Origin of the sequence: Mucilaginibacter sp. SG564, assembly GCF_013149275.1 — a bacterium.
Lineage (GTDB): Bacteria > Bacteroidota > Bacteroidia > Sphingobacteriales > Sphingobacteriaceae > Mucilaginibacter.
The window spans coordinates 115,343-170,042 of record NZ_JABGNA010000013.1 but is presented as its reverse complement, the minus strand read 5'-3'; the positions used below and the strand labels follow the sequence as shown (position 1 = coordinate 170,042).

Below are 54,700 nucleotides of genomic sequence, written 5' to 3'. Positions count from 1 at the left end.
AAGAAACAAAATCATACACCGAATCTTTGCTGTCATTAAAAACCAAATACCTTATCAAAATCATTTGCTTTTATCATAGAAATCGCAATGACGCGTTTTTTATTGTGCTGTCTTGCACTCGTTGCAAACGAGCGCAAGAATCTTTTTACTTTTTCGCTATCGCCGGGCTTTCAAAACCCAGTTTGGTAAGGCCATGCTGTACTTCGGGGCAGCTCATGAATAGTTTCCAGAGCAGGCCGGTACGGTAGTTTTCGATCATCACGATGATCGGTCCCTGGTCAATGGCCAGGTATGATTTGGCGTACCAGTTATGCGATTCGCTAAAGGCATCTACAAAACCGTACTCGCCCCAGATCTTATCGCCCAGGTCATAATAAAAATGGCGCAGGGCTTTCATAGAGTACTCTGGCGTATACGGAAATGCCGACAGCGCCGCCGTTGGTGTGATCACCCCCAGGTCGTTTGTAGGCGAATGGGCATTGTATCCCTCGAAATTATCGCTGGCGGTAAGTCCCCAGCAGTTTTCGCCATAGCCTTTAAATTTTTTGGGATTATCTACACAATAAGCGTGATTAATGAGGGTGTGGTTTTTGTTCTGCTCCCAGTAATCGGCATAGTTATCTTTTAACCCTTTTGGGTTTAAGCCCAGGAAGGAGTATTGTGAAAAGAAAAGCGGACCGCCGTAATCAAAACCTAAAGGCAGTTTAAAGCCATAAAATGTTTTACCATTCTTAAAAAAGTCGCTCTGGGCCCATCCTCTGTGGTATACATCGGCACTTACGGGGTAGCGCTGTGCCGAGGCGGCCAGTACGTAGGTGATCAGGCATTCGTTAAAACCATGTATCGGGAAGTTCATGGCCCATCCGTTATTGGGGCTCCAGTGCCAGTACAGGGCGTCGCGGCCATCTCGGGTGTACCAGTCCCATTCCATTTCACTCCACATCCAGCCAATCACGTCGCGGATGCGTTGCTCCTGCGGGGTATTGGCTGTAAAGTATTGACGAGCGCAAAGCAGGCCCTGGAAAAGATAAGCCGACTCTACAATGTCGCCGCCATCATCCTTACGGCCGAAGGGAATCACCTTACCGGTTTCGCCATTGAGCCAGTGCGGAAAAGCACCATGGAAGGAGTTGGCTTTATATAAAAAGTTTACAATTTTAACCATGCGGTTAACCGCCTGCTCATGCGTTATCCATTTGCGGCTATCGGCTACGATGATAGACATGATGCCAAAACCCGATCCGCCGGTGGTTACCACCTCGTTGCCATAGTCAAAAGAAGTATTGCTGCGCTCGCGGGCCAGGCCGCTCACCGGGTGACCAAAGTCCCAGAAATAACGGAAGGTTTGGCGCTGCACCACATCCAGCAGGGCATTATCGCTCAGGTTTTTAATAATGCCAACGGGTTTAATGGTATCGGTGCTGGCTGCTGCCGGTTTTTGCGCCAGGCAGTATATGGCCAGGCATAATAAAAAAGGGGTTAACAGTATTTTTTTCATGTAGATTGTATATGCGGTTTGCTTACTGACAAAACCCGGAGAGGGTTAAAAATGGCTGCCTGCCCATGAACAGACAGCCGGTAAATAAACCAATCGAACTAATTAATATCCTGGATTTTGTGTTAAGGCGCCACCGCTCAGGTCAATTTCTGTTTGCGGGATGGGCCACACTTCGTTTTTGCCGGCTTTCCATCCGCGTGCGCCAAAAACAGCGGTACCACGGCCCTGGCGTATCACGTCAAAGTAACGCTCAAACTCCATGGCAAATTCAAAACGGCGTTCGTTATAAATGGCTGTACGCAAAGCCGCCTGGTCTGTTGTAACTACATTGGGTAGTACACCCGCGTTTACACCACGTGCACGTGTACGTACCTGGTTAAGCGGGCCAAGCGCCGCGCCTGAATTGCCCAGCTCGTTATTGGCTTCGGCATTCATGAGCAATACATCGGCATAACGCAGAACGATCTTGTTTTGCTGACAACCCTCGTTAAAGCCCGATACATAAAGCGCGAATGGCACGTATGATTTCTGGTTGTACATAGGATTGTCACCGGTTGCCGGGATTTTATCACCTTCGGGCGTGGTTTCGCCCCTGAATATGATGGTTGCATCACGGCGTGGGTCGCCGGTTTCATAAGCCGCAGCCAATTCCGGACTTGGTACGTTAAAACCCCAGCCACCACCGGTTACACCACGCACACCCTGTACCTGTGAGTATTGGGAGTTTGAGGCGGCAGGGTTGTTCGGTATCAGAGCACACTGGATCTCAAAAATAGACTCCTGGTTGTTTTTGTGCGTTGTTCTGAACATTTGCTCATAATCAGGATATAATGAATAGCCCATGCCCATCACCGCGGTAGTGTAAGTAGCCACATCGCTCCATTTTTTGAGGTACATAGCCACTTTAGCGTGCAGGGTTAAAGCAGCGCCTTTAGTTACGTGCCCGATATCGGCAGCAGCGTAGCTTTGCGGTAATACGGTGGTTGCCTCGGTCAGGTCTTTCTCTATCTGTGCCCATACCTGGTCTTTAGGTGTGCGCGGCAGGTTATATTCCGATGCATCTTTGGGCAGGGTTATGCGCAATGGCACATCGCCAAAAGCCCTCACCAGTCTGAAATATTCATAGGCCCGTATAAATTTAGCTTCGGCCAGGTAACGGGCTTTCAGAGCCTCGTCCATGCTGATGCCAGGTACATTGGTGAGTATCTGGTTGGCAAAATTGATGGTTTGATACTGTCCTTTCCAGAAACCGCCTAACTGGGCATCACCCGCAGTAATGGTAAAGTTATGGTAATCATTAAAAAAGGTAGCGTCGCTGGCGGTACTGCCTTTTTCTACATCATCAGATCCCATGCTTTCAACAGCGATAGGGGCAAACGCGATGTTGTTCCACTCGTGCAGGTTGGCGTACATGGCGTTCACGGCCTTGGTAGCATCGTCCTGTGTTTTAAAAAACTGCGTGGCTGCTGTATTTTGAGCCGGGTTAACATCTAAAAAGCTTTTTTTACAGCTTTGAAAGGATATAGTGGATGCAATAAGACCTAAAACCAAGGCTTTACGCACGAATAAATTTTTACTGTTCTTCATCTTTATATTGATTAAAAAGTAACGCTAACGCCAAAATTATAGATCGCATACAATGGGTAAACGCTGGTATCAATGCCGCGACCGGTAACAATGCCGCCATCACCCACCGTTCCGCCAATCTCGGGCGAGAAGCCTTTATAGCCAAAAATGTTGATTGGGTTTTGAGCGTTTGCAAATACCCTTATTTTTGATATTTTCCATTTGCTGAGCAAACTGGCCGGTAAAGTATAACCTAACTGCGCGTTCCGTACCCTGAAATATGCCCCGCTTTCTACATAAAATGAATTTGGTGCCGCGTTGGAGTTTTTGCCAATATTAACAGAAGGGTAAGTGGTTGAAGTGCCTGCGCCATGCCAGCGGTGGTCATAAAAATCCTGCGTGAAGTTCTCGTTACCAAAGCGGTAGGCCAAATTGGCGTTGTACACGCTTACACCTGTTACACCCTGGAAATCAATAGCCAGATCGAAGTTTTTATAGGTGAAGGAGGTATTGATGCCATAGTTGTATTTAGGCAGCGGGCTACCCAGTGCTACACGGTCGCGGCTGTCAATAATACCATCGTTGTTGGTATCCTGGTAAATAAAATCGCCTCCTTTTGCCCCTGGTTGTTTTACACCGGTTGATGGTTGATCTTGTTGAAAAATTCCGGTTACTTTATAGCCATAAAACTGCCCTATAGGCTGACCAACAACCGTACGTGTTGCAAATGCACCGTTGGCAATACCGGCACCGCCATCATAAATCGGGTTGTTTCCGGTTATTACGTTAAGTACTTTGTTGGTGTTGATACCCAGATTGGCGCTGATGCTGTAGGAGAAGTCTTTTGATGCCTGATCTTTCCAGCTTACTAAAAATTCAAAGCCCCGGTTACGGATGCTGGCCTGGTTGCCAATGATAGAGCTGTTGTTGGTACCCAAAGATCCTGCTACCGGTATAGCGAAGATTGCATCCTGCGTTTCGCGGTTATAATAATCGGCCTCAAAGGTTAATTTGTTGGAGAACAGACCTCCTTCTATACCAAAATCAGATGATACCGTTTTTTCCCATACGATGGATGGAGGTACAATACTGTTGATGCTTGCACCCGGATAAGCCACCTGTGGATTACCGAATATGGCTGTCAGGTAAGGATCTGTTGCTATAACCTGAACGGTTGGGTTAATAGGTACTACAGAGTTACCTACCTTACCCCAGCTTCCGCGTAGTTTCAGGTTACTGAACACCTGCTGATCTTTCATGAAATCCTCGTTGGTAACTACCCAGCCTGCACCTACCGAAGGGAAGTAACCATAGGTATGGGCACCATAAAATTGCGATGCACCATCACGACGGATAGAGGCATTTAACAAATATTTGTCTTTGTAGGAGTAATTAACACGTGCAAACTGTGATAACGCGCGTGAACGGATCTGCCTGCCGGGAGTAGCCAGGTAAGTTACTTTTGCCGTATCGGGGAAAGATGTTTGCAGGTTGCCTTTTGAAGTAAAGGGTACATTATCGGCCTGGGCATCGTTTTGCCTGGTTACATTTTCAAGTGAGCTGTAACCTACCAGGGCGGTTAACTTATGGTCGTTGTTGATTTTAACATCATAGGTTAAGGTGTTTTCCCAGATCCAGTTACGTACGTCGGTATGATCAACATTCAGGTTGGTTTTGTTGCTGAATTGTTTAACCGTAGCCTGGTACATAGGTACAAATGACCGCACCTCGGTCTGGCTTACATCGCCGCCAAAGCTCGATTTGAATTTAAGATTTTTCAGGATCTCCACTTCGCCGTATACGTTGTAGGTAACACGTTTATTTTTGGAACGCTGATTGTAAAAATCAATAGTTGCCTGCGGGTTATAATTATTACCATCGCCTGTACCATAATCATTCGGATCGCCATAGCCGCCATTAGCCTTGTGTACGGGCAGGGTTGGCGCCGCACCAAATAACTGACCAAAAATAGAGGTAGGAACATCTCTTGAAGTGCTGGAAAGGCCGCTGGCAGTATAACCCAGTTTTACCGCTTTACCCAATTTAAAATCGTTTGATAAGTGCAGGGTATAGCGTTTGTAGTTGTTGGTTTTTACCAAGCCATCCTGGTCAAGGTAACCGAAGGAGTAGTTGTAGGTATACTTATCGGTACCACCACTTACAGATACTTCATGATTGGTGATAAAAGCCTTACGCAGAATCTGATTATACCAGTTGGTGCCGGTGCCGTAGCTTGCAGGATCGGCAAATACGGGTTTGCCGTTGTTAAGGGCGGAAAGTTCATTTACAGCGGTAGCATATTCGGTACCATTGGCCATTTTTACCTGGTTGGTAACGGCCTGTACACCTACATAGCCATTATAATTGATAACCGGAGCGCCTTTTGCGCCACGTTTGGTGCTGATCAACACAACGCCGTTGGCAGCCCTGATGCCATAAATAGCTGTACTTGAAGCGTCTTTAAGGATGCTGAAGCTTTCGATATCCTGTGGATTCAAAAAGCTGATATCATCGTACCACACGCCATCAACCACAAAAAGAGGTTTGGTATTACCATAAATAGTACCCAAACCACGAATGGTAATATCCGGTGATTTGCCGGGAGTACCATTGTTGGTGATCTGTACGCCCGCAATCTTACCTTGTAAACCGCTCACCGCGTTTGGCGATGCCTGTTTAGCTACATCTGCACCTTTAACACTGGTGATGGAGCCGGTAACATCAAGCTTGCGCTGCGTACCATAACCTATAACTACTATTTGCTGCAGTTCGTTGGTTTGGGGTAACAGTGTAATATTGATACTGGTTTGGCCATTGACAGGGGTTTCCTGTGTGGCATATCCCAAATAGGTAAATCGTAATGTTGCATTGGCTGGTGCGTTAATGGAAAACGCGCCATTAACATCTGTTTGGGTTCCTGTTGTTGTTCCTTTTACCGAAACGGTTACACCTATCAAGGCCTGACCGGTATTGTCGATTATTTTTCCTTTTACTGCAACGTTTTGTGCAAACGCTGCGTCATATGAAAACAAGAACAATAACATTAACCCCGAAATAGTAAAAAATCTCTTCATAGTGGTTAATAATAAAATGATAGAATAGAATAATTGGTTTATTAGTTCTACAAAACTCAGGAGATATTACCCGTTTATCAAAAAAATTAACTCAACATTAATACATCATGCATAAAACACTTTCTCAAGTGAAGCTGTTTTTGTTTATAACAATCTGATTGTTAAATTATTAACAACTGTGAATTGATTGTGTGTGTACTACAACATTAAAGTCTGTCTGTTAAACATTTATAAAGGTTGTGAGAGGTAATGATGTAGTGTTATAGCTCGATCAGAAACTCCGTAAGGTTTTTATCATGCTCCAGATTGAGCTTTTTACGCAGCCGGTAACGCCTTATCTCGACACCGCGCAGAGAGATATTCAGGAGTGATGCCATTTCTTTACTGCTCATGTTCATGCGCAGGTAAGCGCATAATTTAAGGTCATTCGGCACCAGGTCCGGGTGGCCGGACTTGAGTTTTTTGAAAAAGTTTTCATGCGCCTCGTTAAAACTTTTCTCAAATATGTTCCAGTCGCGCTCATCATTCATGCCCTCGTCAATTACTTTTTGGATGCGTCGTAACTGATCGTCGGCCAGTTTTTTGCCAGAATTATCTTTAAGGTGTGCTATTTCTTCGCTGATCTTTTGCAGCAGCTCATTTTTATAAACCAGGTTCATGGCCGAGTTGGCCAGCTCGCGGCTTTTACCGGCAAGGTCGGCCTGCAGCTGTTCATTTTTAATATTGATGATATGCTGTTCGTTGGCAATAGCCTCCTGTTTTAAAAATTCTTCTTTCTCTTTTTGCAGTTTCTCCTGTATATGCAGCTGGTGGCGTTTTAATTTGAGGCGGTAATAATATCTTATGAGGTAATAGGCCAAAATGAGCAGCAGCACATAAAAAACGATAGCCAGTTTGCTGGCATACCAGGGAGCAAGCACCGTAAAGGTTAGCGTAGTAATGGCCGATATATTTTGATCATTGATTTTGGCCCTCACTTTAAAATGATAAGTACCCTGGTTAAGATTGGTAAATTCTTTCTGGCTTTGCGACGTCCAGTCAGACCATTGCCGGGAGTATCCCTCCAGGTAATATTGAAACTTCACCTTGGCCTGTTTGTAATAAGGTAATGAATAGGCGATACGGATATTGTTTTGCGCGTAAGGGATCTCGATAGTGTTATTGGGGCTGTTCATATCGCTGATCACGTAAACCTTATCGGTTACATTTTCAATGCGGCGTATCAGCACCGGTGGAATTTTTACCGAGCTGGGCAACAGCGCGTCGCCATCGTTCAGGATCACAAAACCATCGTCGATACTGATGAGGTAAGTTAAATTATTGATGCGGTTAATGGTTTCATAATGCTGTACCATTTGCCCGTTGAGAACCGTGAATCTGTTGGTATCGATACTGGTTTTGCCGGGTACCGAAAAGTCGGCCAGCGCTACGCGCCCGTGATTGATAAACCAATACCGTTTACCCAGCGCTTTGATGATCTTACCCGATGATGCGAATGTGCCCAATTTTTTATTGAGCTGGGTGTATTTAAAAAAGCGGTCGGTGATATCGTCATAAATATAAAAACCAGAGTCGGACGAGAATACCACGTGGTTGTCCAGGTCAAACACATTAACGTTATAGCTGCCGGGCAGGCCGTATTTGCGGTCATAATATACGCTGGAGGTTACCTTTTTTAGATCGCTGCTCAGCGTGAGTTTATAAATGCCCTTATAGGCGTGGCTCACCCATATTTGCCCTTTGCTGTCCTGTTCAATAAAGCGCGAGGGCTCACCAAAATTTTCTACCTTATGACTAAATACCCAGTTACCGGCCGCGTCTTTTTTATACACCGCCAGGCCGTTGTAAATGCCTTGTATCAGCAGGTTGTTGTTAAGCTTTTTGATGGTCCAGCCCCCGGTCATTGTCGAGATTTTGGTAATGGTATTACCATTTACCTGGTAGGTGCCATTATTATGGCCGCAAAGCAGCCGCCCATCCTGTAAGGAAAGGTCCCAAACCTGCCCCTGTGAGCCCGGTATCAGCTTAAAATCAAATGATTGAAAAAGCTGGTTGTTATCGGCTATCCAGTCGCTGTAAAAAAGGCCCTGGTTGGTGCCCAGATATATTTTGTTGTTAAAAATAATACTGGCATAAACCGTTCCGAACCTGCCGGTTTTATCAAAGTAAAAATATAGCGGCGAGTTTACTTCAATACGGTCTATACCGTTATCAAGCCCCGCCCACAGGTTTTGTTCGCTATCGGTATATAAACTTAAAACGGTATTATTTTGCAGGCCGCTGGCTTTATTGATGTGCTGTACTACATGCCCGGCGGTATCAACAATTACAATACCGTTGAGGATGGTGCCATAAGCAAAATATTTACCCGGGATAATGGCCCCGTTATTGAGCTGATAGGTTTTTAAAAAGTCGTTTGCCTGGTTGGCCCAGGGGGTTATATGGATGCCGTCATAAATAAACAAACCATTTTGCGCGGTACCTATAATATATTTATTGTTCTGGAACGGGAGGATCGACAACACCCCGCTGGTGCCCAAAATATTGCTGCCCTGCACATACTCAAGCCGGTTGCCCTTCAACTCAAACAAACCCGCCGATACCTGCTCTACAAAAAAGCGTTTACCTGCCTGCAACAGGAACAGGTAGGGTTTGGATGCTTTAACAACAGTAATACTGCCTTTGGCATAAATAAATATGGCGCCGAACGATTGAAACAGCACCCTGTCGCCATCGATGTATATTTTCCAGATCTCCTCGTTAATGGGCCGGTATTTTGAGGGCACGAGACTGATCAGTGAGGTATATTTTAAGAAGCCCTTGTTATCATCCTGCCAATAGCCAAATTCGCCAAAGGCGCCGGTATATATTTTGCCTTTGCCATCGGCCAGAACGGAGCGTACAACCAGATCATTAGGCATGTGGTGCTGCTGCCAGTATTTGCCATCGAAACTTAGGAGGCCCTCGGCATTGCCAAAGTACATAATACCCTGCTCGTCGCGCGTGACTGACCAGTTTTGATTGCCCGACTGGTATATGTTTTTGGTATAATTTTGCACATAAGGTACACCTATGCTCTTGATATCAACCGCGCCGGAATAAAAAATTGTAGTAAAAAACAGGTATAAACCAATCCAAACAGCTTTACGCATAGTGCTTTATAACAGATACCCAAATGTGATCAGTTGTACGAAAATACAGTTTGAGCGCCGGATAAAAAACAATAGCCGCTATATAATTGTAATTACAACAAGCATAAAATGGCTATTGCAGATGCTAAGCTATTTGCTTAGCTTGCATTTAAACAAAGATAAACTATCAAACATGAAGAAACTATTTACCATGCTGATGCTCGCTGTAATGAGCTTTGGCGCCGTTAGCAGCTATGCGTTACCACAAACCAAAAAAGACGGTACTGCCGATAAAAGATACAAAGCCAACAAAGTAAAATTAAAGAAAGACGGAACGCCCGATAAGCGCTATAAAGCCGCCAAACCGGCAGCGGCCCCGGCTAAGAAAAAAGCTTAATAAACAAAGAACCCCGGTGAGCATCACCGGGGTTCTTTGTTTAGGGGTGTACTCTGTCCATCTTACACGTCATTGCGAGCGCAGCGTGGCAATCCCCGACTTACAGAGACGCTCTGCCTATCGGGGATTGCCACGTCGTTCCTCCTCGCAATGACGTGTAGATAAAAAGCGAGGCAAAAACCGGGGGAGTCTATTCGCCAGCCAACTGTATCTTTCCTTTTTTCTGCACGTTTACAGGCTGCGGTACTTTTACATAATAGCCTGTACCATCATACTCCCTTTTGCGGGGATGGCTTTGGCAGGCATCGCTGCAGCAGCCTTCTAATTTGGTGCCGCATTCATCGCATTGGGTAAAATGCTCATTGCATTCGGGGTTGGCGCAGTTGATCATTTTGGGCGTAACCTTGCCACAATTGCGGCAGGTAGATATCACTACCGGGTTCACGCTGTTTACATCAACAGAAAGGCGGTTGTCAAAAACATAACATTTGCCTTCAAAATCTTCGCCACCGGCTTCCTTACCGTATTTGATGATACCGCCGTGCAGCTGGTAAACATCTTTAAAACCCTCGTGCAGTAACAGGGCCGATGCTTTTTCGCATTTGATGCCGCCGGTGCAATAGGTTAATATTTTTTTATCCTTGTATTGGGCGAGCTGATTGATCATCTCCGGGAAATCTCTGAAATTTTCGATATCCAGCGTTACCGCGTTTTTGAATTTTCCTAAGGAATGCTCATAGTTCGAGCGTACGTCAAGCACTACCACATCGTCGCGGTCCTTCATCGCCAAAAAATCTTTGGGTTCCAGGTGTTTGCCGGTTTGCTGCTGCGGGTTGATCACATTCGGATCGCGCAGGCCCGAGTGTACGATCTCGGATTTATACCGCACGTGCATTTTTACAAAGGAGGGGGTGTTCACCACATCCACCTTAAAATCGATACCGGCAAAACGCGGGTCGGCATGTACGGTATCCATATAGGTTTTGCAAGCTTCTGTAGTGCCCGAAACGGTGCCGTTAAGTCCCTCGGCTGCTACAATAATGCGACCAGTTAATCCTAAACTTTTACAAAATTTTAAATGATCGGCAGCAAATTGCTCCGCATCAGCTATTGTTGAATAACAATAGTACAGTAGTGTATTATATTGTGCCATAATCCATTGATACCGCTGCAAACGGTGTTAAATGAGGCGCAAAGATAATAATTTGTTGATTAAGTTAAGCGGTTGATTGAGTTGATTAATTAATAAGGTGCTTTTTATATAACCACTCACTTAATCAACCCAATCAACCATTCACCAAACCCCTACCTTATACCATAAAATATCCTGAAGCCCTGTATATATTTCTGGTTACCGGCGTAGGATATACCATAGTCAACCCTGAAAATGAGGCGTTGTACACCTATGTAAAACTCCCGGTAATTGGTGTTGCCTTTGGTGGTGAGGTAATTGGCGCCTATCAGTTCTTCCAGTTTCAGTTTCCGCAGCAGGGGTATCCGGTTAAATATCGAACCGGCAAAATTATGCTGATAGTGTGCCTCCAGAAATGCTCCGTTGGTGCTATAGGTATAGAATGGTAAGAAATGGAAACTGCCCACATAGGTTGGGTCGAAGGTTAAACCCTGGTTACCCAAAAAGTGGTTGTAATCCATATAGTACAGCTTGTTGTTGTTAAAAAAGCCACCCGCAGATACTTTAAATGATGAGAAACCGGTTAGCCCTACGCGGATGTTATTTTGCGAAATATCTGCCGAGGCGAAATCATAATCCACATCCGAGCCGAACGCGTTTTTGATACCCTTACGATAGTTAACGGTTAGCGTTGGGTATTTTGACGGCAGATTGAATTTGCCGGTTGGCCGGGTTTCATACTGCTGATCAAAAGTAATAATAGCCGATGCCGTGAAAACAAGCGCCTGGTTATCCGGAAATAATTCCGAATGATCCTGGGGCGGTGTTCCCGGCGGGGCTAATGGATTATTGGAGGTGAATTCCCGGTCCTTCACGTCTTTCAATTTCCCGAAAGCGGTATTATATAACTGGCTGCGGCTGGCATAGCTCAGATTGCCGTTCAGCAAAACGCCATTCAGTACTTCGCGCTGGTAACCGAACATGCCGTAGTGCGAACGGTAATATTTTACATAGTTGTTTTCGCTGAGCAGGGTACTCAGGGTATTAAAATATAACGACCGTGTACCTACGTTGTTCAGGTCGAGCACATCGCTGCCAAAACCAGCAAAGAACTTGGCATTATGAAAAGGATCGTTCCGGTACTCACCATACATATTGGCGCTGAGTGTTTTGTTGGAGAAGCCATACCGCAGATCGGGCGTTATGCTGTACGCCCTCAAGCTGTCTAAAACGTGTGTATATTTTACCTTGGCATTGATGCCAAAACCCTCTACCGTGTTGTAATAAAATGTTTGGATGAAAGGGTATATGTATAACGAGTCTTTTTCGCTGCGGTTGCTGGCATGATAGCCAAATATCAGGTATCCCGGATAATTGATATGATTTTTGTGGTGCTGCAGGGTGTCCAGATATTGGTTGGTTTTTTTAAAAGCGGCTATGTTATCCTTTTTTTGAATATCAAGTGCCTCTTCTTGAGTTAACGGAACGGGGCGTGCCGATGCCCAGTAGTCTTCTGTTTTTGAATTAGCCGTGGTATCAACCTTTAATATTTCGCCGGTAAAAAATTTATCGGGGAAGGTAGGATTGATTTTATAGTTGTTGTAAATGGTATTATAATAGCCGCCAAACCGAAATCCCAACACCTTGCCTTTAAAGTTAAACTGTACCGATGCGGGCATCCAAACGCTGTCGGTAACGGCAACGTATTGTTGCTTTATCTGCAAGGTATCAATCAGGTTGATATTGCTCCTCTGGTTGGTTACGTATAAATCGGCAGCGTATATGCGCCAGTCGCCCTCCACAATGTACAGATTACCTTCAAAATACTGGCCATGTCCGCGGCGGGGTATCACCTGTATCTTATCAATGGTGCGGCCATTCTCTACCGAAGTGCCCAGCAGTTTATACCGGTAAAAAATACTCGCGAACGAGGCTACCGGCGATACAAAGCCACGGGTGCTCAATCCATTAATAGCAAATACATTCTGATAAAAATTCACCTGCAGATCCGACGCTTTATTATAGCTGAATGCCGTATTTATCCCCGACATTTTTTTTGCGATGGAGATCTCCCGTACTTTATTAGGCTTCTGGAAACTGAGATCGGATAACGACTCCGACTGGTAAAGGATCCCTCTGCCATTGGTATCAAGATCAAGCGTTTGCCGCACCGCCGGTGATAACAAGGATTTTGGCGCGCTCAGCAACCGTTGTACACCCTTAATATAAACAGCGCAAGAGTATGATGTGGCTTCCTCAATATAATACTTGCGTTTTTTGATCACCTGTTTCATGATGGTATCGCCGGCATCGTGGTTTTTTTGATAAACGGAGGCTACACGATTGGTGGCAAATACTTCGTCCTGCATCTGCACGTCCAGGCGTTCGTCATGATCGGTTATGGTTACGCTGACAATTTTTTCATTATAACCCACCACCCGGTAAATTACACGATAGGTACCCGGGCTCAGTTTAAACTGGTAGGCCCCATCCTCATTGGAGGTGGTACCGTAAGTGGAATTCTTGATATATACCGACGAAAACGGGATCAGGTTGTTTTGCTGATCGGTTATCCGGCCCGATAATAAATATTGTTGTGCCGAGGCATTTATAGCACATAACACGATAAAAATCAATAGTATGCAGTTTTTCATATTCTATAACTAATGAATACGTTTTAACCGCAAAATGTTTTAAATGTGCTTAATAAATGTTCGAAATTCAATATTCATTAGTCGATATTATTTCTTGCACCAATAGTGGCAATCGCTCATCGGTAACCCAACACAGCTTTTTCACGTATTAATCAAACCCTAAGTAATAAAGGATCAATAGATCTTTCCTCCCCCTTTGCCGATCTGAACGAGCAAGTAAAACCACTTATAACCAATTATCAACTACATTATGAAAAGAAGAATCAACAACCGTTATTTTAAAATTTATCAACACAAAGCAAACCTATTGCTACACCGCGGCAAACAGCTGGCCGTAGTTTTAAGCATAGCAGTCCTCGGTGTTTTTGCCAGCTGCAAAAAAGCACAGGTAGCTGGTACGGATAATGATAAAGTAAACTCTGCAACCACCCATATTGGCCTGACCGCGGCACCCTTTCCTACTAAAAGCGAGGCCCTGGTAGCCATGCAGGTTTACAATAATCATTTTTATAACCAGTATGGCACGTATGGGCCCTCCTACAAGGCCTATTATTGGAAAGATGACAGCCATGCCGGGCGCATGGATTTCTGGACGCAACAGGAAGCCATTGAAACGCTGATAGATGCCTACAACATTAACCCAAGTACAGATTTTTTGAACAAGATCCAATATCTGTACAATGGTGTTCGTGATGGCTACGGTACCCTATGGTCAAATAATATTTATAACGATGACGTAGTTTGGGGATCGTTAATGTGCATAAGGGCTTATCACCTCACTAATGATGGCGGTCAGCTTGACATGGCCAAAAACAACTTTAACATGATGTGGAACCGTGCCTGGGACACTTCGGCATTAGGTGGCGGATTGTGGTGGAACACCAATAACAACACCAAAAATACCTGCGTGAACGCGCCGGCAGTCATTTGCGCTATGCTGTTATATCAGGCCACCGGCGACAGCTCCTATAAAACAAAGGCCAAGCAAATTATGGATTGGATGATAGCACACCTGTACGATGCTAATACCGGCGAGGTTAAGGGCGCTATTATTCCCAACGGAACCATTACCGAGGGCGCGCTTTCCTATACGCAGGGAACTTTTATTGGCGCTTGTGATCTGCTGCGGTCAGAATATCCATCGGTTGATTACCTGGGGATAGGCAAAAAGGCAATGGATTATGCTATGGCCAGTTTATGCAATTCGGCTGGCGGTATATTGAAAGACGAAGACGGTAACGCCGATACACAGGGCATGAAAAGCATTTTTGCCCGCTGGGCCTGTCAGTTTGTGCAGCATACCGGCACAGCCGGTACCTACGGCGCCTGGCTCGATCTGAATGCCGGGCAGGCCTGGTCTATCCGTAACTCCTCCGGCCTCATGTGGAATATCTGGGGCACCCGTACTTCAGATACCCAGGTGATCAACGCGTTCCAGGCTACCTGTGGTGTATCTATGATGAACAACGCCTATCTGTACCATTAAAAACTAAACTTGCTCGTTTGGTGAAAAGTCCGGGGCTAATAGCCCTGGACTTTTTTAGTTCATTTTTTAGTTCCCTCCCAACGGGAGGGGTGCGGCTGGATGGTGCTCTGGCAGGGAGGGGTTATCTGCACGATGCAAGTTTACAAGGCGTAGAAACCCCTTCCTCCCCTTCCCGAGGGAAGGAATCGCACCAGCTCCGGACTTTTTTTATAGGGTGTCATGCTGAGCTCCGTCGAAGCATGGTGGGCAGGCCTCTGCGCGCGTCCTTCGACAGGCTCAGGATGACAGCTCCAGCTTTTTAAACATCGAATGTTGAATAATGAGACAAAAGATAGCCTTGCGCATAGCCTACTCACCCGGTCTACACTTCGCTGGACCACCCTCTCTTCGCCTTTGGCGGAAAGAGGGTAAAGAAAAAGAATTAAAGAAAATAAAATCCCCCCTATGCGCAAAGCGGAGAGAGGGGTGACGAGCGCAGCGATGTCGGGGTGAGTCAAATCGGCGCCAAATCGCGGTTATTTTAATCTTTCGTAGCCAATAGCTTGTTGAGTTTGGAGCGGGTATCGGCAAACTCTTTAAGTGTTAGCGCTTTTCTATAATAGGCAATGGCTTTGGCTTTGTCCTTCGCGGCGTCATAATAATCGCCCATGCTGTCATAAACGTTATAGCTGTTGGGGTAGTTTTTGAGGTTTAGTTGTAAGAAAGCGAAGGCCATTTTAGGGCTTCGAGTTATCAGGCTAATGCCAAAATTGTTGATCACGTCTTCCGGTAGTGCAACTTTGTACCCCATTTGTTTAGAGATATTATCGTAATGCGATTGGATTTCGGCCAGCACTTCTTGCGGATTTGAATCTTTGCCGAATATCTTCATTATCGTTTCCTGGGGAAGGCCGTAGTTTTTAAAGAAAAAGCGTAAAGCATCATATTCCGTGATCAGGGGTACTGAACCATGCGTGTCGTTATGGTAATATTTATACGCAAACTTTAATTTGTTGGCAGCAGTATCGCTTTGAATCATATCCCTGAGCTTTAATATCGCCCGGATATGAGAGGTTGCAGCCGAAGTGTCTTTTCTGGCTTGAGTGGTATCCGTCATACCCTTAGGCATGGTGTTGGCAATACCTATGAACAAGGATTTGCCCGAATAATTTTTTTGTTTCAGTACTTCGCGGGCCTGGTTTAGCAGAATGCCCCGGTCCCACCACATACTGGGATCGATAGCGATATAACCGTTGAACATATTGGGATGATTGATCAATGTGTTGATCACCATCGATCCGCCGAGCGAATGGCCGATGAGTATCTTGTAGGAGGTGGTAGGATAAATAGAATCGATGTGCGGCATTAGTTCCTTCTCGATAAACGAGGTGAAGTTTTCGCCGCCGCCCGAAGTTTTTAAAGCAGCAATCCTGTTGGTGGTCAGGTCGCGCATCCTGTCAGTGTTGGGTATGGCCACAACAATCATTTCGGGGCACACGGAGCCACTGAGCTGTTGTATCATACCCGTAACCGAAGGAAAATGAGAGTCGCCATCCAGGAGGTAAACTACCGGGTATTTTTGCTGGGCGAACGTTGTATCACGTGCCGGAACGTACACCCAGAGTTTACGGGTTTCATTCAATATTTTCGAGTGAACGCTGTCAACAACGCCCATAACAATAAGGTTATTTTTGATAGTTTGCGCTTTCAGTGCTGTTACCGAGAACAGGCTCAAAAGGCAGAAGACAATGGCTTTTTTTAAGGGAGTTAGATCTGCGTTCATCATATTTAGGGTTCTTCAGATTGAGGGGCCTATCAAATCTACCTATAAAAAGGGTAAAAGCTTTAAAGCCCAAACTAAATAATGGAGTAAAAGCCAGATGTTCGGCAATCAAAATACCTTATTCGATATTATTAAGCACACCCCCTCGCCAAATGCCTGTTAATGTTTAATTTTGCCCTCTCTAAAACAGTATAGATATGTACAATACACTAAAACCGGTTTTACAGCAGGAGCTTGCCGACATTGAAAATGCAGGGTTATATAAAAAAGAACGCATCATTACATCGGCACAGGGTGCCGATATTACCGTTCTGGGTGGTCAGGAAGTGATCAATTTTTGTGCAAACAATTACCTGGGCCTATCAGGCAATCCCCAAGTGATACAGGCTGCAAAAAATGTGATGGACAATCATGGTTATGGTTTATCATCCGTACGTTTTATTTGCGGTACACAGGATATCCACAAACAGCTGGAAGCTAAAATATCCGAGTTTTTAGGTACCGAAGATACCATACTATACGCTGCGGCATTTGATGCCAACGGCGGTGTTTTTGAACCCCTGTTCAATGAGCAGGACGCTATTATATCCGATGAACTGAACCATGCCTCTATCATCGACGGTGTGCGTTTGTGCAAGGCCCAGCGCCATCGTTACAAACATGATGACATGGCCGATCTGGAAGAAAAACTAAAAGCCACCAAAGATCTGCGTCACCGCATCATCGTAACCGACGGCGCTTTCAGCATGGACGGAACCATCGCTCAACTGGATAAAATTTGCGCCCTGGCCGAGCAATACAATGCTTTGGTGATGATTGACGAAAGTCACTGCTCGGGCTTTATGGGCAAAACCGGCAGAGGTACGCACGAGCACCATAATGTAATGGGGCAGATTGATATTATCACCGGCACTTTGGGTAAAGCCCTGGGCGGTGCATCAGGAGGTTTTACATCGGGCCGAAAAGAAATTATTGACATGCTGCGTCAGCGTTCGCGCCCGTACCTGTTCTCCAACACCCTGGCGCCTGCTATTACCGGCGCTTCTATAGCGGTGCTGGATATGCTGAGCGAAACCACCGCCCTGCGCGATAAACTGGAAACTAATACCCAATACTTCCGCAAAAAAATGACCGATGCCGGTTTTGATATTAAACCAGGTGTGCACCCCATTGTACCGGTGATGCTGTACGATGCCAAGCTGGCCCAGGAATTTGCCGCCAAAATGCTGGATGAAGGTATCTACGTGATCGGTTTTTATTACCCGGTAGTACCACAAGGCAAGGCCCGCATCAGGGTACAGATCTCGGCCGCCCATGATACCCATCACCTGGATAAGGCCATAGCGGCATTTACCAAGGTAGGTAAAGAGCTGGGGGTGATTTAAGCCCATTCAATTTAATGTAGAACATGGAATGTCCAATATCGAATATTGAAGTTAAAGCTTCGGTGTTGGACATTCAAAATGCACTATTCGATATTACTCGCCGCCAATGTTGGTGACAACACCAACAACGGCGGTGGCAAAAAAATAGATTGTCATGCTGAGGAACGAAGCATCTATTATGCGATATGCCCAGTGAAGAAGATCCTTCGTTCCTCTGGATGACAACGTAATATTGAACCTTTCAACCCCCCTCTATGCGCGAAGCGGAGAGAGGGGTGACGAGCGCAGCGAGGTCGGGGGTGAGTCTAATCAGCGCTTTGCGATTCGCAATTTTTTAAAACTTTTTAAAGTTTTAAAAACTACTCAAAATCGTATTGGAATTTGTTAAAAGCATTAAAGTCGATGGTTTTGAGCCGATTTCTGGGCGTTTTTGGTTTATTTTCGGGTAGAAATTTGTTAAAATTTAAGGTTTAAAAAGTTTTTCTAAAGCACGTATCAAAACTTCGGATCATTATTTTGTTCAACAAATTTTCAATTAATAATTTTTTAAGAATTAATTAAGGGTTGGTCACAAATTTGGGTTTATAACCATTTATAATAAACCCATGTTTAATTCTTCCAGATTTCAATTCATATTGTCAGTGTGGCTGCTGCTTAGCGGTCACCTGGTATACAGTCAGAGCAAACACAGCCAAACTTCGGCATTTACCAGTTATAAGGGCCTGGTGATGGCGGGCTACCAGGGTTGGTTCAACGCCCCGGATGATGGTGGCGGCCGCGGCTGGAATCATTACACTTCTCATGGAAAATTTGAACCCGGCTACACCAATATTGATGTATGGCCCGATGTAAGCGAGTACAAAAAAACCTACAAAACCCCCTTTAAACATGCTGATAGTAGCTATGCCTATCTATACAGCTCGCACGATGCATCCTCTACCGAAACCCACTTCAAATGGATGCAGCAATATGGTATCGACGGGGTGTTTGTACAGCGTTTTATTGGCGATGTGCAAAGGGGCCGTGGCAAGGCCCATAATGATGTGGTACTGGGTAATGTGCTTAAGTATGCGCAAAAATATAACCGGGCTGTATCGGTAATGTATGATCTTTCGGGCATGCAGGCCGGCGGCGATTCGCTGGTGATCAAAGACTGGAAGCATCTGGTGGACAGTTTGAAACTAACCAACAGGGGCAATAAACAAACCTACTTGTACCACAACGGCAAACCACTGGTAGCCGTATGGGGAATCGGTTTTAATGATCATCGCCGCTACGGCTTAACCGAGGCCGAAAAGATCATTGATTTCCTGAAAAACGACCCGGTTTATGGCGGATGCTCCGTGCTGCTGGGTGTGCCCACCTATTGGCGCGATTTTGGAAATGATACCGAAAAAGACCCGCATCTGCATGATGTATTGCGCAAAGCCGATATTATCCATCCCTGGTTTGTTGGCCGGTACAACGAGCAATCGTACCCCGCATTTAAACACCGTATTGCCGAAGATATAGCCTGGTGCAAAACCAAAAAGCTGGATTATGTACCCGTGGTTTTCCCCGGCTTTAGCTGGCATAATATGAACCCCAGAAGCCCCCAAAACCAAATTCCACGTAACCGCGGACAGTTTTACTGGAAACAAATCACCGGGGCTATCTCCAGCGGTGCCGAAATGCTCTACGTAGCCATGTTTGATGAGGTTGACGAAGGTACGGCCATACTCAAAGCATCCAAAAATCCGCCGGTAGGTTTAAGCAATTTTGTAAAATATGAGGATGATATCCCTAATGATTATTACCTGTATTTAACCGGGTATGCGGGTAAAATGCTCCGGAAGCAGATTCCGTTGCAGGATAGTATACCGCCGCCGGTATTGATGAAAAATAAGCTTAGAAAATGATATGGCGTTACTCCTCCATACTTCAGAAAAATAAGGTTCCCAATATTTTGGTAAATCGATTTTAGCAAATTCTATAACATTTTCATAGGCTAACCGGGGTTGTTAATGTTTTATTAATACGTTATTATTTGCGGCGCATAGTTTAGCTCCCTGTTGGTAATTCGATCGGATTACTGGTATACAAATTATTTAAACCTGATAACCGTACATTTTATGAAGAAAAAGTATGCCGGTGCGCTGGCTATTTTAATGATGGCTTTTTGCTCTTTTGAGTCGCCTGAACCTGTTAAATATCCTTATCAAAATGCCGCTCTGCCGGTTGAAAAACGGGTAGCCGATCTGTTAAGCCGGATGACGGTTGCCGAAAAAATAAAACAGCTGGATATGTACAGCGGTCACGAGGTAGCGAACATGAAAGGTCATGAGTCAGCATCGTATTCAGACAGTGCCCGCATCGCCATAGGTACCGAGGGTATTGGCTCGGTACATGATTTGTATCCCTTAACTTCTGATATCAGCAACCAGATACAGCGCTACGCGGTTGAACATACGCGTTTGGGTATCCCCGTACTGTTTATTGAGGAGGGCCTGCATGGTTACTCGGGCTTGGGGAGTACTACCTTTCCTGTTCCTTTGGCGCTGGCCGGAGCCTGGGATACTACTTTAGTACATCAAACAGGGCGCATCATCGCTACCGAAATGCGCGCGCATGGGGTTGCTATGGTGCTGGGGCCGGTGCTTTGCCTGCCGCGCGACCCACGCTGGGGCCGTGTAGAAGAAACTTATGGCGAAGATCCTTACCTGGCCGCCGCCAACGGTGTGGCTATGGTAAAGGGTCTGCAAGGTAATAAAGTAAGCGATGCTGATGCTGTACTGGCCGAGCCCAAACATTTTGCCGTACATGGCATACCTGAGGCTGGCAGCAATACCGCACCGGTAAATATGGGTGAACGCGAAGCCCGCTCCTCATTTTTATATGTGTTCGAAAAAGCTATTAAAGAGGGTGGTGCTTTGGGTATGATGGCTGCCTATAGCGAGTTGGATGGTATCCCCTGTGTAGATAACAGGTGGCTGTTGAAAGATGTATTGCGTAAGGAATGGGGCTTCAAGGGCTTCGTACTGTCAGATCTGGGGGCTATCAAAATGTCGATGGTTAATCACAAAGTAGCCGCCAATACTGCCGATGCCATGGCGCAAACGCTTACTGCCGGGCTGGATATGCAGTTTTATGATTTTTCTCATACGGAGCTGATGAGCGCCATTAAAAAAGCCCTGGCCACCAAACAACTGAGCATGGCCGAGCTTGACCGGGCCGTGGGCGATATACTGCGCGTTAAATTTATGCTGGGGCTGTTTGAGCATCCTTATGTTGATGAAAGCCTCATTAAAAAAGTGTTTCATACCGAAGCGAGCCACGCAGTGGCCCTCAAAGCGGCCCAGGAAGGTATCAGCCTGCTGAAAAACGATAATGCACTATTGCCGCTTAATGCTAATGTGCATTCGGTGGCTGTTATTGGTCCGCTGGCTACCAGTACTTACCTGGGTGGTTATGCTAACACCGACGGTAAAGGTGTAGCCATGTTAGATGCGTTGAAACAAAAAGCCGGCAGCGATATGAAAATTGAGTACGAGGCAGGCTATTCTACCCAGAATAAATCTCTCGACACGCAAAGCGAAGATCTGCAAAAGGCAATCGACCTGGTAAATCATTCGGATGTGGCAGTAGTGGTGCTGGGCGAAGATATCAATGAGGTGGGCGAAGGAAAAGACCGGTCGAACCTTGACCTTAACGCCCGGCAAACCCGCTTGATAGAGGCCCTTCAAAAAACGGGTAAACCTATTGCGGTGGTACTGTTTAATGGCAGGCCATTATGCATCAACTTTGTAGCTAAAAATATACCCGCCATTGTAGAGTCGTGGTTCCTGGGCGAAGCCGGAGGATTGGCCATTGCCGATGTACTGCTGGGCAAGGTCAATCCCTCGGGTAAATTACCGATGACTTTCCCGCGGTCGACCGGGCAGATACCTTATTATTATGACCATAAACCAACCTCAAGACACGTATATGTTGATCAGGATACATCGGCATTGTTCCCATTTGGATACGGCCTGAGTTATACCACTTTCGCCTATGCGGATTTAACAGTTAGCCCGGGAACTATACCGGTTAATGGCGTTGTGAATGTTGGTGTAACGGTGAAAAATACCGGGAAGGTGGAGGGTACGGAAGTGGTGCAATTGTACATCCGTGATGTGATATCCAGTGTAACCACGCCTGTAAAATCATTAAAGGGCTTTAGGCGCATCACGCTGAAACCCGGCGAAAGCGGCAAAGTGCAATTTAAATTAAGCACGGAGGAATTAAAAATCTGGAACCGCCAGATGAAACATGTAGTAGAGCCCGGCGAATTTAAGGTGATGATAGGTTCATCATCCGAAGATATCAGGCTGCGGGGGAGCTTTTGGGTAAAATAAGCGATTAGATGTGCAAATATCAGATGTAGAGATGATTTTTGAACGAAACAGGTAAAAGTCGCGGCTATTATAATTGGTGCTTTTTGTTTAAAAAATCTGGCAAAAAGTGGGTTTACACTTTTTGGTGATAAATAATTATAAGTGTTTGATTTTCAATTAAATAAGTCCATGTTAACCCCAAAAAATGTAAACCCATGTAAACCCACTTTTGCAACGTGTTTATCGGGAGACGCATGTGATGCGTCTCTTAAATATATCACATATATCCCCGGTAAACATAAAAGCCCTGCTGTTAGCAACAGCAGAGCTTTGTTATGAGATGATTGTAGAGTTATGGTTTAGGTACCGTTGGTCTTACGGTGGTCAGGGCGATCTGGCCTTTGAACATTTTAGCGCCATCGCCGGTTAGCCTCAGGTAATAGTCAGATGAGCAGGGTGTACCATCTTCGTCGAGCGATTTAAAGCCCGATCCTGCTGGTACAAAGGCCTGGCTTTCGGCGGTTTTGGCAATCTGGTTGCTTTCGTTATATTCATCAAACATCGAGATGTAAATACCCTGGGCACCGGCTCGTTTCATATTGTAAAACTGGCGCCACATGAAATCGCCATGAGCCCGTTGCTGCGCACTTAAATCGCCGGGCAAAACACAGGGTTGATAATCAATGCCGTTAGCCTTGCAATAAGCTTCGTCCGGAACATTAATGGTATTATAAAAATTGTCTGATTCGATCACGTTGCTGATACGCCCCACCATCCATGGCGACAGCATATTAAAGGCTTTATAGGTGGCCAGAAAGCCCGGGCGCGAGTCGCTTTCCTCCTTACGCCAGTGGGTAGGTATACCGCCTATCACGTAGCAGCCCTTGCTTTTAAACCAGTTGATCACCGCCAGGCAGGTTGCTGCCGAAAAATTATGGTTATCATCGTTGAAGCCAAAACCCCAGATACACACTACGGGCTTACCGTTTTGTTTGGCATAGGCCGGCGAGGAGGTATAGGCCGACATTTTATTGGTCCAGTCGGTTTCCATTTCTGTGGCCATGTTGGTCCAGCCGCTTACATCATACATAATGTAAAATTTTACACCATTTTTTTCGGCCGCGATCTTTACTTTGGCGGCCATGGCATCACGTACCGGGCCTTCCAAACCGCTGGGGTTAAAACGCTGCAGGGCCGCCCCGTCAATACCATAATCTTTCATCCACTTAAACTGTACATCAACCGTTTGATCGGTATAGGACGAAAACACACGGGCCTCGCTGCCATTATTCAAATTAGCGAAATCGGTTTTAAAAGTGGTAGTATAATCGCGCACATCAGGCCATGCGTATATAGCCTTGTTGGTTGGTGATGGCGGTTTGGCCCAATCGTTTGACCAGTGCCAGAACATATTGATGGGCGAGCCGTCGCCGGTAGCGGCAAACCAGCCCTGGTAACCCACTACAACCTTACCCACCACATCGCCTATTGGCGAAGGGGTAACGTCAACCGGGGTAGTTGGGGGTGGCACCACTACCGGGGGTGGAGGTGTTGTGTTATTATCCGTTGTTTTTTTAGAGCAGCCGCTCATCGAAAAACTGCTGATTATGGAAAACAAAGCTATCATGGATAGCCTGCTGATGGTATTATTTCTCATGATTCGGTACTTAATAGGGTTTAAATAAGGTGATTGGTTATTTACATCTTCAGATTGGGCATTTTGTCGATTTTTTTGATCATGATGTTACGGTAATAGGCTTCTGCCCCTTCTGATTGTATCTCGATCTTGCCCTTTTGGAAACTGGTTTCAGGTCCCTGGCTGGGCGATATGCGCGAATTTTCCAGTACCAGTACCACATGCCCGTTAACCACATGTACGCTTTTGGTACCGAAACAGTATAACTCCAGGGTGTTCCATTCGCCATGTGGCTTTTCGTAATCGGCGCTGTGCGAGCAGGTGCTTGACGGTGTTCTGTTGGAGGTTAAATGTTGTATGGGTGCTGCAGGGTCATAAATAAATCCCGATTTGGCCGAAGTATCCTTTTTCCGGGCATGAGCATCCATCCCTACACCCACCAGGGCAAAATAATCGCCTATGTCGCCTTCCTGCACCTGGAACTCATGGCCGCGCATCCAAACGTTCCAGAACTGGCCATGCGGTTCGGTAGCGTGATAGATGATGCCGTTATCTCTTTTATCCTTCAAACGGGGGGCATACTTTTTTTCGCCCCATTTAAATTCAACTTTAAGGTGATAGTTCTCATATTCTTTTTTGGTGCTCAGGCCGCCATAAATTTGACCGGAGATATGCAAAACAGGCTGACCGTCCACCTCATCGATGGTAAATACATGCAGCGGATCGTTGTTGAGGCCTACGGGTGTACCGTTCATGCCATCGCCTTTGGCATAGCCCGGTAAATCAACACTGGTATGCGGAACGCCTATAAATACGTCCCAGTTTTTAAGATCCTTGCTAAGCAGGGGTGTCCAGGAGCTGTTGAGCTCCTGTGCAGATAGTGCGGTATTGGCCAGTAAAAAGGCACCTATAAAGAATACGGTTGCTATTTTCATGGTTTAGAAGTTTGAATAACCTTTTTAATAGTACCATCGGCGTTGTAAAAAAGTTTGTCGACACAAACTGATCTTTCCCAATCCTGGTGCGAGATAGCGCTGGTATGATAAAAAGAATACCACTGCCCTTTGTATTGCACTATAGAACCGTGATTGGTAAAGCTATCGGTTGGGTCCATATAAACACCCTGCGATTTCCATGGACCCAGCGGGCTGTTACTGGTGGCGTAGCGCATCTGGTTGTGCTTACCGGCAACATCATGATTATCTGAGTACGACAGGTAATAAATGCCGTTGCGTTTGTGTACCCAACTGGCCTCGTGGAAATCTTCCAGGCCTTCCATGGGTTTCATTTCGCCGTCAATTTCCATCATGTTGCTTTTTAGTTTGCCGCCTTCGCATTTGGCACCACCGCCATAGTAAAAGTAGGCCTGGCCATCATCGTCAACAAAAACACATGGATCGATCATGGATTTTAGGCCCTTGATGTAGCCCTGTACCTTAAAGCCGCTTGCCGGACTTTTGCTGGTGGCTACGCCAATTTTCCAGCTATCGTTCCATTTGGAGTCACTGGGATGTGGGAAGTAGAAATAATAGGTTCCGTTTTTGTAGGCGCAGTCCGGGGCCCACATAAAGCCACCTTCGGGGCGCCCCCAGGATACCTGGCTGGCACGCAGTATTTCGCCATGATCTTTCCAGTGTACCATATCATCGGTCGAAAAAACGTGGTACTGATCCATCAGGTCGCAACCCCGTGATGGCGATATATCATGCGAGGCGTATACATACAAACGGCCATCCTTCCAGACATGGGCTGATGGATCGGCAGTGTACATTGATCTGATAAAGGGGTTACCCAAAGCGGTATCGGCTTTGTTTTGGGCTAAAACCGGCGTTATAGATAGCACACCTAAACCAATGGCCCACACCAATGATCGGAGTCTGCTTTTTCGCGTTGAGGTATTTATTGTATTTTTTATAATCATGGTTATACAGTTTCTTTTTTTAGAAGACAGGAAGATTGTTTCTTCCTGTCTTACTTAGTTTAAAAATTAAGGTATAGGTTGTTTTGAGTTTATTTTTTTGCCTGGAACCGCAGGTAATCTATACCAGTAACCAGTTCCGGGTGATCTTTGCTGATGGTGGAAAAGAAGATCCGGAAGTGATTGATACCACTATAGTCTGCGCTGCCATTTGATGGGATGCTTACAGAGAAATCAAGTACTACATCATTCCAGCCACTTTTCCAGTTTTTGGCTAATGGCGCTACATCCCAGGCCGACTCATGATCGTCAGACTTGCCCGAACTGGTAATTTCTATAGAGCCATCTTTGATAATGGTAGGATCTGATATATAAAACCAAAACCGGAACTGGCCGTTAGCCGCGGTTAGTTTGGTATCCAGAGGTGTTGGTGTATCCTTGATAAACTGCATAAAATCCGAACCGTTCGTTATCGTGTTTTTGATATAGCCGGTACCTTCTTTTTGCCCGGATGTGGCAATGTTTACGCTGCCCACGGTTTGCCAGCCATCAGTTTTATCGGTATTGTCAAACACCACCAATGACGGATCGGGCGGAGCGGTTGTATCAGGCGGTGGTGGTTTTAAGCCCGAGGTATCGCGCGAAATGTATTTTTCTTTTTTGCACGCGGCCATGCCTAATCCTATCATGGCGATAGTGCAGATCATCAGTATTTTAGTGAATTTCATTTTCTTTCTTGTTTAGGTTAGCTTTTAGGAACATCTATCTGCACTATTTCCGAAAAATTGGAGCTATTGAAGCTGTCGCTTAAACGTACCCCTACGCGTACATAAAATGTACGGCCTGGCAGCAGGTTGGGCACAGTTAAGGTTACCGACTTGTCTGCATCACTCATATCCGTGAAGTTTTTGTTGATGGTAACCGAGTTTACATCCGAAAAATCCCTGATAGAGGCGCCTGCACCTACCAGTTTTGTGGTGTTAACATAAGGCTGTGTGTCCTTAATAGTTGGTAAACCAGCAGCAATAGGCGCGGTGATATTATACTTGATGGTTAAGGTTGTACCGCTTAAACTTGTAGTCAGGTTTTTGATAATGATATATGGGGTAACCGTAAAATCATGCTTGGTACCTTGAGCAATATTTACTACAATGGTATCGGTTACCGGCCAGAAAGCGCCGTTGGTTGGTACCACTTTATATGCGCTTTTAAACAGCTTGGTATCTTCAAATGTGCCATCAAATTTACTGGGGATGGTTTGCGGCGTTGTCCAGCCTATCTGTTGTAACTTGATCTGTGTGCTACCACTGGATGTTTGTAAATTACCACCCGCAGATGAAAGGATATTGCCCTGGAATGAGGCATTAGGCCCATCATAGTTATCTGTTTTTGTACAAGCAGAGATGGTAAGAATAGCTGCGACCACTAAAAAATTGCTAATTAGCTTTTTCATATTTAAAATTTTTAATGCTTAATAGTTAGGGTTGTTAGGAAGCAGGTTAGGGTTTTTGCCGATTTCGCCACCCGGGATACCTTCGTAATAAAATTGTTTCTGGAAGGTATATTCCCGGTTAAACAGCTCTGGCTCGGCCAGAAAAATGTATTTATTTTCGTTGAATACGTAATAAGGCATCAGACCTTTAAAATGCGCGCGATCAAGCACCACATCGGCAGTGCGCCATCTTTTCAGGTCCCAATAGTATTGATTTTCGAAAGCAAGCTCCATACGGCGCTCGTTACGCACCTTGGTCAGATCTATTGATGAATAAAGTGTAGCGCCTGCCCTTGTCCGGAGTTGGTTGATAGAGGTTAGGGCGTCTGTAGTGTTGCCTAATTCTATCGCGGCTTCAGCGCGATTCAGCAATATTTCGCCATAACGCAGATCGATCCAGGGTTGTTCGCTTCTGTTCAGGTCAACCGCTGCTTGTGGTTTGTTGTAATCCACATACTTGCGTACATAAAAACCTGTGCGGGTTAACTCGTCGCCACCGGTCCATGGGCCGGTAAAGCCGATGATCTGCCTGCCCTGATACAAGGTTTTGGTATCGCCAGCAAGTACGTATGAGCGTGAGTTGGGCTGTTTGGCTACTTCGGCAGCAGCGGTGCCGCTAAAAGATGGGTAGATGCCGCGCTGCATATCAAAAGTAAGTCCTCTTAAAGTAGCGCCGGGGAAATAAACGGTAGCCAATAAGCGGGGTTCAAGACCCTGCATTAAGTCGGCACGGTTATCAAATCGTTTTGGAGTTCCGTCATCATTGGTTACCGACAAGTTTCCCCAAAGCTGTACCAGATCCAATGTTGGATAGGAGCGAGAAAGCGCGTTGGCCGTCATATACCGTGGCGACATGGTAGCATCCCAGCTATGCGCGGTATGATTAGCGATGGAGTACTGTTTGATGAAAATGTTTTCGGGGCTTCCACTTTTCAGGAACAGATCAACATAGTTCTGCACCTTGTCTGAGTTGGCATTGTAAAGCGAGTAATGGCCTTCCAATGTTTTGGCGGCATCATAAGCGGCCTGGAAGTATTTAGTTGCCTGATCGGCCGGAATACCTACCAATCCTGCGGCGCGTGCCGGGCCGTCAACAAAATTTACAGAACCATATTTGGCTATACAAGCAGCATATAACATTACCCTTGATTTTAAGGCGATTGCTGCATACTTGTTGGCCCTGCCGGCGTCACTGGCTTCGGGCATCATCTGGTAGCCTAAATCCAACTCAGATCCAATAAAATCCCAGGTTTCCTGTTCTTTATTACGATGTACCTGAAGGGTTGACAGTGGAGCAGCCGGATCCTGTGGCTCTTTAATCAGCGGCACCCCGCCATAACGCTTGGCCAGGCCAAAATAATAGTAGGCCCGTAAAAAGTGAGCTTCGCCCAAAAGCGCGTTTACAGTAGGCTGGGTTAGTGTAGCTACGTGTTTAGGCAGTTCAGATATCAGGATGTTCACATTCCGGATATCGCCATAAGGCCAGTACCCGAAACCACCGGCAATATCCACACCACCCCATGGGCCTACTTCTTCGCCTGTCACCCCGGCCGAATTATAAAAGTTCTCCCAATCGTTACTCCCGGTTTTAAAGCCCTGATCCGGCCTGTATTTGAAGTCCTCGATAGGTAAGTTCTGGTATATGGTTGCTAAAAACGACTTAACACCCGCCTCGCTGCTATATATAACATCAGGAGTAAATATGTTGGTTGGCGGGATGTTCAACTTCTGGCAGGAAGTTACGGTAGCTCCAACGGTGATAGAGATGGCTATGATTAATTTGTTTATACTTTTCATGTGTCAATAGTTTAAAAGGAAACATTAGCACCCAGATTAAAGGTCCTGTTCATTGGGTAGGTGTATCCTCCCAGGGCTATGCCGAAATTGTTATTATCTCTTGGATTAGGTCCCTGATGCTCCGGATCGTAATTCTTTAGTCCGGTGAAGGTTAACAGGTTGTAACTGTTCACATATACTCTTAATTTTTTTATACCGAGGGCTTTCAGCGCGTTTGGCGATAACGAATACCCAAATTCCAATGATTTTACACGCAGGTAGCTGGCATTTTGGATTGCTTTTGTGCCTTGTGCATCGGGCGAACCCATTGCCGGGTAAAATCCTGGTACCCAAACTGTATTAGGATCGAAAACATTGGCATATGGATCTGCTGTGTGCCAGCTATCAAGGAAGCGTGTAAGGGCGCTTCGGCCGTACATCAGCGGCGATGCAAATTGCTCACCATACTGAACGTAAACACCCGCGGCTCCTTGTAAAAGCATATTCATATCAAAGCCTTTATAACTTAAGCCTATGGTAAGGCCGTAGTTATACAAAGGGATATCAGTAGTGGCAATAGGGTGACTGTCTTTATCGTCTATCACGCCATCATTGTTCCAGTCCTTATAGTAATAATCGCCCGGTACAACGTTATTGTTACCCCCGCCAGTGTTAACACCGTAGTTGTATATCTGGTTGTAGCTGGTAAATTGCCCTGCATATTCAGGTCCCCACCAAACATTCTGATACCTGTTGGTTTGGTTTTCCTTCCAGTTTAAGTACTCGTTACCCGATTTGCCCCGAAGAACGTTCAGCGCTTTTAAGCGGGTGGTACCAATGTTGCCCGCGAGGTTTAAGCCAACCTTTCCAAATGTGGTACGGTAGGCCAGGTTAAAGTCAAGACCCTGTACCCTGTCGCTGTTATAATTGATCTGTGGTACATCTGCACCTACAGTTCCGGGTAGGGCTACAGAAGGTTGAGCTGGCAATCCGGTCCTGTCGTTTCTGAAAACCTCAATGGTTCCATCTATTTTTCCGCCGAACAGGCTGAAATCCATCGCGATGTTTTTGATGGTGTTTACAGACCAGGTTAAACCAGGGTTACCCAATTTAGGAGCAGAACCGTTAACAGCACCAGCACCGAAAATATAGGTATTTATAGGGTAGGTATACCCGTTAACGTAATTGAATGCGGGAGCGTTGGCCTCATCGCCGGTTTGGCCGTAGGATGCTCTGATCTTTAAATTAGTTAAGATATTTTCAGGAATAAGCTTCCTGAAGAAATTTTCCTTTGTTAATACCCAGCCTACTGATCCGCCAGGGAAAAATCCCCATTGATCTGATCCGGGCTGATACAGGTTATTACCATCGCGACGGAAACTGAACTCGGCCAGGTACTTGCCTTTGTAATCATAATTGAACCTGCCGATAATACTTTTGTGCGCACGATCCTGCAGAGCCCCTGCATCCATACCGCCAGACATATTAGAGTTTTGTAAACCTCCGAATAAATAATCAACAGGGATCTCGATATCTCTGTAGGCATTAAAGTTATCGGCGGTTTCATGGCTTTGCTCATAGGTAGCCATGGCTGTTATGTGATGGTCTTCCAGAAACGTGTGCGAATAGTTTAACGTTACCTGGGCCAGGGTGTTAAAGTGGGTATAATAAGAACGGGTTATACCTGCCGGCGAATTAACCAAACTTGGTATATAGGTATCGCTGGCCGCGTTGTAAGTATATAAGGAAAATGACCTTTTGATCTGGTTATTATCAGCAGTGCCATAATCAATATTGAACAAAGCTTTAGCGCTTAAACCCTCTATACCAGGTATATCGTATGTTAAATTCAACTGACTTGTAAGATTTTTATTTCTGAATCTTTTTGAACCTACTTTGTCGGCATCAGTGATGATGGATGGGTTCATATTATCATCCATTACAGCAGGGTATAAGGGATTATCGTTGGCATATATCTGGTGCGTTGGTATTTGGTTCCAGGTATATTTGTAAACGGTCCATTCATCGGTATAAGGTTGGTTCTTTTCATCCATCCAGGCCGATGTTAGTATCTGCGCTTTAAGCCCTTTTGTTATGCTGGCGGTAACGTTTGAGCGAAAATTATATTTGTTGTAATTCAGATCGCCTGTTTTAAAAACACCGTCTTGTTTTTGATACCCAAAATTGAAGAAGTAGCTTATTTTATCGCTCCCTCCATCAATATTTAAATTGTGCTGTATCTGATTGGCTGTTTTCCTGAAAACCATATCCACCCAATCGGCCGTTTTGCGAGTTCCATTTAGGTAAGGCTGGATATCGGCATAGGAAAATTGAGGAGTAACATTGGATATGAAATTATTAGCAAAATCGCGTTTAACCTTTTCATTGGTCAGCATCATATAATCCACCGCGTTTACACCCTCTGGCATGCCCAAAAATGTTTGTATCGCGTCGTTAACAGAATAATTAATATTGATCTTCCCATTTTTTGATCCTTTTTTGGTAGTGATCAGTATAGCGCCACCGGCGGCCCGCATACCATATATAGACGCGGCAGCATCCTTCAATACCGAGATGCTTTCAATTTCATTAGGGTCCATTCTGCCAATGGTCGATTGGTCGCCGCCAATGATCCCATCAATTACAATTAATGGAGCGCTTTGATAACCCCTGATATTTAGGTTATTGGCATACGAGCCCGGCTCGGCGGTTGTTTGAACAATACGTACACCCGGTATTTTACCGGTTAGCATATTGATCACACTCTCATTTTTGGTGGTAACAATCTCTTTGCTTTGCAGTGTAGCTATAGAGCCGGTTATGGTGGCCCTTTTTTGCACACCGTAACCTACAACAACAACTTCATCCAGACTTTTGCTGGTACTTTTTAAGGCTATAGTACCACCTTTAATGTCTTTAACCGCTACTTCTTGTGTTACATAACCAAGAAATGATACCTGTAGAATAGCGTCGGTATTGGGAACGTTGAGTTGAAATTTCCCGCCTACATCGGTAATGGCTCCCGTGGTTGTTTCTTTAATTTTTACACTTACCCCCGGAAGTGTCGACCCATCGGTTAAGTCAATTACTTTTCCGCTGATGGAAATTTGCTGGGCTAACAAACTAAGCGGGAAAAGAAGAAGTATTATAAGTGAGTATTTAAGTTTTTTCATACTGTTTCTCGTTAATGATTAAGTTTAAATTGATTGGTTACCTGGTTAAGGTAATAGGTGTAATGCGGCAGCACACCTACGGCGGGTACGGTTGATAGTGATTCATGGTTATATCGGTTAATCGGGTACACTAACTCATTACCGGTGGGTTGGTAAAAGTGGAGTACAACTGGTTTATAATTGCATACAAAACAATAGCGGATGATTAATAAAAGATAAATAATTGATTAATATGGGCCTTGTTTTAAATTTTATTGCAATCGATTGTAATAAAATCATCAATCGATACATTATTTATATTATGTACTGATTCAATGAAAGTTATCGATATGTCCCGGTAGTGTTAAGTTTAAATGGCCGAACGATTAATATGGGGGTAATTGGTAAATGGCGTGTTGGATAAAGAATAGGTTTCTGAAAATGTTATTGAACAGGAAACGGCAAATTAAATATCAAGTTGATAATTGAGGATTTACACTTTGGGTAAATATCTGTTTATTACTTTGATTAGTCTTTTTGTAAATATTCAGAGAGGGATTTTATCTTAACACAATGATTATTTTAAACTAATGTTCAATTGATGCTAAGGTTGTTTTTTGCGGCGGGAAAAATTTAACAAACATAAAACCCGTCATCTCCATCATGAAAAGCAACTCACGCTATTTAAAAATAGGTGCACTATTAATTCCGACCATTGGTATTGTGGCAATTAGCGCAGCCTTTATCAGCTGCAAAAACAAAAGTAACCCTACTCCGGATATCAACAAGGTAGGTCACGTGGTAGTTATTTACCTGGAGAACCACAGTTTTGATAACCTATACGGACAGTTTGCAGGCGCCAATGGTTTATCAAACGCTACGGCTTCTAATATCATCCAATTAGATGCCAATGGAAAGGCGTACACCACATTGCCCGCCATCCCGGGTAGCAGTGCTTTCCCTACCAATTTGCCCAATAATTATTTCAATATCGATCAGTATGTGCCATCGGGTACCGAAACACCGGATGTTTTACACCGCTACTACCAGGAACAAATGCAAATAGATGGTGGTAAGATGGATAAGTTTGCCCTGTATAACAATACCGCAGGTTTGACTATGGGTTATTATAAAACCAGCTTATTGCCATTGCTGGGCATGGCCCAAAAATATACCCTGTGTGATAATTTTTTTCATAGTGCATTTGGCGGATCATTTTTAAATCATCAATGGCTTATTGCTGCGGCAAGTCCGGTATTTCCTAATGCTCCGGTCAGTATGGTAGCTAAGTTGGATGGTGCAGGCAATGTAATTACCGATGGTGCCGTTACGCCTGACGGCTTTGTAGTAAACACAAGCTATACAGTTAACGCGCCACACCCGGCAAGTGCTAAGCCCGAAACCCTGGTGCCTAACCAAACCTCGGCCACTATCGGCGATAGATTAAATGACAAAAATGTTTCATGGGTTTGGTATTCAGGCGGCTGGGATAATGCCCTGGCTGGTAAGCCCGACGCAAATTTTCAGTTCCACCACCAGCCATTCGCTTTCTTTAAAAATTATGCAGATGGAACCCAGTTGAAAAAAGACCATCTGAAAGATGAAACTGAATTTATTGCTGCGGCCAAAGCGGGTACTTTACCAAGCGTATCATTCGTAAAACCACTGGGCGATTTTAACGAACACCCGGGCTACTCTACGGTATTGGCCGGGGAAAATCATACTGTTGAGCTGATAAACAATGTATTAAACGGGCCTAACGGTAAAGACGCGGTGATCATTATTACTTATGATGAAAACGGTGGTTTCTGGGATCATGTGGCTCCACCGGTAATTGATAAAAAATGGGGACCTGGCACACGTGTGCCTACGCTGATCATTTCGCCATTTGCTAAAAAAGGATATGTTGATCATACGCAATATGAAACTATCAGTATCCTGTCGTTTATTGAAAAAAGATGGAGCTTACAGCCACTTAATGATCGCGACAAAAATGCCAACCCTATGCTTAACGCGTTTGAGTTTTAACTATAGAATAGGTACAACGATCCATAAAATAATATTTAATCAGGGGACAGTTCGATAGGACTGCCCCTGTACTTTTTTATCAAGTCCTGGTTTTGAAGGTGATTTACAGGCATAGCTACTATTGCGCATGAGGAAAGTTGTTTTTATAGGAGGGATACTTATCGTCGTAATAGGTTATGCGTTTTTTTCAAACGGAAAAGAAAAGCGAACTCCAGCTAAGGCCATAGCGCAGGATTTGCTGATACAGGTAAATGATCTTTCTGTTTTTTTGAAAAATAAATTACAGGCAGCGGCCGAAAGCAAGTCGCCCAATGAAAAACAACTGCAACAATTGTTTTTGCAAGCCAGGCTCCGGTATAAAAAAGTAGAATGGGCCACCGAATATTTTGATGTGGCCACCGCAAGAGCTATGAATGGGGCGCCGGTACCTGAAGTAGAGGTGGGGAGCGGGCAGGTATTTGAGCCGGCAGGATTACAGGTAATTGAGGCGTATCTGTTCCCAAAATATGATACCTCTAAACAAAAGGAGCTGATAAAGCAACTTAAAACCCTGCAAAATGGCTGTAATAGATACAAAACCTATTTTGGCAATATTGATATTCTTGATGGGCAGGTATTTGATGCTTCCCGGCTCGAAGTATTTCGGATATTGACGCTCGGTATAGCCGGGTTTGATGATCCGCTAACACAGAAAAGCATGGCCGAAAGCGCCGTTGGTTTAGAAGGTATTCAAAGCGCGTTAAAGTATTATGCGGGCAATGATGAACAGTCAAAAAAGTTATCATCGCAAATTTCAGCAGCAGTAGCCTACCTGCAAACGCACACGGGTTTTGATAATTTTAACCGGGCCGAATTTATAACGCATTATGGCAACCCCATCAGTCGCAGTATTGCCGATCTGGAACAGCACTTAAATATCCACGTGATCAGGTACAATCGTTTACTGAGCCAGGATGCCAGGACACTGTTTGAGGTTAATGCCTTTGATGTAAATGCCTACGCGCCCAATAATGATGCGGTATCAACCCCACAAAAGGTGTTATTGGGCAAAATGTTGTTTTCCGACCCGGTATTATCAGGCACTGGAACCAGAAGTTGCCGCTCCTGCCATCAACCTGAAAAAGCTTTTACAGACGGACTTGTCAAAAATACGGCGCTTAGTAGTAAACAACCGTTGAAACGAAATACGCCTACTTTATTAAACGCCGGTTTGCAGCCATCACAGTTTTATGATCTGCGCGCTAATACGCTGGAAGATCAGGTAAGTAATGTAGTACAAAACCCCGATGAAATGCATGGCTCGATGGGTGTAGCCGCCAAACGCTTATGGCAGAATAAAACGTACAGGCAACTTTTTGCCAAAGCCTATCCCACAAACAAACGGACTACTATAGATACGCTTGAGGTAATGAACGCCATCGGCTCTTATGTGCGCAGTCTTACCCTTTTAAACAGCCGGTTTGATAACTACATGCGTGGCGATAATAGCGTCATGACCAAAGATGAACTGCATGGTTTTAACCTGTTTATGGGTAAAGCCAAATGTGGTACCTGCCACTATATGCCTTTGTTTAATGGTACGCTCCCGCCGCGATTCATGAAAATGGAAAGCGAAGTTATCGGTGTGCCCAAATCGGCAACGGCGCATGTGATAGATAATGATCTGGGGCGGTTTAATATAGTACAAACACCCTCGTTTAAGCATGCTTTTAAAGTAACCACAGTACGTAATGCTTCGCGTACTGCTCCATATATGCATAATGGTGCGTTCAAAACGCTTGACGAGGTGATGGATTTTTACAACAAGGGTGGTGGTACCGGTCTGGGTATAAAAATTGATAATCAGACCCTGCCTTTTAATAAACTGAACCTTAACGCAAAAGAAAGCAAGGATATTATCGCATTTATCAAAAGTTTGGATAGCAGGTATTAAACCGGTTCAGTGGATTGCCCGGTATCCGGGGTTATTATTTCCTGTTTTATTTTTATTCGTCTTTTTCTTGGTGGTTTAGGTGCCTCTATAAAGAAATATAGGATATAACCCATGATCAATCCTGATACTAATCCGCCGATGTGTGCTGCATTATCTGTATTGCCAACCAGGCCGAACAGCAAATTAACTCCTATGAAAAATAGAAAACTGAGCAAAACGCCTTTTTTATTTCCTTTACCGGTTTTATTGGTTGTTAGCAGGGCTATGGCAACTCCATATAATCCAAATATAGCGCCCGATGCACCAATACCTATAATAGACGGCTGCCACCAAATACTCGTAAGACTTGCCAACAGTCCACATATAAAATAAGCTATCCCCATTTTTAAATTACCTAGCAGCGATTTTAAAAAAGCAGCAACCAATATTAAACCAAACATGTTCATTAGCAGGTGCATTAGCCCTGCATGTAAAAACATGCATGTAATAAGCCGCCACCATTCCCCACTTTTTATAGCAGGACCATAATTGGCTCCCCATTTGTACAAGTCGGCTGTATCAAAAGATATGACACCCAGGCCAGCGAAAACCATGATGATAAAGATGAGGACATTTATACCGATCAATATAGAGATGACCCCCAAATTGCGCCACCTTATACCAGTAAATGGTTTGAAAAACGCAGTTACGTCGGTTTGCCAGCTACGAGGGGTGTACTTTTTTAACGTCGCCATGTTGAGTTTTGGAATGGCTATCATGATGAGCCAGATACTCGCGCCTATTCCAAATGAGTAAAATATCCATTGTAATTTATCTCCGTTCCGGTCTTCAAAAGGTATTGTTTGGGCCTCCATAATAATCAGATGGTCTCCATTGCCTTTATATATTTTAGAAGTTTTAATTGCAGCTATGAATCCGCGCTGTTTACTGGTATAGCCAATTCTGTCAAGATAAGTGAAGTAGTTAAGGTCTTGATTTTTAAATTCATCTTCTGTTGCTTTAGTAAATTCTTTGTAGGCGCTCTCCTTTTCATCACGACTAATATTATTGCTCACCCCCTTCCGATATTCTGTTCCAAGCCAGGCTACAGGCTGGTCGGTTTTGTTGATCGAATCATTGCGGATAGGGCAAACAACGTCAATAAAGAATTCAAGATGCTCGCTATTTCTTCCGGTTACCTCACTTCGAACATAAGCTGCAGCATGCTGCTTATCAATAAAGTGTTTGGTTAAATTATAATACTTAGTTAAATGGTGGAGATCGATCTGTTCAATGGTTTGTAAGCTTGTTAATTTACCCGTAGCGGTAATAAGATATTCCTGAGCAATTATAGTAGGCGCTATAATGGCTATTGCAGCGGCAAAATTGTATAAAAAAGGCAGGTTATCCCGCTTGTCTTTTAATAATAATAACTTTATACGGGGTCTTAACCATATTGCTACGGCTAAAGTTCCTATGCCTATAGGTATCCAAAGGTTAACTACCTCCTGGTTCAATAATATCAAGTCCAGACGTATAATCAACAACCAGTTTAAGAACGAATAGGTGCTGATCACCAGCAAGGAGACAATGAGATAAGGCAGGTAGATGAGCTTTAGCTTCGTTAAAAAATTAGTCATAGTAAATTGCGAAAGTATTGGTTAAGGTTATTTATCGTTCTGAGGTTTCTCCATCATCCTCATGCGCAAATTCGGGATTGGGAACTTTATAATGATCTAACGTTTTTTGCAATTGCTGCCTGATCTGTTTAACCAGTAACCGCGGACTTAATACTTTCATTTTTGCGCCAAAACCCAGCAGTTCACGCTCCAGCTCAAAGTTCATGATCACTTTAATGCTGAATATTTTGCCGGTTTCATCTTCCTTTAATAGCTTCTGGGTGTGATGAAGGGGTTTAGTTATTACGTAAGGAGCGTTGGCTACATCTATCCAAAATACTATCAAATTATCACGTTGTCCCAGACTTTTGGTAACACCCAGTACATCATTATAATAGGTAGCCAGGTCGATGTCCTTATTTTCACGATAGGTATCTTCATGGTCTTCGATAGCCTGTATACGGTCGAGCGCCAGCGTTAAAAGCGGTGAATAACGGTTATGTGATCTGCCCAGTACAAACCAGCGGTTGCGGTACTCTTTTAATAAATACCCGCTAAAGCAAAAGGTACTGGCTGCCCTGGCCTTGAATGATTGATAAGTTACAGCCATCGTTTTGCGGGCCACAATGGCTCTACGTATAGTCTCTATCCAGTCTAACCCTTTCAGGTTGTCATTTTTTTCGAAATCAATTACCGGCGCGCTCTGTGTTTTCTGGGTATAGATCTTGTCTTCCAGCTTGCTCACCATTTCGTTCAGATCGGTAAAATGATTAAAGCCTTTGAACTGCTTCAGCAGGTCAGATACTTCGCCCAATACCTGCATATCCTGCTGGTTAAGTGGGATATTGGTGATGCTATAGCCCTTATCGGCATAAGTATAATATTTTTTATCCGTAACGATGATCGGTGCTTCGTAGCCCAGTTTATTGCTGCGCATCATCTCGATATCGGCCTGTACGGTACGGCGGCTCACACCACTGTCTATCCCCTGGTATTCATAAAGCGCATCGGCACAGGCATCTATCAGATCGTCGAGCGTCCATTTTTTTTGACGATTTTGCAGGCAACCATCAATAGTACGGTAACGGATAAGGGCATTGCGATTTACAGGCATAGCTTTGTTATTTCGGATATCAGATGTTCGAATTCGGAATTATTTTAGAAAATTATGATTTTATTTTTTACTGCGCAAATACGTTGCGCAGTAGGTGTTTTACTTTGTATCATGAGAAAAGAAAATGAGGCTCATAACCTCCCCCTTCAGGGGGCCGTGGGGCAAAAAGAAAAAGTAAGCAACAACGAGTTAAAAGCCCTGGGTATTAACGACGTTAAAATATTAGAGAACTTTAGCCGGGTAGCCAACGGACTGTTGAAATATGGTGTTATGGATAAAGCCACCATATTGGCCAATCTGGAGGCATTGATCGATGATCCGATCCCATACGCCATGAAAAAAGGCGGTAAATTTAAAAATCTGGCCGAAAGTGTTGTCGACTTGCGTAAAGAAGGCAAGTTCATGAAGCAACAGCGTACCGTACATACCTTAAAAACAGAAATAGCCGATTTTCCGGTTTATGGTTTAGAACATATTGAAGTAGGCGCCCTGGCGCAGATGAAAACGGCGGTTAAATTACCCATAGCGGTTGCCGGTGCCTTGATGCCCGATGCCCACCAGGGTTATGGCTTACCTATTGGTGGGGTGCTGGCTACAACGGCCAATACCATTATCCCTTTTGCCGTTGGCGTAGATATTGCCTGCCGTATGTGCCTGAGCATTTTTGATCTGCCGGCTACCGCAGTGGATACAGAGACGGATAAATTAAAAGGTTTACTGAGCGAACATACCCATTTTGGTATGGGTTGTACTACTAAGGTACATTATGATAGCTCCCTGTTTGATAGCCGTACCTGGGGCGAAACCAAAGTGATCCGTATGCTGAAAGACAAGGCATACGCCCAGTTGGGCACATCTGGCACTGGTAACCACTTTGTGGAGTGGGGTGAACTTACCCTGGCTGATGGTGCTTTGGAAGGTATACCCGCAGGTAATTATCTGGCTCTGCTTTCGCACTCCGGATCACGTGGTTTTGGTGGTAGCATTGCCGATCATTACTCCAAAATTGCTATGAGCAAAACCAAGTTACCGCCCGAGGCCAAACACCTGGCCTGGCTCGACCTGGATAAGGATGAAGGACAGGAATATTGGATTGCGATGAACCTGGCCGGCGAATATGCCAGCGCTAACCATCACGAGATCCATAACAAAATAGCCAAAGCGCTCAACTTAACACCACTTACCCGCATCGAGAACCACCATAACTTTGCCTGGAAAGAGCAGCTGGCCGATGGTACCGAAGTGATGGTACACCGAAAAGGTGCAACTCCTGCGGGAGAAGGCGTGCTGGGAATTATTCCCGGTAGTATGAGTACACCCGGGTTTGTGGTGCGCGGTAAGGGCGATGTGCGCTCTATCAATTCTGCCTCACATGGAGCAGGGCGATTGATGAGCCGTAGCGCGGCTTTTAAAACTATCGACCGTGCCGCGGTAGCCGCCAACCTGGTAGATAAACGTATCACGCTCATGGGCTCAGATGTGGATGAAGCACCGATGGCCTATAAGGACATCCATACCGTGATGGCCGCCCAAACCGACCTGGTGGAAGTGCTGGCCAAATTTGAGCCCCGCATTGTGAGGATGGCCGATCCGAGGGAAAAGCCGGAGGATTAGAGGCAAAGGATATTATGCTAAATAATCCAACATCCGGATATTTAAACCAGACCAGCAATGGTTTAGTTTAAATACTTCCGGATATTTTTCATTTGGTGTATATGTCTTTGGGTATGAAAACAAATAAAATACAGCCACTCCAAACGGGTCAGAGTGCCGTATTGGGGTAGTTCAAAGTCCGGATAAGTCAGGGTCAGATCTGTAGTTTTTGACAGACTGATCATGGGATCGAAACCATTTTCAAGCGATCGTAAAATAGCTCCTTTGTCTTTAGGGGTGCTTGACGGCTGTATAAAATCAGGCGCGGTCATTTTAATATCGAAATTCAGGAAAAGATCACGCAAAGGTTCAACCTTTTCTTCCGGATTGCGCTGCGTATCGGTACCAGGAGCCTCCAAAATTTCTGCCCCGCCCGATGAGAATTTGACAATATGCTCTGCTACCTGGCCCGCGGTCCAGCTATTTTTAAAAGGTATACTGTTAAATTGCTCCTGGGTGAAACCTGAAATGGTGTGCAACAGATCCTGCCTTGTATTTTCCAATGCTGTGGTGATGGTGGTTATCATAATTATAAGGATGATGTGAATTATTGTCGCTACGGTAAATCAATATATAAAATTACAATCCTTTATTTAATTGGCAGGGATGTAAGCACGACAAAGAATAGGCAATATGCGACAAACTTTATCGGGCCTGTTTGCCATACAGACTGTAGTTTGTAAAACCTCCTGAGGGTTCGAGTCTCTCTTTAGGATTAGGATCTAAACACGATCCTAATCCATAATAAGCCTTATTTTTCCACTATTTATAATTCTAATAGTTTATATTTTTCATCGGTTTATAAGTCTTTGCTTTTTATGTATTTTGTTGATATTTAGATTGTTATGCATGAAGTAAATTGATTATTGATTTATATTCTCTCTCCGCAGCCTGGCTTTTGCTGCATATTACGCCATAAACTTCCCTCCTTTGTATTAAATGCCGGGCCATCCGAAAGTCCGGATGCTGTAACCAATTAAAAACCAATTACCTTATGAGAAAGCTCACTGTTTGTATGCTTATGGCTATGCTATGCTTTGGCTGTAAGAAAAACTCGCCGGAAAACAATTCCGATCAAGCTAATGCTGTCAAGAACAAAACGCTTGCCGCTGTTCCGATAGGCAAATCAACCTCCAAAAAGATCTTTATGCACTGGATGCCCTGGTTTGAAACACCGGAGTCAAAAGGCGCCTGGGGTTATCACTGGAAAATGAACACCCAAAATCCCGACATCATTACCAACGGTCGCCGGCAAATTGCCGCTTATTACTACCCGCAGACCGGGCCCTATGCCTCCAGTGATCCCGATATTATTGAGTATCAGTTATTACTCATGAAATACTCAGGTGTTGATGGCGTTACCATCGACTGGCCCGGTACCCGTGTTCAATATGACTATCCAGACAATCTCAATAATTCCAATGCGCTGATAGCCAAGCTGAATGCGGTAGGTTTGCAGTTCTCCATTGTGGAGGAAGATCGTAACTGGGATGCCGGCCAAACCAGCGGTGCCCATGGCGATTTTACCTATATGCAAAGCAACTACTTTGGTCAGAGTAATTACCTTAGGGTAAACAATGTACCGGTAGTGCTCAACTTTGGGCCAATAACATTTCACTCCTCATCAGAGTGGGATCAGATACTGGCCGGACTGAATCCGAAACCCAAAGTTATTCCGTTGTACGGCTTTACCAGCCAGGTTGGTGCCAACAATGCTGGTGGCGAATTCCCGTGGATATACCAGGATCATCCAACTGTGGTGAATAACTATTACGCACAGGCATCTAGCTTTCCGATCTCTGTAGGCGTGGTATACCCGGGCTTCAACTCCTTTTACCAAGCTGGTGGTGCCAGTGGGCCAACCTGGCAAATCGCCTACAACGGTACTTCAACTTTTAGTACCATGTTGGATAAAGCCCTGGCATCAAGTGTAGGCATCATCCAGTTTGCCACCTGGAATGACTATGGCGAAGGTACCATGATCGAGCCCACTGTTGAATTTGGGTATGGCTTTTTAACCACCATGCAGCAAAAATTGGGTGTACCTTACCATCAGCATGAGTTGGAGCAGATCTACCGTTTATACCAGTACCGCAAACAATACAAAGGTAATTCCAGCGTGCAAAACCAGCTTAATCAGGTGTTTACCTATTTTGCCAATGTGCAGCCCGTTGATGCCGAAAACCTGATGAACACCATTGGTGGCGGTGGTACTACGCCTCCTGTTACTACGGGTGTAAGTATCAAAAACCGGTGGCTGAATACTTACCTGTACGAGGATAACGGGCAGGCTAAATACAGCTCATCAAGCACTGTAGCCAATGGTAAATGGACGTTGGAGCAGGTTAACGGACATACCCGTATCAAAAATGTAGGTACCGGTCATTACCTCAACATTGAACATCTGTACAGTTATGCCGAAAGTACCGCTGTTCCGGATAGTTTTTATAGCAGCTATTGGGTGTTGGAAGATTACAATGGCTACAAGCGCCTCCGTAATGAGTGGCAGAATACCTATCTGAATCTTGAAAACCAGAGCGGGTTTGCCCAATGTACCGCTATTGGAGCTACTGCCGAAAGCAGCCAGTGGACGATTAACTAATTCCCCGAGCCAAGGGCAACAATTTTAAAGAGATGTGAAACTTACGAAGTTTTTAAAACTTCGTAAGTTTTTAAGTTTATACCATAAGCAGGGTGTGCAGCATGCTGATTAACCTATTCAATGGAAAATAAATGAGGCCGGTACAAGATTCGAACTTGCGGACATTCCTTTTGCAGAGGACTCCCTTGAACCACTCGGGCAACCGGCCATTTTATATAATAAATTACAGAAATTTCTGTAATTTATTGCGCACTTCACCCTACCCGGCCGTGCACCGGTTAAGCAAAACAAATCAGGGTAAAACAACCGCTGTTGCTTTTAAATATTCCTGTTTTCCTACGTGGATTTTTCGCTCACTCAGCCCAGGCACTACCTGCTCAAGAGCCAGTTCGAACCACGACTTTCAGATCCAGAATCTGATGTGCTGCCGTTGCACCATAGGAAAATAAATCCTTGTGGAAATAAAAGGACTTGAACCTTTAACCAACACCGTATAAGGGTGACGCTCTAACCATTGAGCTATATTTCCTTTGTAATCACTAGGGTAACCCGGATTCGAACCGGGACCTCCTGCTCCCAAAGCAGGTAATCTAGCCAATTGATATACTACCCTGAAATTTCTCCCTAAAGCAAAAAATCCCCTTAGATTTATCTAAGAGGATTCGCGTGTTTGATTATATTTTTTTCAATACATAGCTATCCCATCCGATAAATCGGTTGCGGTATGCAGCATTGTATTGTTGTTGTTTTCATGATACAATGATACGCAATTAATTTATAAAATCAAGAAATTTCTGAAATTATTTTATTTGTAATCTATTTCGCCCTCGAATAACTCCAGGAGTTTATCTTTTGCTTTGATGCTTTCGTACTTAAATGCACCTATCATCATACCATAGCCAAATAGAAACATCGATAAGGCGATGAGTGGTGGCGGGGAAAACTTATTTGGAGTAGCCCCTGTTAAATATATTATGGCGCCAAAACCTGTCATACCAAACCAGATACACATAAACAAAGTAACCAGTATGTGCATATACATGATGATATGTACCCGGCTGCCGGTCAAATAACTTTCGGTAGAACCTTTAATAAACGGCAGGAACGAATTACGATGAAAAATTATTCGTATGATTTTGAAACGGTTATCTTCCACGTACCCTTTAAAGAAATAAGCAGATTTACGAACGAATAATTTTCTAAAGGTAAATGGTGTGACAGGTTCAATTTCGGTTGCTAAGCGTTCCTGTACCTCTGCGGGCTTTAGTTGGGTTACGATATAGAAATTTTCGTAGGGTAATAATCTCATGATAAGAATGTACTGGCCATAAAGTTAATTATTTGAAAGTAATGATCAGCTTTTACCTGGCAAACGCAAAGGTGCAGGGGATATTTTTTATAAATAAATAATATTTTCTTCATAAAACACTTGCAATGAGCAGGTTTTATACTTAAATTTATACAACCAATTGTTCTAAAACCTTAATTTCAGGAGGATTCGTCATGAAGAAAAAAGCTACGATAGTTCCTCAGCCTGATAAGACTGAAGCTATTCATTCAGAATTGCACACCAACCAAGCCACTACACCCAAAATGTACCGCGATCATAAAGTATGTGATCATTACACCCATGGCAGAGCTAACAAGTATCCATTTGGCAGCAGCCACGGGCCGGCCTGTTTCTAAAGGCCACCCCTTTTTAATTTATGCTTATACAGGCACGGTCAGGTACCTGATTTGTTTCTTCAGCCTCCTGGTATAAGAGATTTTATGCATTTGACTGTCGGGTGGCGCTAATGCCAATCGTGGCCGCACCATCTGCATTGCTTAGCCAGCGGCGTGCGGGCCAATTTTTTACATACAGGGCATAAATTAAAAAACACTTCGGCGGGGTTATCTTTCAGAATACGCTCCGCGCAGTTCAGCGTAAACTTTACATATCCCTCGCCCAGATAGTTTAATATCAGCGGGTCATCACTTAGCCAGCCTGTTTTTAAATACATGCGGGTTGGCCTTACATCTGTTGCTCCTTCCAATTTAATGGTTGATACATGATGCCTTAAAGCTTTACGCTCTTCCCAATTCATCAACTCCATATAATGGGCTATAATATAGTCGGCTTTTTCTATGGTGATATCATCCATTTTTTAAATATCTCAAAAAAAATTTAATTTATTAAGCCGTACCAACAAAGCCTTGATTTATTCATTCACCTTCTTCCGCGTTTTTATCTTTTGTTTTTAAGTAACGATACTGTTACTACTTCCATCAAAAACAATTACCTTGAATAACTAAATTTGAATACAGCCTTCAAATTCAAAACCTATGAGCCAGATTAATAAAGAAGATATCAAGCAGGAAGTATTTGACCTTTATGACGACTATGCGCACAATCGCCTTAATCGCCGTGCATTTGTTGAAAAACTTTCTCTGTATGCAGTGGGCGGTTTAACCGTACCTGCGCTGATGAGTTTCCTGATGCCAAATTATCAGACTACTGCGGAGGTTAAGGCCGATGATCTGCGTTTGGAATCGGGATATATCAACTATACATCGCCAAAAGGTGGCGGAACAATTAAAGCCCTTTTATCAAAACCGGCAGATGCCAAAAGTAAACTTGGAGGTATAGTAGTGGTTCATGAAAATCGCGGACTGAACCCCTACATTGAAGATGTGGCCCGAAGAGCGGCCCTTGCCGGGTTTATTACCCTGGCTCCCGATGCCCTGACTCCCCTTGGAGGCTATCCAGGTAACGATGATGATGGTCGTGCGATGCAAAGCAAGCGAGACAAAGCCGAAATGGAAGAGGATTTTATAGACGCGTTCCATTACCTGAAAGATCACAAAGATTGCAATGGCAAAGTGGGTGTTGTAGGCTTTTGCTTTGGCGGCGGAATTGCCAATATGATGGCCGTGCGCGTTCCGGAACTGACAGCTGCCGTTCCTTTTTACGGGGCCCAGCCCACCATTGCCGATGTTCCTAAGATAAAAGCACCATTGCTATTACATTACGCGGCACTGGATACACGCATTACCGAAGGCTGGCCACCATACGAAGCCGCCTTAAAAGAAAATGGCAAAAAATACCAAGCCTATATTTATGAAAATGCCAACCATGGTTTTCATAACAATACCACGCCCCGCTACGATAAAGCCGCTGCAGACCTGGCCTGGAAAAGAACCATTGATTTTTTTAGTGAGTATTTGAAAAACGGGTAATGCCCTCTCCAATGTCATTTCGATAGAGCCAGGGTGGGTGAGAGCGTTGCGCGAAAGAGAAATCTTCTGCTTGGTGCAAAGCTTCAGCTTTAAGTCGCAGAAGATTTCTCCTCGTACCTCGTTCGAAATGACATCTTTTGGTTATATTGTCGAACCAGCTTACCCTCCCCCTCAATGCGCATCCGGTACAGTCACCTTCACCGCTTTTGCTTCTTTCCGTCTTTTAATAGTTATGATAACCAAGGGGATACAGCAGGCATTTAAAATAGCCAGTAGTAAAAACGCATCCATATAACTCAATAAAAAAGTTTGCCTAACCACAATGTTCTCCAGCGCGTTGATGGATTGCTGCAGAGCACGCAGGTAGTTAGAACCGTGCGCCATGAAGTTTTGGATAAGCGATTGCTGCCGCATCATAGTTTGCGGATCTGAGGCGGTAACATGCGTGATCAGGGCAGTGCGGTTGGCTGCCTCCCGGTGTGCTATGTAGGTGTTAATTAAAGCAATGCCGAATGAACCACCCATTTGCCGCATCATATTATTTAGCGCCGCGCCTTGTGGTATCTCTGCCGGTTTCAATTCCGAAACAGCCAGGGCTGTTAATGGAACGATCAGCAAGGCCGCGCTAAGTCCCCGGAAGATTAAAGGGATAAAAAAGTATGCTCCCCCGGTGGCCAGGTTTGATCCCGACATGATATACCCAAATGCCGCCGAAAGGCCAAACCCTAAAATGATGAGGTATTGTGGCCGTAGTCCGCTTTGCAGCATCTTACCTAAAAAGGGAGAGATCATAGCCGCCATCAAAGTACCCGGCAGCAGCATGGTACCGGTTTGGAATGCCGAGTAACCGATAATGCGCTGTGAAAACAAAGGGAAAACAAACACGTTGCTAAATAAGCCAAAGCCCAAAACAAAGGTCATAATAGCCGAAATGGATAAGGTGGTACTTTTTAGCACCCGCAGGTTAATAACCGGGAATGGCGTTTTTAACTCCCACCAGATCAGGGTGGCTATTGATAGTGCCGAAATAATGCAGAGCACCAGGATGTAAGTTGCTGCGAACCAGTCGTCGGTTTGGCCGCGCTCTAAAACCACCTGCAACGAGCCCACGCCGACGGTGAGCAGAAAAATACCGAGCCAGTCGATGCTCCGGCCATCATTTGATCTTTGGGTAGGTTTAAGGTAGATGTAGGATAAAAGCGCTGCCGCGATCCCGATAGGAATATTGACATAGAAGATCCATTGCCACGTTAAATTATCCACGATATAACCGCCCATTACCGGACCGATGGAGGGGCCGATAATAATACCCAGACTGAATATGCCGCTGGCGGTTGCCCGTTCTTTTGGAGGAAATGTTTCAAAAAGGATGGACTGTGAGGTGGATAATAATGCGCCACCACCGATACCCTGCAGAAAACGAAAGGCCACCAGTTCCCATAAATTAGTAGAGAACCCGCACATGGCCGATGCCAGCGTAAATAATAAAATAGAGCCGATGTAATATTGTTTCCGGCCAATCTTTTCGGCTAAAAAGCTGGTCATGGGAATGATGATCACGTTGGCAATAGCGTAGGAAGTGATCACCCAGGCAGTATCTTCAAGAGAAGCGCCCAGGTTACCACTCATGGTATTGATGGATACGTTAACAATGGTAGTATCAATCAGCTCAATAATGGTTGAAGTGATAATGGTGATAACGATGATCCATTTTCTGAATCCGGTTTCCATAAAGGATATGTGTATATGATTTTAATAAATAGGGGTTCTTAAGATAATTCGAATGGTATTGCCCTAATTGGACAGATCACGACCAAAATCCTTTTGCCTGGATGTTGGAATGGCCCAGGTTTCTTAACAAGCTGCGTAGTTCAACCACCAGTCCACGATTTCCGGTGAGGTAAAATGAGGTGTGCGGTGTGCAGTAGCCCTGCTCCATTAGCCAGGTAGCCAGTGCATATTGGTTGGTTAGCGTGTTTAGCGGTGAATGAAAATAATCCTTAACTAATTGCCCGGTGTGTGGACTGTCCAGTAATACGGCGCCGTCAAAACGGATTCCAGGCAAAGTGAGCTGTTGTAAGGCTAATAGGTGCCCCAGACTACTGGCATCGCCCAGGCCTACTACCAGGTTGGTAGGATGCGGTGCCTGGTGTGTAGTGCCTATCTTGATGTATTGAATCGTGTCGCCGGCACAAAGCTGCCTTGCCCAGCGGCTTCCGCAGCCATCATGCGCGATATCGACGAGCAATGAGCAAGTGGCGGTATCCGCATCCCAGCCAAATGGGGTATAATCGCGGTAGCATGACTCGCCCACTTTGAATTTAATATAGGGTACTTCGACCCATTGGCGCATATCAACAAGGGGTAAATGCAGGTCGATCTCTATGATGGTAGCGGAGTCCCAAACACGCACTTCCAGCACCCGCCCGGCCAGGAGCAGTTGCGGTCCGATGAATTTTACCGCTTTGTTTTTTATTTGTTGTAAAATAGATGTTTCCATGTAATATATTTTTGATGGTACAAAGAAACTGGCTTTTTATGTGTAAGTAAATGGCGGCTTTGGCGTAATGATAGGACTATTTTCGGTATTGCTCCCGAAATGCGATTGCCGAGGTGCCCGTTACTTTACGGAATAAACGAGAGAAATAGGAATGATCGGTATAGCCCAAAGTATGGGCGATTTCTTTAACTGTGAGTTGGCTATAGTATAACAGGCGTTTGGCTTCCATGGTTACTTCCTGCTGTATCCAGTAACTTACAGGGAACCCGGTGATCTTCTTCAACGCTTCGCTCAGGTAAGCTTCAGACACGTTAAGCATGGAGGCATAATCCGCCGGACTTTTATTTGATCGTAACTCGGTTACCAGCAGGTTTTTGAACTGGCTGGTGAGCTGGGCCGGACGGGAGACTTTTAAATTTGTACCGGTATATCCGTTATAACAGCCTGCCGCGATGGTTAAAAAAGATTTTAGCAAGGCATGGATGGTTGTTGCATAAAAGGGATCGGTATCATCCTCATTATATTTTTCGTAGAGCAATGTCAGCAGGCTTTTGCATTGCCGGAGCTGTGTATCATTGAACGTGTAAGGTTGCTGAAGGAATAGCTGCCCCTCAAATACATTACGGCACTGAGGAGGAATTAAGGAGGTATCAACCCCAATAAACCAGCCATCTGTATGTTCGTTACGGATGCGTTGATGCACCTGGGTTGGCAGGATGTAATACAACATACCGCCGGATAAATGAACCTCGTTAAAATCGATCATCAAAGATCCGGAACCTTGTTCTATCACAAAAAAAATATAATGATCATCCCGGTGCGCCTCAAGCACCCGCGGATCCACCTCTACAGGGTCGCCCTTTTTAAAATATTTTAGGTGCAGGCCAAAGTCGGTACGGTCCTTTAATAAATGAATGGGGATGTTGCTCATTGTTCAAAAGTAATCATTTTGAATATTGATGCATGGATAGCATCAGTTTTTGTAAATTTAGGTGACGTAATTTTACAAGTAAATAACATGCTTATGCTGAACGATGTACTGGCCGGTTTTTATGAGCGAGATCTTCGTAAATTAATAGAGGAAGTGAACTTATTTAAAAGTGAAGATGATCTTTGGCGCATCCAGGGCACGGTTAAAAACCCCGCCGGAAACCTGGTATTGCACCTCATTGGCGGCCTCAACCACCTTATTGGCGCAACGCTTGCAAAAAGTGGTTATATCCGAAACCGTGATGAAGAGTTTACCCGCAAAGGTGTAAAAAGAGAAGAGCTTACCAGCGGGCTGGAGGAGTTGATTTTGCTGATCAATCGAACCATAAATAACCTCACTCCAGAACAGATGGAGGCGGAGTTTCCCATATTTTTCGACAAGCCGCATACGTCTGTGAGTTATGTACTGGTGCAGTTGTTCGCTCATTTGAATTATCATTTGGGACAAGTGAATTATATTAGGCGGGTGTTGGAGTAAGCGAGGTACATTTATTCATTATCAGGAAAGCCCTTTAGTAATTGCCTCTGTAACATTCCGCATTTTCCTTAGTCACAATCTTTGGATGTAACCTAACATAATTGTTATGTTGTTTAGGCTGCACCGATTAAAAAAGGATATATCTTAGACTAATATTTAAAATATCAATTCACGAACAAAACAAACTTGGCGCCTGCAATATTATAGGGATGCTGAAGTTTTTAATAAAATACTTTTAACATGGCTATTAACTTACAAAAGGGACAAAAAATAGATCTCGGTTTATCAAAAATGACAATTGGTTTGGGCTGGAACCCAAACGAAGGCACAGGGTACGATTTTGATCTGGACGTATCGGCAATTATGATAGACGAGAACCGCTTTGTTCCGCAGGATGAATTTTTTGTTTTTTATAATAATGTCGACTCGCCCGACACGGCCGTTCACCACACCGGCGATGATCCGTCTGGCGGCAACAGCGATGGCGGCGATGACGAATCCATCAATGTGGACCTGACCAAAGTAGATCCCAAAATACAGGAGATATTATTTGTAGTAACCATACACGAGGCGCAACCCCGCCGTCAAAACTTTGGCCAGGTGCGCGACTCCTACATCCGTATCATTGATGAACTAACCGGCAGCGAGGTTTGTAAATATGAACTGGGCGAAGATTTTTCGATCGAAACGGCTGTTGAGTTCGGCAGGTTATACCGTCGTGCCGGCGCCTGGAAATTTGAGGCATCGGGCGTGGGCTATAAGGAAGACCTGGCCTTCTTTTTAAGTAAATATTTTAAAGGGCAGATCATTAAGTAAAAGGAGCCTCACCTAAATCCTCTCCCAAGGAGAGGACTTTAATAAAAGGTTTTTTTAAAACCCTCTCCTTTGGAGAGGGCAGGGTGAGGCTATTAAATTATACAACTATGGCAATTAATTTAGTAAAAGGTCAAACAATTGACCTGCGTAAAAATGATAAAGGCGAGAGTTTTGATCTGTCGTCGGTTACTATTGGCTTGGGCTGGGATGTAAAACAAAGTGGTGGTGGCGGCTTTTTGGGCAAACTTTTTGGCGGCGGCGAAGAGGCTGAATATGATCTGGATGCTATCGCTTTTCTGCTGGATAAAAACGGCAGAGTAGTCGATAGAGGCCGTTCGTTTCAAAAGCCAAATGGTAATACTGTGAGCCTGTACGAAGGTGATGTGATCTATTTCAATTCTATGCGTCACCCGTCGGGTAATATCTGGCTTACCGGCGATAACCGCACCGGTGCGGGCGATGGCGACGATGAGCAGATCATCGTTAAATTGGATTCCCTCGACCCAAAATTCGATCGTATCCTTTTCATCGTAGCCATATACCAGGGACGCAAAAATAACCAGCACTTTGGTATGGTGGATAATGCTTTTATCCGCGCGGTAGATAATCATGGCAAGGAGATAGCCAAGTTCAGCCTCTCCGGTGATTCCACGTACAACGGCATGTGCTCCATGACCTTTGCCGAAGTTTACCGCAAAGACGGCACCTGGAAATTCCGCGCCATCGGCGAGCCGCATACCACCGACAACTTTTTAGAAATACTTAAACAATATTAAAAAAGAGGCAAGATGTTAGAATCAAGAGCCAAGAATTAGGACCTCCCTTGTCATGCTGAATGTAATGAAGGATCTACTCGTCAGGCATCGCCGACCAATAGATCCTTCGCTGCCGCTCAGGATGACAAAGGTTTTTTGTCTTGATTCCTGACTCCAATCTCTTGATTCTCTCCTCTTGACTCTCTTTCCCAGAACCATGCCTTATTACCAGCACTATTCTTTTGATCTTTGGCTAACACTGATCCGTTCCAATCCTGATTATAAAACTGAGCGTACTAAGATATTTCACCGTGATTTTAACCCATCGGGTAAAAGTATTGATGAAGTGGCCAAGGCATTTCGCACTGTCGACTTGATGTGTAATGCCATTAACGAGCGTACTGGCAAAAATATCGATGCCGAAGAAATGTTCCTGATGGCGATCAGCCTGATCAATGATAACCAGTTGAATTTGAATGATATCGATGCCCAAAAGCTTTATGCCGATATGGAAGCTCTGGTATTTAACTACCTGCCTACGGTTTACGAGCCTGTAACAATTGAGATATTAGATAATCTAAAACAAAAAAGTGGTGCTACGTTTAGCTTGCTAAGCAACACCGGTTTTATAAAAGGAGCAACATTAAAAAAGGTACTGGCCAAATTAAAGATAGATAAATACTTTGATTTTCAGCTGTACTCAGACGAGGTGAGCATGTCGAAACCAAACCTGGAGTTTTTTAATTTGATGCTTGAAAATATTAAACAGATCAATACAAAAAAAAATATAACTTTAGCTGGCATCATTCACATCGGCGATAACCCTAAGGCCGATATTGAAGGTGCCGCGGCGGCAGGCATAAAAAGTTTGCTTGTCAATTCAAACAACACATCCATTTCTTCATTATTAACTTATTATAGATAAAAGGATTTTTGGAACAAAGAACAAAGATTTTTGGAGTAAGGATTTTTTGACTTACAGAATAAAGAAATCACTAATTCACTAAATCATTAATTCAATAATTGGCGAATGAACACTACCTATTCATTACATCATATCAGCAATGCGCAGGCATTTGGGTTTAATCCGGATGACTACAGTCGTTTTAAGTTTGGGGATGATGCGGTGGCCAAGTATTTTGGCACACACCTGGCCGATGGCTTTATCAGGGATTACCTTACCGAAAACCCCATCAAACAGCAAATTGTGGTGATATCAAGCCCGTATTCGTTTATCCCGACGGCTACCTTCGCCATGAAAAACTGGTTTGTGGCCCGACTTAACCGTTGGCTGGCCCGGCATGGTTACCCGGTAGTGCAGGAAACCAAGGTGCACCGCACCATAACTTACAAGGAAGATTATGGTGAGCTGGATGCAGAGCAAAGGATGAACCTGATTGGTAATGATTCGTTCCATATTGATAAGGATTTTTTACAGGACAAAACGCTGATATTTCTGGATGATATCAAGATAACCGGAAGTCATGAGCGCATGATCATGAAAATGGCGGGCGAGTATGGCCTACGCAACAATATATTCATGCTGTACTTTGCCGAACTGATCAATAAAAACATCCACCCCAATATCGAGAATTATTTAAACTATCACCAGGTAAAAAATATCTTTGATCTGGATAGCATCATCAAGAGCAATAACTTTTGCATCAATACCCGTATCGTAAAGTATATTTTAAACTACGATTTTGAGAGTTTTTGTATTTTTATTCAGGATCAAACATTTGATTTTATAAACTTGCTTTATGATATGGCGTTGGGCAACGGCTACCATACCATCGAAGCATATGAACTTAACCTGAACTTTATAAAAGAAAACCTATTTTTAAACAATCATAACTTAATTCAACATGGCAATTAACTTGCAAAAAGGTCAGCGGGAAAGCATTAATGCCCCCAAATTTACCATTGGCCTGGGATGGGATACCAACAGTTCTTCAACCGGGAGCGCGTTTGATTTGGACGCTTCTGTTTTTATATTGGGCGATAACAAAAAAATTATAGCCGACGAATATTTTGTTTTTTATAACAACTTGAAATCACCTGATGGTTCGGTTGAGCATACCGGTGATAACCTGACTGGAGCCGGTGATGGCGACGATGAACAGATCAAAGTAGATCTGTCAAAGATTGATGCTAAAGTATCCGAAATATGCATCGTGGTAACTATTCACGAGGCTGAAGCCCGTAAACAGAATTTTGGCCAGGTGCGCAATTCTTTCATCCGGATATTTGACCCGGGTACAGGCGCCGATATTTTAAAATATGAGCTGGAAGAAGATTTTTCGATAGAAACAGCTGTTGAATTTGGCCGGATCTACAAAAAAGATAACAACTGGAAATTTGAAGCTGTAGGCGTTGGCATGAAAGGCGGTTTAAAGGATTATTTAACAAAATACCAATAATATCATATGGCTATCAATCTTCAAAAAGGACAACGGATAAGTCTGGAAAAAAGTAACGGCAGCAAATTGCAAACGATTTGTGTAGGCATTAACTGGGGCGCTATTGAAAAGAAAGGCCTTTTTGGTTTTGGCACTACCAAAGAAGCGGTTGACCTTGACGCCAGCTGCGCTTTATATGATGAT

General features: G+C 44.4%; 40 protein-coding genes and 3 tRNA genes (1 of these 43 only partly in view). 18 read left to right on the top strand and 25 right to left on the bottom strand.

The window, feature by feature from the left end; genetic code table 11:
- Nucleotides 1–145: 145 nt before the first annotated feature.
- The 4 genes from FHW89_RS24650 to FHW89_RS24635 form a co-directional block, all read right to left on the bottom strand.
- Nucleotides 146–1,498, bottom strand: coding sequence for a glucoamylase family protein (locus FHW89_RS24650; RefSeq protein ID WP_172337717.1), 1,353 nt, complete (start codon nucleotides 1,496–1,498; stop codon nucleotides 146–148).
- Between the two features lie 102 nt (nucleotides 1,499–1,600).
- Nucleotides 1,601–3,085 carry a RagB/SusD family nutrient uptake outer membrane protein gene (locus FHW89_RS24645; protein ID WP_172337716.1) on the bottom strand — a complete coding sequence of 495 codons (1,485 nt, stop codon included), beginning with the start codon at nucleotides 3,083–3,085 and terminating at the stop codon, nucleotides 1,601–1,603.
- Between the two features lie 11 nt (nucleotides 3,086–3,096).
- Nucleotides 3,097–6,138 (bottom strand): TonB-dependent receptor, encoded by a 3,042-nt coding sequence (locus FHW89_RS24640; protein WP_172337715.1) that lies wholly within the window; start codon nucleotides 6,136–6,138, stop codon nucleotides 3,097–3,099.
- A 260-nt stretch (nucleotides 6,139–6,398) separates the two neighbouring features.
- Nucleotides 6,399–9,290: a triple tyrosine motif-containing protein gene (locus FHW89_RS24635; protein WP_172337714.1), complete on the bottom strand. Its 2,892-nt coding sequence runs from the start codon at nucleotides 9,288–9,290 to the stop codon at nucleotides 6,399–6,401.
- A gap of 172 nt (nucleotides 9,291–9,462) precedes the next feature.
- On the opposite strand from FHW89_RS24635, the gene FHW89_RS24630 reads away from it, so the two are divergent.
- Nucleotides 9,463–9,666, top strand: coding sequence for a hypothetical protein (locus FHW89_RS24630; RefSeq protein WP_172337713.1), 204 nt, complete (start codon nucleotides 9,463–9,465; stop codon nucleotides 9,664–9,666).
- 190 nt (nucleotides 9,667–9,856) lie between these two features.
- Here FHW89_RS24630 and FHW89_RS24625 read toward each other — a convergent pair whose 3' ends face one another.
- Together FHW89_RS24625 and FHW89_RS24620 are read right to left on the bottom strand one after the other, a co-directional pair.
- Nucleotides 9,857–10,819: a rhodanese-related sulfurtransferase gene (locus tag FHW89_RS24625; protein WP_172337712.1), complete on the bottom strand. Its 963-nt coding sequence runs from the start codon at nucleotides 10,817–10,819 to the stop codon at nucleotides 9,857–9,859.
- A 152-nt stretch (nucleotides 10,820–10,971) separates the two neighbouring features.
- Complete coding sequence (locus FHW89_RS24620) at nucleotides 10,972–13,452, bottom strand: DUF5686 family protein (RefSeq protein ID WP_172337711.1); 2,481 nt, start codon at nucleotides 13,450–13,452, stop codon at nucleotides 10,972–10,974.
- Nucleotides 13,453–13,702: 250 nt separating this feature from the next.
- Here FHW89_RS24620 and FHW89_RS24615 point away from each other — a divergent pair, with 250 nt between their 5' ends.
- Nucleotides 13,703–14,938, top strand: a complete 1,236-nt coding sequence (locus tag FHW89_RS24615) for a glycoside hydrolase family 76 protein (RefSeq protein ID WP_172337710.1) — start codon at nucleotides 13,703–13,705, stop codon at nucleotides 14,936–14,938.
- A gap of 520 nt (nucleotides 14,939–15,458) precedes the next feature.
- On the opposite strand, the gene FHW89_RS24610 is transcribed toward FHW89_RS24615, so the two are convergent.
- Entirely contained in the window at nucleotides 15,459–16,703 is a 1,245-nt protein-coding gene (locus FHW89_RS24610; RefSeq protein WP_172337709.1) for an alpha/beta hydrolase, read from the bottom strand.
- 194 nt (nucleotides 16,704–16,897) lie between these two features.
- Between FHW89_RS24610 and kbl the strand changes: the two genes are divergently transcribed.
- From kbl to FHW89_RS24595, 3 genes are all read left to right on the top strand, one after another.
- On the top strand, nucleotides 16,898–18,085 hold the full coding sequence (kbl, locus tag FHW89_RS24605) for a glycine C-acetyltransferase (protein ID WP_172337708.1): 1,188 nt from the start codon (nucleotides 16,898–16,900) through the stop codon (nucleotides 18,083–18,085).
- 605 nt (nucleotides 18,086–18,690) lie between these two features.
- Nucleotides 18,691–19,983: a glycoside hydrolase family 71/99-like protein gene (locus tag FHW89_RS24600; protein WP_172337707.1), complete on the top strand. Its 1,293-nt coding sequence runs from the start codon at nucleotides 18,691–18,693 to the stop codon at nucleotides 19,981–19,983.
- A gap of 213 nt (nucleotides 19,984–20,196) precedes the next feature.
- The gene (locus FHW89_RS24595; RefSeq protein ID WP_172337706.1) at nucleotides 20,197–22,458 is read left to right on the top strand and encodes a glycoside hydrolase family 3 N-terminal domain-containing protein; all 2,262 of its coding nucleotides are present in this window, start codon (nucleotides 20,197–20,199) and stop codon (nucleotides 22,456–22,458) included.
- Nucleotides 22,459–22,789: 331 nt separating this feature from the next.
- Here FHW89_RS24595 and FHW89_RS24590 read toward each other — a convergent pair whose 3' ends face one another.
- From FHW89_RS24590 to FHW89_RS24560, 7 genes are all read right to left on the bottom strand, one after another.
- The gene (locus FHW89_RS24590; protein WP_216650686.1) at nucleotides 22,790–24,094 is read right to left on the bottom strand and encodes a glycoside hydrolase family 71/99-like protein; all 1,305 of its coding nucleotides are present in this window, start codon (nucleotides 24,092–24,094) and stop codon (nucleotides 22,790–22,792) included.
- A gap of 41 nt (nucleotides 24,095–24,135) precedes the next feature.
- Nucleotides 24,136–25,008: a DUF1080 domain-containing protein gene (locus tag FHW89_RS24585; RefSeq protein WP_172337705.1), complete on the bottom strand. Its 873-nt coding sequence runs from the start codon at nucleotides 25,006–25,008 to the stop codon at nucleotides 24,136–24,138.
- Complete coding sequence (locus FHW89_RS24580; protein ID WP_172337704.1) at nucleotides 25,005–25,994, bottom strand: family 43 glycosylhydrolase; 990 nt, start codon at nucleotides 25,992–25,994, stop codon at nucleotides 25,005–25,007. The genes FHW89_RS24585 and FHW89_RS24580 overlap by 4 nt, the downstream gene beginning before the upstream one ends.
- 89 nt (nucleotides 25,995–26,083) lie before the next feature.
- Nucleotides 26,084–26,719 (bottom strand): hypothetical protein, encoded by a 636-nt coding sequence (locus FHW89_RS24575; protein WP_172337703.1) that lies wholly within the window; start codon nucleotides 26,717–26,719, stop codon nucleotides 26,084–26,086.
- Nucleotides 26,720–26,736: 17 nt separating this feature from the next.
- A complete protein-coding gene (locus tag FHW89_RS24570) occupies nucleotides 26,737–27,444 on the bottom strand; it encodes a DUF3823 domain-containing protein (RefSeq protein WP_172337702.1) in 708 nt (235 codons plus the stop codon).
- Nucleotides 27,445–27,462: 18 nt separating this feature from the next.
- Nucleotides 27,463–29,280 (bottom strand): RagB/SusD family nutrient uptake outer membrane protein, encoded by a 1,818-nt coding sequence (locus tag FHW89_RS24565; protein ID WP_172337701.1) that lies wholly within the window; start codon nucleotides 29,278–29,280, stop codon nucleotides 27,463–27,465.
- An 11-nt stretch (nucleotides 29,281–29,291) separates the two neighbouring features.
- Nucleotides 29,292–32,432, bottom strand: a complete 3,141-nt coding sequence (locus FHW89_RS24560) for a TonB-dependent receptor (protein ID WP_172337700.1) — start codon at nucleotides 32,430–32,432, stop codon at nucleotides 29,292–29,294.
- 642 nt (nucleotides 32,433–33,074) lie between these two features.
- Between FHW89_RS24560 and acpA the strand changes: the two genes are divergently transcribed.
- A complete protein-coding gene (acpA, locus tag FHW89_RS24555) occupies nucleotides 33,075–34,439 on the top strand; it encodes an acid phosphatase (RefSeq protein WP_172337699.1) in 1,365 nt (454 codons plus the stop codon).
- 127 nt (nucleotides 34,440–34,566) lie between these two features.
- Entirely contained in the window at nucleotides 34,567–36,372 is a 1,806-nt protein-coding gene (locus tag FHW89_RS24550; protein WP_172337698.1) for a cytochrome-c peroxidase, read from the top strand.
- Here the strand turns inward: FHW89_RS24550 and FHW89_RS24545 are convergent.
- Nucleotides 36,369–37,991, bottom strand: a complete 1,623-nt coding sequence (locus FHW89_RS24545) for a rhomboid family intramembrane serine protease (RefSeq protein ID WP_172337697.1) — start codon at nucleotides 37,989–37,991, stop codon at nucleotides 36,369–36,371. The two genes, FHW89_RS24550 and FHW89_RS24545, sit on opposite strands and share 4 nt — an antisense overlap.
- A gap of 31 nt (nucleotides 37,992–38,022) precedes the next feature.
- Entirely contained in the window at nucleotides 38,023–39,084 is a 1,062-nt protein-coding gene (locus FHW89_RS24540; protein ID WP_172337696.1) for a YafY family protein, read from the bottom strand.
- A gap of 111 nt (nucleotides 39,085–39,195) precedes the next feature.
- Between FHW89_RS24540 and FHW89_RS24535 the strand changes: the two genes are divergently transcribed.
- Nucleotides 39,196–40,698, top strand: coding sequence for an RtcB family protein (locus FHW89_RS24535; protein WP_172337695.1), 1,503 nt, complete (start codon nucleotides 39,196–39,198; stop codon nucleotides 40,696–40,698).
- Nucleotides 40,699–40,760: 62 nt separating this feature from the next.
- Here the strand turns inward: FHW89_RS24535 and FHW89_RS24530 are convergent, their stop codons facing one another.
- Nucleotides 40,761–41,264, bottom strand: a complete 504-nt coding sequence (locus FHW89_RS24530) for a DinB family protein (RefSeq protein ID WP_172337694.1) — start codon at nucleotides 41,262–41,264, stop codon at nucleotides 40,761–40,763.
- Nucleotides 41,265–41,731: 467 nt separating this feature from the next.
- On the opposite strand from FHW89_RS24530, the gene FHW89_RS24525 reads away from it, so the two are divergent.
- Complete coding sequence (locus FHW89_RS24525; protein WP_172337693.1) at nucleotides 41,732–43,339, top strand: glycoside hydrolase family 71/99-like protein; 1,608 nt, start codon at nucleotides 41,732–41,734, stop codon at nucleotides 43,337–43,339.
- 134 nt (nucleotides 43,340–43,473) lie between these two features.
- On the opposite strand, the gene FHW89_RS24520 is transcribed toward FHW89_RS24525, so the two are convergent.
- The 4 genes from FHW89_RS24520 to FHW89_RS24505 all read right to left on the bottom strand — a co-directional run bounded on the left by FHW89_RS24520 (nucleotide 43,474) and on the right by FHW89_RS24505 (nucleotide 44,648).
- Nucleotides 43,474–43,547, bottom strand: a tRNA-Cys gene (locus tag FHW89_RS24520).
- A 248-nt stretch (nucleotides 43,548–43,795) separates the two neighbouring features.
- Nucleotides 43,796–43,868: transfer RNA gene (locus tag FHW89_RS24515), tRNA-Ile, on the bottom strand.
- An 11-nt stretch (nucleotides 43,869–43,879) separates the two neighbouring features.
- A tRNA-Pro gene (locus FHW89_RS24510) sits at nucleotides 43,880–43,952 on the bottom strand.
- Between the two features lie 192 nt (nucleotides 43,953–44,144).
- A complete protein-coding gene (locus FHW89_RS24505) occupies nucleotides 44,145–44,648 on the bottom strand; it encodes a hypothetical protein (RefSeq protein ID WP_172337692.1) in 504 nt (167 codons plus the stop codon).
- Nucleotides 44,649–44,842: 194 nt separating this feature from the next.
- Here FHW89_RS24505 and FHW89_RS24500 point away from each other — a divergent pair, with 194 nt between their 5' ends.
- Nucleotides 44,843–45,025 carry a hypothetical protein gene (locus FHW89_RS24500; protein WP_172337691.1) on the top strand — a complete coding sequence of 61 codons (183 nt, stop codon included), beginning with the start codon at nucleotides 44,843–44,845 and terminating at the stop codon, nucleotides 45,023–45,025.
- A gap of 107 nt (nucleotides 45,026–45,132) precedes the next feature.
- Here FHW89_RS24500 and FHW89_RS24495 read toward each other — a convergent pair whose 3' ends face one another.
- On the bottom strand, nucleotides 45,133–45,483 hold the full coding sequence (locus FHW89_RS24495; RefSeq protein ID WP_172337690.1) for a hypothetical protein: 351 nt from the start codon (nucleotides 45,481–45,483) through the stop codon (nucleotides 45,133–45,135).
- 181 nt (nucleotides 45,484–45,664) lie between these two features.
- On the opposite strand from FHW89_RS24495, the gene FHW89_RS24490 reads away from it, so the two are divergent.
- Nucleotides 45,665–46,558 (top strand): dienelactone hydrolase family protein, encoded by an 894-nt coding sequence (locus FHW89_RS24490; protein ID WP_172337689.1) that lies wholly within the window; start codon nucleotides 45,665–45,667, stop codon nucleotides 46,556–46,558.
- Between the two features lie 171 nt (nucleotides 46,559–46,729).
- Here the strand turns inward: FHW89_RS24490 and FHW89_RS24485 are convergent, their stop codons facing one another.
- The 3 genes from FHW89_RS24485 to FHW89_RS24475 all read right to left on the bottom strand — a co-directional run bounded on the left by FHW89_RS24485 (nucleotide 46,730) and on the right by FHW89_RS24475 (nucleotide 49,989).
- The gene (locus tag FHW89_RS24485) at nucleotides 46,730–48,289 is read right to left on the bottom strand and encodes a DHA2 family efflux MFS transporter permease subunit (protein ID WP_172337688.1); all 1,560 of its coding nucleotides are present in this window, start codon (nucleotides 48,287–48,289) and stop codon (nucleotides 46,730–46,732) included.
- A 76-nt stretch (nucleotides 48,290–48,365) separates the two neighbouring features.
- Complete coding sequence (locus FHW89_RS24480) at nucleotides 48,366–49,058, bottom strand: hypothetical protein (protein ID WP_172337687.1); 693 nt, start codon at nucleotides 49,056–49,058, stop codon at nucleotides 48,366–48,368.
- A 76-nt stretch (nucleotides 49,059–49,134) separates the two neighbouring features.
- On the bottom strand, nucleotides 49,135–49,989 hold the full coding sequence (locus tag FHW89_RS24475; RefSeq protein ID WP_172337686.1) for a helix-turn-helix domain-containing protein: 855 nt from the start codon (nucleotides 49,987–49,989) through the stop codon (nucleotides 49,135–49,137).
- Between the two features lie 18 nt (nucleotides 49,990–50,007).
- On the opposite strand from FHW89_RS24475, the gene FHW89_RS24470 reads away from it, so the two are divergent.
- From FHW89_RS24470 to FHW89_RS24440, 7 genes are all read left to right on the top strand, one after another.
- Nucleotides 50,008–50,526, top strand: a complete 519-nt coding sequence (locus FHW89_RS24470; protein ID WP_172337685.1) for a DinB family protein — start codon at nucleotides 50,008–50,010, stop codon at nucleotides 50,524–50,526.
- A gap of 240 nt (nucleotides 50,527–50,766) precedes the next feature.
- Nucleotides 50,767–51,342, top strand: a complete 576-nt coding sequence (locus tag FHW89_RS24465) for a TerD family protein (protein ID WP_172337684.1) — start codon at nucleotides 50,767–50,769, stop codon at nucleotides 51,340–51,342.
- 107 nt (nucleotides 51,343–51,449) lie between these two features.
- Nucleotides 51,450–52,118: a TerD family protein gene (locus FHW89_RS24460; RefSeq protein WP_172337683.1), complete on the top strand. Its 669-nt coding sequence runs from the start codon at nucleotides 51,450–51,452 to the stop codon at nucleotides 52,116–52,118.
- A 196-nt stretch (nucleotides 52,119–52,314) separates the two neighbouring features.
- Nucleotides 52,315–53,022 (top strand): HAD family hydrolase, encoded by a 708-nt coding sequence (locus tag FHW89_RS24455; protein WP_172337682.1) that lies wholly within the window; start codon nucleotides 52,315–52,317, stop codon nucleotides 53,020–53,022.
- Between the two features lie 105 nt (nucleotides 53,023–53,127).
- Complete coding sequence (locus FHW89_RS24450) at nucleotides 53,128–53,973, top strand: phosphoribosyltransferase family protein (protein WP_172337681.1); 846 nt, start codon at nucleotides 53,128–53,130, stop codon at nucleotides 53,971–53,973.
- Nucleotides 53,963–54,517, top strand: coding sequence for a TerD family protein (locus tag FHW89_RS24445; protein WP_172337680.1), 555 nt, complete (start codon nucleotides 53,963–53,965; stop codon nucleotides 54,515–54,517). Before FHW89_RS24450 ends, FHW89_RS24445 begins: the two co-directional genes overlap by 11 nt.
- A gap of 6 nt (nucleotides 54,518–54,523) precedes the next feature.
- A protein-coding gene (locus tag FHW89_RS24440; RefSeq protein WP_172337679.1) for a TerD family protein crosses the window boundary here: on the top strand, nucleotides 54,524–54,700 show its 5' end (the start). It continues 438 nt past the right edge of the window; 177 of the gene's 615 nt are visible here — the first part of the coding sequence; the start codon lies at nucleotides 54,524–54,526; its stop codon lies beyond the right edge, outside the window.

Excerpts from the sequence above, each read along its gene's own strand:
- FHW89_RS24545 (WP_172337697.1), bottom strand. The coding sequence starts at position 37,991 with ATGACTAATTTTTTAACGAAGCTAAAGCTCATCTACCTGCCTTATCTC.
- FHW89_RS24490 (WP_172337689.1), top strand. The coding sequence starts at position 45,665 with ATGAGCCAGATTAATAAAGAAGATATCAAGCAGGAAGTATTTGACCTT.
- FHW89_RS24560 (WP_172337700.1), bottom strand. The coding sequence starts at position 32,432 with ATGAAAAAACTTAAATACTCACTTATAATACTTCTTCTTTTCCCGCTT.
- FHW89_RS24590 (WP_216650686.1), bottom strand. The coding sequence starts at position 24,094 with ATGAGAAATAATACCATCAGCAGGCTATCCATGATAGCTTTGTTTTCC.
- FHW89_RS24475 (WP_172337686.1), bottom strand. The coding sequence starts at position 49,989 with ATGAGCAACATCCCCATTCATTTATTAAAGGACCGTACCGACTTTGGC.
- FHW89_RS24615 (WP_172337710.1), top strand. The coding sequence starts at position 13,703 with ATGAAAAGAAGAATCAACAACCGTTATTTTAAAATTTATCAACACAAA.
- FHW89_RS24530 (WP_172337694.1), bottom strand. The coding sequence starts at position 41,264 with ATGATAACCACCATCACCACAGCATTGGAAAATACAAGGCAGGATCTG.
- FHW89_RS24635 (WP_172337714.1), bottom strand. The coding sequence starts at position 9,290 with ATGCGTAAAGCTGTTTGGATTGGTTTATACCTGTTTTTTACTACAATT.
- FHW89_RS24575 (WP_172337703.1), bottom strand. The coding sequence starts at position 26,719 with ATGAAATTCACTAAAATACTGATGATCTGCACTATCGCCATGATAGGA.
- FHW89_RS24570 (WP_172337702.1), bottom strand. The coding sequence starts at position 27,444 with ATGAAAAAGCTAATTAGCAATTTTTTAGTGGTCGCAGCTATTCTTACC.
- FHW89_RS24500 (WP_172337691.1), top strand. The coding sequence starts at position 44,843 with ATGAAGAAAAAAGCTACGATAGTTCCTCAGCCTGATAAGACTGAAGCT.
- FHW89_RS24465 (WP_172337684.1), top strand. The coding sequence starts at position 50,767 with ATGGCTATTAACTTACAAAAGGGACAAAAAATAGATCTCGGTTTATCA.
- FHW89_RS24450 (WP_172337681.1), top strand. The coding sequence starts at position 53,128 with ATGAACACTACCTATTCATTACATCATATCAGCAATGCGCAGGCATTT.
- FHW89_RS24525 (WP_172337693.1), top strand. The coding sequence starts at position 41,732 with ATGAGAAAGCTCACTGTTTGTATGCTTATGGCTATGCTATGCTTTGGC.
- kbl (WP_172337708.1), top strand. The coding sequence starts at position 16,898 with ATGTACAATACACTAAAACCGGTTTTACAGCAGGAGCTTGCCGACATT.
- FHW89_RS24645 (WP_172337716.1), bottom strand. The coding sequence starts at position 3,085 with ATGAAGAACAGTAAAAATTTATTCGTGCGTAAAGCCTTGGTTTTAGGT.
- FHW89_RS24540 (WP_172337696.1), bottom strand. The coding sequence starts at position 39,084 with ATGCCTGTAAATCGCAATGCCCTTATCCGTTACCGTACTATTGATGGT.
- FHW89_RS24595 (WP_172337706.1), top strand. The coding sequence starts at position 20,197 with ATGAAGAAAAAGTATGCCGGTGCGCTGGCTATTTTAATGATGGCTTTT.
- FHW89_RS24585 (WP_172337705.1), bottom strand. The coding sequence starts at position 25,008 with ATGAAAATAGCAACCGTATTCTTTATAGGTGCCTTTTTACTGGCCAAT.
- FHW89_RS24480 (WP_172337687.1), bottom strand. The coding sequence starts at position 49,058 with ATGGAAACATCTATTTTACAACAAATAAAAAACAAAGCGGTAAAATTC.
- FHW89_RS24455 (WP_172337682.1), top strand. The coding sequence starts at position 52,315 with ATGCCTTATTACCAGCACTATTCTTTTGATCTTTGGCTAACACTGATC.
- FHW89_RS24625 (WP_172337712.1), bottom strand. The coding sequence starts at position 10,819 with ATGGCACAATATAATACACTACTGTACTATTGTTATTCAACAATAGCT.
- FHW89_RS24550 (WP_172337698.1), top strand. The coding sequence starts at position 34,567 with ATGAGGAAAGTTGTTTTTATAGGAGGGATACTTATCGTCGTAATAGGT.
- FHW89_RS24630 (WP_172337713.1), top strand. The coding sequence starts at position 9,463 with ATGAAGAAACTATTTACCATGCTGATGCTCGCTGTAATGAGCTTTGGC.
- FHW89_RS24485 (WP_172337688.1), bottom strand. The coding sequence starts at position 48,289 with ATGGAAACCGGATTCAGAAAATGGATCATCGTTATCACCATTATCACT.
- FHW89_RS24620 (WP_172337711.1), bottom strand. The coding sequence starts at position 13,452 with ATGAAAAACTGCATACTATTGATTTTTATCGTGTTATGTGCTATAAAT.
- FHW89_RS24445 (WP_172337680.1), top strand. The coding sequence starts at position 53,963 with ATGGCAATTAACTTGCAAAAAGGTCAGCGGGAAAGCATTAATGCCCCC.
- FHW89_RS24650 (WP_172337717.1), bottom strand. The coding sequence starts at position 1,498 with ATGAAAAAAATACTGTTAACCCCTTTTTTATTATGCCTGGCCATATAC.
- FHW89_RS24505 (WP_172337692.1), bottom strand. The coding sequence starts at position 44,648 with ATGAGATTATTACCCTACGAAAATTTCTATATCGTAACCCAACTAAAG.
- FHW89_RS24610 (WP_172337709.1), bottom strand. The coding sequence starts at position 16,703 with ATGATGAACGCAGATCTAACTCCCTTAAAAAAAGCCATTGTCTTCTGC.
- acpA (WP_172337699.1), top strand. The coding sequence starts at position 33,075 with ATGAAAAGCAACTCACGCTATTTAAAAATAGGTGCACTATTAATTCCG.
- FHW89_RS24565 (WP_172337701.1), bottom strand. The coding sequence starts at position 29,280 with ATGAAAAGTATAAACAAATTAATCATAGCCATCTCTATCACCGTTGGA.
- FHW89_RS24640 (WP_172337715.1), bottom strand. The coding sequence starts at position 6,138 with ATGAAGAGATTTTTTACTATTTCGGGGTTAATGTTATTGTTCTTGTTT.
- FHW89_RS24535 (WP_172337695.1), top strand. The coding sequence starts at position 39,196 with ATGAGAAAAGAAAATGAGGCTCATAACCTCCCCCTTCAGGGGGCCGTG.
- FHW89_RS24460 (WP_172337683.1), top strand. The coding sequence starts at position 51,450 with ATGGCAATTAATTTAGTAAAAGGTCAAACAATTGACCTGCGTAAAAAT.
- FHW89_RS24600 (WP_172337707.1), top strand. The coding sequence starts at position 18,691 with ATGTTTAATTCTTCCAGATTTCAATTCATATTGTCAGTGTGGCTGCTG.
- FHW89_RS24580 (WP_172337704.1), bottom strand. The coding sequence starts at position 25,994 with ATGATTATAAAAAATACAATAAATACCTCAACGCGAAAAAGCAGACTC.
- FHW89_RS24495 (WP_172337690.1), bottom strand. The coding sequence starts at position 45,483 with ATGGATGATATCACCATAGAAAAAGCCGACTATATTATAGCCCATTAT.